Below are 52,699 nucleotides of genomic sequence, written 5' to 3' on the forward strand. Positions count from 1 at the left end.
ATGCAAACTAAAAAAGAAAGTGAACTTAGTAATAAATTAGATGGCTATCTTAAGAGGGGCAAATTTGAGCAGGGGCAGCGTACATTTTATGCTGATTCTAATCAATATTATATCCACCAAAATACTAACAACATTATGAGTAATCAGCAGCTAATATTATTGGCTGCAAAAGATTTAGGTACAGGATTAGATGAAACAAATAAGAACCTCAACGAATTAAAAAAAGCACAATTTCCAGCCAATAAACAAAACCCAGACTGCCTAATTCCTTACAATGCAAAAAAAAATCAAATTAGTAAAATGAAAATAACATCCCTTGTTGCTGAATTGCAATATCATTTAGACTTATCATCTTCCCCGGGCACCAATTCTGAATTAGCTCCTTTTAAAGAAGGGAAATCTAGCAAAGTAAAACGAAAAAAAAGCGATGCTTTAGAGGTGTTTAATCGCTTTATTGCTCTTGATAATAATGAACATGCTTTAGTCGCTATTAGCATGAATCAAGGTGTCAGAGATTGCCTTTGTCAATTAGCGGTACATAAAAAAATTGCAATTGAAAATAGAAAACGTTGTATCAATTTATTATTGGCCTATGAAAATAGATCATCTTCTGAAACTTACTCAGCCCATTTAGCCATGTATCAATTAGATAAGATCGAAGAAATGCTGATTTCCCAGCAAGAATCAGCCAAAGAAAGGGAAAAGAAACTACTAGAAAGAATAAGCGAACTTGAAAAACAACAAGAAATAGATAGGCAAAAAACAGAAGAAATGAGAGAAAATTTTTCACAGGTGCTTTCCATACTTAAAGACATGCAGCAACATCAAAAATTGCTCGTCAACGAAGCTATTCCTTCGCAATCTCCTACTACATTAACGAGAGAATTATCTCATTCAAGAAATAGATTATTTATTTCTAGTAAAGAAGCTAATAAGCCCGCCAACTCTCATGATTTAGCGGATCAGGATTATTATAGACTCAATCATTCCGGTACTCCCTTATAAGGTGCGTCAAAGAAAATATTAAAAAAGGAAAGATTAAAGTTGTGGATTTTTTAACAAAATATCTTGCTTAAGGATAGATAGGTAGGCTAAGAAATTGAGCTTAGAATGTTATCCACTCTAAGCCCATAATATAGATTTTATTAAGCATGAATAGTTAAAGTAGCATATGGCCCTTGGTAGGAAAAGTGATTTGTTTCTATACTAACAATTCGTGGCCCTGTTGAAAAATTAGCCTGTATAATGTCAGAGGAATTAAAATATTGGCCAACTTCATAACCACCTTCAATAGCAAGCAACAATCCATTACCTATGGGATAGGCGAAGTCTAACCCAACTTTAGCCACAATGTTATTAATAACCCTGTCTTGTTTTGGCGAGCGATACGTAACACTTTGGCCTAAAGTTAAAAAGTTGCGTGAATCTATTTCACCTACAATAGCCGCATACTCAAAATTACCCACTAAGCCAAAATTTTCAGTAAGGGCGTAGCGGCCATCAACACCAAGGAGTGGGCCTGCACCATCAAATTTGCTAATTACATAGCCAGGTGCAGCAAAAGTTAATCGATGCTCAAAATCCAAATAACGAACGCCCACTTTAGGTCTAAAAGTATATCGTTTAAATACTTCGGCATAGCTCCTACCAAACACTAAATCAGCTTGATCTAATTTATAAGTCAAGTGCGCATCGCTAACAAAGGTGTCACCAGGCTCAAATTCGAGTGAAGTATCGGGAAAAAAGGCGCTACCAAAAGATATAGGCCCGTCTGAGGTGTCATTAATAGCGTGTGTATGATTATCTAGACGAAAATAACGCACCTCAATACTGTTGGCTGAATTAGGTAAGTCATAACCTAATTTAACAGCCCATTCCCATTCATAATCGGGATTAAAAGGTTTACTGCGTGAATAAACTCCACCTGGGGTAGAATATTGCCAGCTATCAGTAAACAAACCAAGTCCAGTTTCAGAGGGTTGAATATAATACCCCGTTCCTGAAGCATAAAAACCGCCTGGGCTTAGTAACGCACAAAGTGAGGTGCCAGGCGCGCAAGCACCAACTAGCGGCTCTTTCTCTATGGCCATTGCATTGCCGGAAATGAGAAGGCTTGCATAGATTGCAAGTGGGATAACTCTGTTCATTATTACGTTCCTTGTGAATAAATATCTACATAATAAAAAATATAATTTCTTATTATTTAAAAGCGGGATGGCTTTAGAGATTTGTTTTAAAACTAAACATATGATTATAAAACATAATACCTAAAGCGCTTTAACCATACCAAAATAAAATTGCTCATGCAACAGCTATTGCATTTAAATTTATTGTATAAATAAGGACTTATAAAAAAGTAATTTATATGAAGGAGTTTCATTATAAATCTTTGGCAGTAAAATCAAGTTTTTTAATAACTAGTTGCAGATAGGGATAGGGGAGTCATACTGACAAATGAAAGCTGAAAAATGCTAGAGAAATTAAGAAAAAGTGGTAACTTAATTTCTCTTTCAGTTTATTATTTAAGCATAATCAAAATGATAAGCAATAGAAGCCATGACTTCATTTAAGAGAAAATGCTTTGCTTTAAAGGGAGTGATCGTGTTAACACTACCCGTAATGATATTGCTGGAGACTCGTTTTGTGCGCAGCTCACCTGCATCAACAAAGCGATAGCCAAGCCCAATACTCAGACTGTCAGTAAAGAAGTAGTTAGCACCAACACCGGCATCCCAAGCAAAACTGGTTTCTGATTCACCAGGTATAAAGAGATCAAAATTCTGTTCCGTGTTATTAAATGTAATTTCTACATTTCTTAAATTTTTTATCTTATTATAAGCTACGCCGACGCCACCTTTGACATAAGGTACAAAGCCACCCCAATTTACAGTAGGCTTTAAAATCATATCAAACAAGAATGTTTGAATTTTAATACCCTGTGCTTCATAACGATCTTGAATAAAATAATTAGGATCTTCTGCATCTATACCGTAAGCAGCCTGTAAGTCATAATTATAGCCACTACGATAATCCCAGGTAAATTGAAATGCTAGGTTAGGGTTATATGCATAACCAGCAAATAAGCCACCAAAACCTGCAACTCCGAAGTCACGTGACCAATCACTGTTGTTTGGTGCCACGACTTTTAAAGTAGGTGCACCACTAAAAATAGGCTGAAAATGTGTATCTAAAGAAATAGAGCCACCACCTTCAACTCCGATATAAAACCTTGGCGCAGGAGCAGCAACATCTCCCATTGTACCAGCAACAGTGAATCCATTACTAAAACACAGGGCTGCTGCCATAATCGCTTTCAAAGTCATTCTATCCCTTCTCCTTTATAAAATAATTAAACGATATTAAGTCAACTCAGTATTTCATCATAAAATACTTTATTACATTCTATACTAATTAAAACCTGTTAAAAATCAAAAATATGTATAGGACTAAAGAGATAACATTGCCTAATATTTCTGAAAAGAGTATTGTTCTAACAGTTGCAGGGCATAATCTGAGAGATATTAAAAGTTAAAATCACTAATTTAGAAAATCTATATCAAAGTTATTTTATTAATAAAAATTAATCTTAAAGCTATTTTTATGAAACCTAATCACCTATTAAAAATCATTCTAGCCAGTGCCTCGCCAAGACGTTTACAAATATTGCAAGAGCACAGATTAACAGCAGTAGTTATGCCTGCCGGTATTGAAGAAATTCAGCAAAAAGATGAGGAAGCTAAAAAATACGTAACTCGACTTGCGAAAGAAAAAGCACAAGCTATTTTGCCGCGAATTGCAGCAGATACCGCAGATTTAATTCTAGCAGCAGACACTACTGTAGCTTATCAAAATCATATTCTAGAAAAACCGCTAGACGACGATGATGCCTATAGAATGTTAAGTATGCTAAGTGGCAAAGCTCATGAAGTGTATACCGGTTATGCTTTGGTTTTTCTACCAGAAGAATGGTGGTGGATTGATTGTGTGACAACAAAAATTACTTTTCACACCCTAACAGAGCAGCAAATAAAAAATTATATTGATTCAGGCGATCCCTTTGATAAAGCTGGGGGCTATGGTATTCAAAATGTATATAATACCTTTATTAAGGAAATAACAGGCTCGTATTACAATGTCATGGGTTTGCCCATTGAAGAAATTTTGCAATGTATTTCTCTTCATGACTTTAGCCAGAAAAGAAATTAAAACATTAGGTAGAGCATATTTTATGCTGTAAAGGGATTTCATGAGTAAATTTTTAAGTATTACTGGCTTGTTTATTATGGCGCAGATTTATCCTTGGCAAGCAGGCTTTTCCTCCTCCTTAACAATTATAGGCAAAAAGAAAAGCGCTATTTTAAATAAAAAGCAATTACAAAGTTTGCAATCAGAAGCCATTGAGATGGATTATAATCGAGCTTATCCTAATAAGAAAATGACTTATCAAAGTCTTAAACTATGTGACTTCTTACAACAATATCAAATAAATCCTACCAATATTTTAGAGTTTGTCGCAAAAGACCATTTCTCTGTTTTGATACCTGCTCATAAGGTCTTAACTTGTAAAAAGAATGAATCCATTGCTTATCTAGCTATTGAACCTGATAAAAAATGGCCTATTTTATTTAACCATACCAATACAACAGCCGGTCCATATGCTGTTATCTGGACTCATCCCGAACGTTCTTATATTTCGGATGAATATTGGGTATGGAGCGTTACTAAAATCATAGAACATCAGCGTATTAATGAATCTATGGTTATTTCTGCACCAACGAATATACCTCAAAAAATTAAAAAAAGAATTTTAAATGGGTATCATGTTTATGTGAGCCATTGCTCATCATGCCACACAATTAAATACATTGGGAAAGCCACAATAGGCCCTGATCTTATGTATCCTAAAAGTATTTTTGATTATTATCCTACTACAAAGCAGTTGAAACAATTTATCCGCAATCCAGAATCTGTCCGAAAAATTCCAAATGCTCGTATGAGCGGTTCTAGTTATGTAGGTTTAAAAGATGCCGATTTAGAAGATTTAATTCATTATTTTAAATTTATTATAAAAAAACCTATTAATTCTAAATTAAGATAAATATATTTTAAAAGTTTATTATAAGTTCTCGCGCTGGGTTAAACTGAAAATAAGAGCAATGTTTATTTGCTATCTAAGAATAACGCTTTATTTTCAACTAAAATAGATTTAAGCAAAATGAAAAGGAATTTATATGTTAATAAGGGCCAGGATTTTTTTTCTCTATTTTCTTGCTTTTTTTTCCTTATATCTACCAGGTGTAACTTATGCAGAGGGTAATTATATCTCTAAGTTTATTAATGAAAGTAACCAGGGGACAGAGAAATATACACTCGTTAAAACAAGAATGTGGCCAGAAACAGGATGTGTTATAGAAAGTGGAGCGCATATGGTCTTGCCCGGCGAGAGTACCCATCTAGTTATCGCCAAAAAACCAGGCTGTGATGAAGCTGGTATTGGCTATTCTTTATATAAAACCACCGACACGAAACAAGCACATTTACTAGGCTATGTTTCTCACCGCTTTCGCGATGGTACTTTTAGCCTACAAGTTTCAATTTTTTGTAAAAATAACCAGTGCTTATTTAGAGATCTAAATCCAGAGCAAAACCGAAATTAAACTAGATATTTTATCTGTCTTTAATATAGTATTTGCAAATTTTATTAATTAGGAATGGCGATATCTTACACAAAGTTTGAAAGCACAGATAGCGAAGAGCAGCAGTTATTGATGCTTGCTCAACAGGCAGTGTCTAGGAATTTAACACCATATGAAACTAGTCAGCGATTAAAAGGTATCGACAAAACCAGCCTGCAAAAATTTTTCTTATACTATACCCTCTTTAAAAAAGGAAACATTACCAACGAAAATTATGAACAAACAGTAGGAGAATTTAAAAGTAAATTTCATAACGAAGTGAGAGAAAAATACACATGCCCAGCCAATACCGACGCAACAGAGCTAGAGAAAGCAGAAATTTACTATAAAATATAACTCAGGCTATTAGCAATAATCCAAGATTATTGCTAATAATTTTGAATAAGAATTAGCGCGATTATTTTACTGTAGTGTGACCTGTATAGTCAGCTCAAACTGGCAAATGCCAAAGCGTGCGGCTTAATAATTGTTAATATATCCTCAGGTGTTCTAGTAATATAATCTGGCCTACTTCTTATAAGCGTAGCTTCGGAATTAAATCCCCAGGAAACAGCTATAGAATTTATGTTACATTTTCTAGCTGCATCGATGTCACGGGTCTCATCACCAACATAAAAGGTTTGTAATGGTTCCATTCTATGGGATTTTATGAGCTTTTTTAGAATATTTTTCTTACCAAAATAGCCGGATTCTGCGTAAATAAAATCAAATAGATGTGCAATTTTATGATGCTCAAGCCATAGGGCTACATTTTCTGAAGAATTTGAAGTCACTATTCCTAAGGAGCAATCTTGATGCAGTTCTTCCAGTACTTCTGGCATATTCATAAAAGTAGATAAGCTAGGTATTTCATTACGCAGGCATTCTCTTGCATGGCGTAAGACACTAGGAATCTTATAAAAAGGAATTTTTAAATATTTTATAATTTCCTTAGATGGTAACTCTCTTAATTGCTCTATTTCATGCTGATTTAATTTTCTGAGATTAAATTTCTCAGCTAAAGGCAGAAATTTTTGAACGGAAGCAAAAAAGCTGTCTGCCAAAGTACCATCAAAATCAAATATTACATTCAGTAGCTTATTTGTCATTTTACAAACCATAAAGTTGACTACTTGCAACGTCAATTCTTTGTTTTAATTAAGTAAAATTTAAGCAACAACTATTTTCCACAACCTACATGTTGCAATAATTTTCTGCATAGAAACGCCTGACTGACTGATGAATAGTCTTTTCGTTCTCAATTTTTACTATCAATTATTCCATAAAATCCAATAGATAGCACCCTGTCTTGTTCGAACAGGATAAAGAGGCCGGCTAAGATTATTTTCTGGCTGTAATAAACGGCGAAAGAGATCGTCAAAAAATTCTGGCGAATCGGTAAAAAAGTGATGTAAATTCCTAGTACGGTTAATTGGTGTTGCATCAACAACTGCAATCTCTTTTGTACCTTTGCTTTGCAAATTCAATAATTCGAGTGCCTCCTCGTATTCATATTCGCTGGTCCTAGCTTCAGGAGGTATCGAGACTTGGGCCTTTCGACCTAGAGGTCGGCTGTTATTTAACCAATAACTCATGAGTAACGCACGATCATTTGAACTGACATAGGCTGTCAAATGACGGGACAATGCCCTGATTTGTGCAGCAAATTTTTCATCAAAGGCTTGTGCAGACACATCAGGTGCTGACAGTACTACATGATCAAGCTTAGGCAGACCCTGAATCAAATCGGATTGGTTAGCTAACCAATCAAAGGAATCGCAAATTAGTTGGCAACCAAGGCTACTACCCATTAACCACACCTTACGTGCGCCTGTGCGACGAATGACGGAAGCGAGAACGCATCCCAAAGCTGGAGAAGATTGGTTTGCTATGCTTTGAGCTGTTCTATATCCTCTTAATCCGTCTCCCTGATTACCTGGCCAGTCGAATAATAAGACGGGTGTATTAATATCTAAAACATAGGCAGTATAAGCTGTTTTAAGTGCTGCTGATTGAAACCAATCCCTAAATCCCCAAACTATAATCAGCAGTGATTTTTGCGGTGAGGCAAGCACAGCTTGCTGCAATTTAGACGAAAATTTCTCCTCTGGAAGTTCCTCATGGGATAACCATTCCATATGTTTAGTCTCAAACCAGACTCGCGGCTTTATGGGTAAATAGGGTGAGATACGTACATCAAACCTACCAAAGCTGATAGTATTGCTGAGTTGGTTGCTGTGATCTTTGATTGCCTGCTCGTCATTAATACGATTAGTACTATAAAAAAATTGAAAATGCTGCGAATCGCCATCAGGAATACTGGGTAAACGAGTGGTGAACGCTGAGCGAGCCGGTATCGAACCAATACCGGTGAAATTGCGACCAAAGTAAATTGAGACAATGGCTACTGCAACCAGTAAGATAATGAAGAAGCTAACCAGCAACAAACGTTTATATAAAACTCTCATTGTTGTCCCTGTATTTTAAGCGACAAAATTTGTCGCCTCCATGTCACCCGTATCAGCTAAAAGTTACAAGCGCTGCGGTCAAATAATTCATAGTGGTTTCGCGGATAATGTCCCCATTATTTTTTATATGCTATCAAAATCATTCCCAAAAAAATACCGACTTAAAACCAGCCCTCCCGGCGCAAAATAAGCTATATTAAATTAAATAATCAAAAGGAATTGATATGGCAAATTTAAATCATGCTACCCATCTTTCTGAAGCAAAAACCTTAAAACATCATTGGGGATGGTACCTTAGTTTAGGCATACTTCTGCTACTCTTAGGATGTATTGGCTTAGGTATGGAAATCGCATTAACCATTGTTAGTATGTATTTTTTTGCAGCACTACTAATGATTTCAGGATTATCACATATTGCTGATGCACTTAGGTATATAAGATTGAAGGGTGCCTTTTGGAAAATTCTCATTTCTATATTTTATCTCATTACAGCCATTATTATCTTATATAATCCTTTGCTAGCCTCTACAATCTTTACTGCCTTACTGGCTTGGACGCTCATTATTATTGGCGTTACTCGTATTGTCATGTCTATATCATTACGGGATATGAAAGGTTGGGGTTGGATCTTATTGGCAGGATTAATTTCCTTAATTCTAGGTATTCTGATTTTATCGCATTGGCCAATGAGCGGCTTATGGGTAATTGGAGTATTTATCGCAATTGATATGATAGTCAGTGGTTGGACTTATATTTTCATGGCAATTGCGCTGCGCGCCTCTAAGCAAGACCAGCCTTCATGACCCGTTCGCCAAAAAGAGATGATAACAACCTTTGTATTGATTTAGCCCTACAAGGCGGTGGGGCGCATGGCGCTTTTACATGGGGTGTGTTAGATCGCTTATTAGAAGAAAAAAAATTAAGAATTGAGGGTATTTCGGGTACATCTGCTGGTGCTATAAATGCTGTCGTTCTTGCCGATGGCTTCACCAAAGGTGGTCGTTTAGGCGCTCGCAATGCGCTCGAATTATTTTGGCGGAATGTCTCTAAGGCCGCACGCTTTAGTCTCTTACAACGCAGTCCTCTTGATATTATGTTTGGACAATGGTCGCTTGATTACTCACCACTTTTCATTACGATGGACATCATGTCGAGATTATTTTCGCCCTATGATGTCGATCCATTTGGAGTTAATCCACTCTACCAGATTTTAGCAGAAGCGGTTGATTTTAAACTGTTATCAAGAAGTCCAATCAAATTATTCATTACAGCAACGAATGTTAGCACCGGCAGAGGAAAGGTGTTTCGCAATGACGAAATTACGCCTGACGTACTTCTTGCATCGGCCTGTTTGCCCACTATCTTTAAGGCTGTTGAAATCAATGGGGATTATTACTGGGATGGGGGGTATTCGGGAAATCCAACCATTACGCCTCTTGTACGAGAATGTGAATCGCAAGATACGATTTTAGTACAAATTAATCCGGTAACACGCCCAGGTTTGCCTCAGTCAGCAAGAGAGATCTTCAACCGCTTGAATGAAGTTTCATTTAACGCCGTATTACTTAAGGAACTTCGCATGATTGCTTTATTGCGACAATTAGCACATCCAAATAATTCCGAGGGTGCTAAGTGGGCTGGTATGAGGATACACCGAGTAAGTAGCGATATCATGCTTGAGCTCGGTTATTCCTCCAAGCTCAATGCCGAATGGGATTTTTTATTCATGCTAAGAAATGAAGGGCGTCGAGTTGCGGAAATTTTTCTCACAGAACATGCAAATGATCTTGGCCGACGCTCATCGCTTGACCTCGATGCATTACTTGATGGAGTTTAATTGGTGAGCACAAATCTTTTATAGGAACTAATTGAAAAGATTTCAACCTTTTTTATCTAATTTACTAATTTGCTCTGCTATTTCAGAATCATTAATATTACGAATAATTACCTGAGCCTTTGCGTTAATTTTTACTATTTCATAGTTCACGCCGCTTAGGGTTTTACTTAAACCTTGCAAAAATTTTGCAGGTGTTATGTTGCTCGATTTTTCAATTGTTTCTAGAGGTATCACTGCATCGATATGATGTTGACCGTCTTTACGAAAATGAGCTGAAACCTCGGGGCCTATGAGGGATTTTAAAATCTCAGAAGTCGAGATATCAAGGTTTGACGATTCATAATTGTAGCAATTGGTACTTAAGCTTTCCCAAAACTTAGTATGTAAGCCTTGATCAGAAACTCTAAAAATATTAACTCCTAAAGGAAAATAGCTCGCATATCCTTTTTTTTCATACGACCTAACCAACTCTTTATAGGCTAGCGTTGCTTTATCCGGGTCATAAATATGAAGCCAAAGGTATTGTTCAGCATTTTTATCATTGGCTGCAATCATTTGTTGAAATATACAATGACCGAAACCCAAAACGACTACGACACTGCCATCATTTTCATCGACTTCTTTTAAGGTATTATTAGTTAGTGTTTCTTCCCTCCTTATAGAATTTAGACTAGCCTCTTTAAGTTGTTCAGAGATAGGTAAATCTATCCCTCCTATCTTAAACCCTTGCTCTTTCATTGTTTGTAGTAAGTCAAATTTTGCAGCGATACTCCTTAATTGTTCAACTTCGCGTGTATGTTTAGGATGACTAGGATGCATTTGATCTACTTTATTGATTTGTATGTTAAGCGCCCTACGTGTCATCGCAATACTTTGTGTTAAAGACACCCCTGGCTCGATTCCATCTATGCAAATAGTCGTATATCCTGCTTTTTTGAGACGAGGCAACTGTTCAATAAGAAAATCGCTGGTTGCGCGATCAGCATGACTCTCATATAACACAATAGGAGGAAGCGTATATTTATGCTTAGCCATAAAATCCTCACTTAAAGTACATGCTTTTAAGTATAGTTCTCTATCGCTAAGGTATTACCTTACTGTTTATATTATTGTCATTTTTAGATGGCAGCGTATGATATCAAAAAATCAAAGCCATACACTTAATAGGAAAAATTATGAGGCTATTTAATGAATTTACTAAACATGCGCAGGAATTTCCGGCACAGTTTAAGCCCTTACTACTACGACTTTCAGTAATGGAGGGGATTGCAGCATCTAAATTTATTCATAATAGACCAATCTATGATCAAGACCGCGAACTGCTTGTCTTAGAAAACATAAAAATAAAATGTTCTAAACGTGGATTTAGCCAACCTAAAATTAATCTTGTGCAAGAATTTTTCAAAAATAACATGACGCTTGCCAAACTTGTACAAGAAGCATTTGTTAATGAGTGTAACAATAAATCAAAGACACAAGTTCTAAATGAGGCTATTATCTCTATAAGCAAAATCACTGAACAAGCAGTAAGTAAAGAAACATTGCTTTCATCGATGAGAATATTCATAGATGGGCTAACCGAAAAACTAATCCAAAATATAGAGTTTTTAGCTGATGATAATGCTTATGATTTGTTAAAACAGATAATCATTAATTGTTTTACTCAAATCGATACAATGCAGCTTACAGAAGTAGTAGAAAATTTCAAAACCTGCATGAAACAATATCAACAAACGAATTCTTGCGACAGTCAAATAAATTTTTCTACCAATAGAGATTTATTTTTCTATACTAAATTAGCTTTAAATAGTTTCCAGCAAGAAGAAAAGCAAATAATCAGTAATGAGCCTTTACAAGATCCAAGCCAGCAAAATAATAGACAATTTTTGCAATAAAGAATTTGTGGCAAAAAACATGCAAATAAAACAACTAAAAAGTCGAAGGGGAAAGTGATTAGAAGATTTTACTTATTTTGTATGCTGATAATCATTTTTCAAATGCCGCATGCTTCTTCTGATATTGCTCCGCAATCGCACAGCATTGAAAAAATGATGAGCTTTACTAACATCCCCAAGATGGCTACTAGTAGAGTTACTCAATCTAGCCTTCCTAGCCCTTATAATTATCTCCTAACTCAACCATTAATGACGAAAGGGTTAGAAAAATATTATCAACGCACACCTATTATTCAGACAATTTATGCCAAAAAAAATAAACATGACAATACTTATTATCGAGCCATTATCATGTTAGTGGATAGTAACAAGACTAGAAATAATCCAGAGCTTGCACAAAAGAAAAAAGAAGCAGCGGTGATAGAATTAGCTTTTATTAGAATGAATTTTAATGAGCTACCAAAAAAAGTAATTGCAGATGTTCTGAATACAAATATTCCTTTTGGTAAATTACTATTGAATAATCATATAAAAACTTTCTCCACCGATCGCAGTTACTTTTCTATTAAATGCAATGAGGCATTTTCCTCATTAATGCGTTGTAAATTAAATAGTCAATTATATGGCCGCACCAATAGTCTTATTAGAATGGATAATAATCGCTTAATTGCTCATGTGGTGGAAATATTGCCATAAGAATTATATTTTTATAACAATCTTCATTGTGCACATAGCAAATACCGTCATATATGAATGCCTATTTTGTAGCCAGATTAAGCAACATTGAATTGAAGAGGTTTATGGCCAAAAAATAAGGCAATTAGCTAGTTTTCCCAAGTACTACACAGAGTTATCCCCAGAAATTGTGAATAATTATTAAAAATAACAGGTAAAAATCAGAGGCATTAGCAGCCTTGCACATTTATAGATATACTTACTCTTACACTCAATCAAACGCAGTCAAGGAATATTTATGCTGACATCTGAAGAATCAAAAAAATTATGGGATTTAGTTGAGCCATTAGAAACAGCCATGTTAGTGACTTATGAGCAAGGTGTGATGCAAGCTCGTCCTATGCATTTAGTGCAAAAAAAATTTGAGGGCACTTTTTATTTTTTTACTGAGAATCCTACGGAAAAAACTGAAGAAATAAATCAGCATCAAGATGTATGTTTAGCATTTAGCTGCCCTAAAGCGCAAACTTACGTTTCTATTTCGGGGAAAGCTTCTTTATTTAGAGATCAAGAATTAATAGACCAACTCTGGAATCCTTTTGTAGCAGCTTGGTTTCCACAGGGAAAAGACGACGCCTCAGTAACCTTACTAAAAATAGAGTCTTATCAAGCAGAATATTGGCAAGGCAAAGACAGTAGAGTCACACAACTATTTAAATATGCCAGCGCTTATTTATCTGGCAAACGCCCAAACATTGGTGAACATGGTCGCCTTTAATATTTATATCGCTAAATATCTTTTAACCCATAGATTGGTTAGTAGTCTAACCAATCTATTCAAAGTGATAATTACATTTCATGGCACAAGTTAGATGTTCTGGTAGATAAGCACGTTAGCCAACCGCAAATGCTAGTGGGTAGACTTTGTTGAAAAAACTCTCTAATCCAGTTGAATCTTACTACTTCCAGGTAATTTAGTTACCGCATCATCACCTAATAATAGGGACGGTGTTGTGTACCCAGATTTCACGTTGTTGTTAAGAATGAACTCCACTGTCATTAGACTGCCTGTCACTGTCAATGCATAACCATTCGCTGTTTTAAGGCGTGCAGACTTGCATATTCCACTGGCATTTTTCACTTCACCCCATACCCAAGTTGATTGTTTTCTTTGTTCAGCATCAGGGCCATTGCGATAAGCCGCTTTTTTCTTAAGCCAATTTTGTACAAAATTAAAACGAAAAAACCAACGTATAAAGTTTATACTTTTTATTATAAAGATTTGCCTTTTACTAGCCGGAATATAAACTTCAATATTTGGAATACGAGTTGAATAATAGGCCGTGCTAATGTCTCCCCAAGGAATGGTCATAGCCAATTTCTCACCATTGCCAAAATTAATAGACCGAGTCTTATAGGCAAGGGGTACGTCTATTAATTGACCATTTCTCCTAATTCTACCTCCTTTAGCTAAGCCTTCTATGGCTGTTTTAGTTGTGCCTGGAGAAAGGTGCGATTTCGAATCAAAGCCTAAAGTCAATTGAATAGCGTCAGGTAAAACTTGCTTAAGCATATGAGCAATACAGTCCGTTGGTATAACGTCAAATCCTACACCAGGGCATAACAAAATATTAGCTTCTTTGGCTTTATTATCACATGTTTGTGCGTATTCAAAGATATCAATTTCACCAGTAATATCTAGATAATGAGTATGATTATTCAAGCATGCTTGGATTAGTGATTTGCTAGTCTTTGAAAAAGGCCCAGCACAGTTTAAAAGCAGAGTTATATTAGAAAGGTGCTGCGTAATTTCTTCTATATCGTTTAACCCAAAGATACGGTAGCTTAATTCAAGCTCATCGGCTAGCTTTTTAACCAAGGCTTCATTGCGCCCAGCTAAAATAGGATGCATGCCTCTAGCCCTTGCCTCTCTAGCAATTAACGCGCCCGAATAACCATTGGCGCCATAGATTATCCATTCCATAAATTTAATCTATCCTTAGTTTGCTTATTTCTATTCTTAGATTGTAAGAGAAAACCGGGTGTTTACCAAAATAATAGCGTTGCAGCTAAGGTCATCCATTTCCACCGCTAATGATTAATAAAGCCATTAAAATCACTTATAAAAGTGACTAGATAAGGTTGTAACTTGCTTAAAATTAGATTTTAAAGATAATTTAGTATGAATAAGAGCAATCTTATGGAATAATTATTAACCAATTACAGCAATATTTATCTATTTATATGAAAATAAAGGCAGTTTTATTATTATCTATTTTCTTTCCCGTTGCTTTATTTGCCAGTACGACCACTTGTCCTTTATTAAATGGAATCAATGTACACACTGCAACGCGAATTCTAAATATTTGTAAACGTGGTACGGTAATTAAGACGTTTAAAATAGCTCTCGGATACAAGGGTGTCGGTAAAAGGCAAGCCGGTGATAATAAAACGCCAATTGGTTTATATGGATTAGCTTATCCAAGAAAATCCACGCAATTTAAAATCTTTATTCCAATTCTCTATCCAACTTCAAGGCAATTAGCTGCCGGTTATACAGGTAGAGATGTAGGGATCCATGGGCCAACTCAGTCACCTAGTCTGCTTAGTTGGTTAAACAATTTACCAAGCTCAACGCGTGGATGCATTGCTGTTGGCAAAAATAACTACATAGAATATGTGGCTAATTGGGTGAAAGCTAATCCAGGCACTAAGGTTTTAATTATTTAAATTACGAAGTCTATACCTCATATTTAGTTAAGCCTTTCTTAACTACCCTTAAACACAAGTAATACTACTAACTAAGTATTTATGCGTATACTATTTGCTCAATTTAGCTATTAAACTATTTATAGTAAACGGAACAAATAGGTAAGTAGATGAAAAAATTAAATCGAATATTTATAGTAGGACAGCCTGCGGCCGGCAAAGCTTATTTTGGCAAGCATTTAGCTGAACGTCTTGGCTATCAATTCATTGATGCTGATATGGGGCTTGAGCATAGAATAGGACTTTCAATTAATGAAATATTAGGCCAAGCTGGACTTAAGCAGTATGAGCATACACAAGAGATAATTTTTTCCTCCTTATCAAAACAATCTGGTGTTGTAGTGGGGCTTGATTGCTATATTGGAAATACACTAAAGATACGGGACTATCTAAAGGGCGCTTGTGTTATATTCCTAAAAGTGACTCTCGAAACACAAGTCAGGCGAGCTGGAAGTCGACATGAGCCACTTACAAGTGAGCATAATTTTGAAGATATGCTTAAGGCTTTGCATAATGAGCGCAACGACTATTATCATCAAATAAGTGATGTTGTCTTGTCAGCTGATGAGGGAAACGTTAATAAACATATTGATGACATCTTAGCTTACCTGAAACAGAATGATTTTACTCTAGTTAAGCCAGCAGAACTCACCGATAAAGAGCTCGTTTATTTTAAGTACAAGACAGATATTCCTGTTCGTATTTCTAAACAGCAAGCTATTAGTCTTAGATATTTATCTATGGGAAAAACAGCAAAAGAAATAGCTGGCGAGATGGATATATCTTACCGCACGGTTGAGGTCTACATCGCTCAGCTTAAAGAGAAACTTGAATGCGATTCCAATAAAGATCTAATTAATATCTACTTATCCAAACATTAATTCTTGTTAGCGATCACTAAATTATCTTACTCAAAAAGAGTCAAAACAAGTACCCAAACAGGAATTTATGTAGTTAAAAAATTATTAATTATATTTGTATGAAATAGTATTGCATGTGGTTCCTTTGCATTTAATCCAATTGATTCTACTGCTATGCCTAAGCGTTAAGACATTGCTTTAATTAATATAATATATATAAAATATTAATTTGCCTGAACCGGTTAAAACCGCCCTTTTCCTAATGATAAAAAACCTAGAATCAATTATTCGTTTTGCTACGTTAGAGGACATAAAAGCTATTGCTGAAATCCATATTTTATCTTGGCAAGCCACCTATAAAGATTATATTCCAATTGACATCATACAATCCCTGTCATTAGCAGACAGAGCCAAACAATGGCAATCATTAATCGAACAGGATGTGAAAGTTCTCGTTATTGAAGTAGAGCAAAAAATGGTTGGCTTTGTTAGTTTGTGCAGGTTTCTTGATATTTTTCCTAGTACATTAAACGGCGAAATAAGCGCTATTTATTTACACCCAAGCTATTGGCGATTGGGATTAGGTACTAAGTTATGCTGTGCTGCTTTCTCAGAGCTTGCAAAAATGAATTATCAGTTTGTCTATGTTTGGGTTCTTTCTGACAATAGACAAGCGCGTCAATTTTATGAAGCAGTTGGATTTGAAAATACACACAGAACAAAGCTAGAAGAACTCTATGAAAACGGAGCCTTGTTAAAAGAAGTTCTTTATAAGAAAAAAATATAAGTGATAGTAAATTTACAACCTAGCTCTTTTGACCAGATACTTCATGAAGAATTTACGTGCTTAGAAAAAACCTACACGCAGCTAAGCGGCTTTCTTTAAATTTCACTTAATTTATAAGCTAAAAAGCTCCGGCAGAACAAACTGCCAGAGCTTTTTAAACTTTGCTAACTAGACTTACTTATTGGCTGCTTTCTTTTCTTTCTCTTTAGCAATCACTGCCTCAGCTACACTGCTTGGACAAGGAGCATAGTGTGAGAACTCCATTGAAAATTGGCCACGACCAGACGTAAGGGTACGTAAAGTACTGATGTAGCCAAACATTTCTGCAAGAGGAACATCGGCCTTGACACGTACACCAGTAGCACTGGGTTCTTGCCCCGAAATCATACCCCGACGACGGTTTAAGTCACCAATTACATCACCTACATGTTCTTCTGTACTGTAGACATCAACTTTCATAATAGGTTCTAACAGTTGCGGAGCCGCTTTTGGTATTGATTGACGAAAAGCGCCTTTTGCCGCAATTTCAAAAGCAATTGCCGAAGAATCAACAGGATGGTAAGCACCATCTGTTAAGTTAACTGCAACATCCAATACAGGGAAACCTGCCAAGGTTCCACTGTCCATCATCGAACGAAATCCTTTCTCAATTGCTGGGAAGAATTCTTTGGGAACATTACCACCTACCACAGATGACTTAAATGTAAATCCACTGTTTGGCTCACCTGGCTCAATCGTATAGTCAATCTTACCATATTGGCCAGAACCACCTGATTGCTTCTTATGGGTATAGCTGTCTTGAATAGTTTTGGTAATGGTTTCTCGGTAAGCTACTTGTGGTTGGCCTACTATTAATTCAACATCGTAAGTACGCTTTAAAATATCCACTTTAATATCAAGATGTAGTTCACCCATACCACGAAGAATAGTTTCACCTGAATCTGGATCTGTTTCCACTCTAAAGGTTGGATCTTCTGCAACCATTTTACCAATAGCAATACCCATTTTTTCAGTTGAGCCTTTATCTTTTGGCGCAACAGCAATAGAGATAACTGGCTCAGGAAAAACCATCGCCTCAAGCGTACACGCCTCATCAGGGCTACAAAGAGTATGGCCAGTTCGAACGTTTTTCATGCCTACAATAGCGATAATGTCGCCTGCTTCAGCACTTTGCAACTCATTACGCTCATTCGCCTGCATCTCAACCATACGGCCGACACGCTCAGTCTTACCGGTAAAACTGTTAAGAATAGTGTCACCTTTATTAAGCTTTCCTGAGTAGATACGCACGAAGGTTAAAGCGCCGAAACGATCTTCCATGATTTTAAAAGCCAAAGCGCGAAATGGCTCATCTGGGGAGACGATAGCGAACTGACCATTTGGCTCACCTTCAGCATTTGTCAAAGGCTGAGGATTTACCTCATGTGGAGCAGGCAAATAGTCAACCACAGCGTCTAATAATAGTTGCATCCCTTTATTTTTAAAGGCTGAACCGCAATAAGTTGGAAAAAAGGCTAACTCAAGCGTACCTTTACGAATGCAGCGTTTAATCTCTTCTATTGAAGGCTCCTCACCTTCTAGATAAGCCATCAGTAACTCATCATCCATCTCAAGTGCCGCTTCAATAAGCTGAGTTCGGTACATTTCAACGTCGTCAGCCATATTAGCTGGCACATCTTGAATGACATAATTTTCAGGTTGGCCAGTCTCATCCCATACGTAAGCTTTACGGGTTAATAAATCGACAACACCTACGAAGTCATCTTCCATACCGATTGGTAAAGTCATGATTAATGGGTTAGCGCCCAATACCTTTTTAATTTGCTCAGTAACCTTCAAAAAATCTGCACCAACTCGGTCAAGCTTGTTTACAAAAATTAAGCGGGATACTTTTGAATTGTTCGCATAACGCCAGTTGGTTTCTGACTGAGGCTCAACGCCGCCAGAACCACAAAATACACCGATGCCACCATCGAGTACTTTTAGTGAGCGGTATACCTCTACCGTGAAATCAACGTGGCCTGGGGTATCAATTACGTTGAAACGAGTACCTTTCCAGAAGCAACTTACTGCTGCTGATTGAATAGTAATACCACGTTCCGCTTCTTGCTCCATGAAATCGGTTGTCGATTCACCTTCATGAACTTCTCCCATTTTATGGATTCTACCGGTAAGCTTAAGAATACGTTCAGTAGTAGTAGTCTTTCCGGCATCTACGTGAGCGAAGATACCAATGTTTCTGTAGAGGTTTAAGTCAGTCATAGTACTCTTATAAAATAGATCAAAAAATAGTCGCATATTATACAGCATAATATCTAAATTTGCAGCAGAGCTAGGCTGCAATGTTAAATAAAATGGATTAAGCATTTTATTTTCTTCTTAAGACTTCATAATTTTTGATAAACCTACTGATAATGCGATCTATAATTTAGCCCTACTAAGCAGTTAAAGTCAGTTTTAGTGAAACAGAGTCATGCGTGCCTTTATTTACACCGGTTATAATATTCTGCGCTGTTCTGATATGAATGGCTTCTTTCTTGAAAAAGGCGTGGCCATAACTGCAATCTAGGGTGAGGTTTTTCATCAATTTATACCCTATCGAAGAGCCTATAACCAAGCTATCACCAGTACTTATTTGGGTCTTTCCAGTGGAAGGTGACTGATTATAGGTTCCTGCTATTCTGACTGTCCATTTAGTTGAAACATTATAAATAGTACCCAGTGTCACAAGCCAACTGTTATGAAAGTTATAATTTATATGTGCTTTGGGATTAATAAATACTTCAGAGCCAGATTGCGTTGCAAAATTATAAATATAAGCTTTTTTAAAAATATCCCATTGGAGATATTGAATGGTTCCTATGAAGCCAACTTTTTCATTTAAGAAATGGCTAAGTGATAATACGTTTCTAGCAGGTGTCCAGTATTTAAAATGATAATTATGCGAAGAAACGACTTGCGGATAAGTAATTGTACTTGTGCCATGTAACTGGTAAGTAATAGCGCTGCGATAATTAAAACCTAATACTGTTTTTTTAGCTAGTTTAATTAAAATCCCTAAATCACCGCCTAAACTCTTGCCTTTGCTTTTGTTCAAGCTACGGCTTTCAGGAATATTTAAACGGGTTAAACCTGAAATAGGCTCCTGAATGAAGCGAGCATAAGACAAATTAAGGTTTCCACCGACAGAAAGGAAGTCATTTATCTTAATACCAAGCGCTGGGACGAAATCCACATCATCTGTTTGATTACGAGCCTGAACATAGCGAAGAATTGAGTGCCCATCCAAGTCACGATTAAAATCATTAGCAACGATAGCGAAACCGCTAGCAATTTTATCATTTATAGGGGTGCTGATATACATGGAGGGTAAATAAAAATTTGATTTTGTGGTAGTTACTCCAGGCTCGCTAGCCTCAGACAGTAGTTTTTGTGCGCTTCCTGTAAATTGAGACTGTGACCTTGCCAATGTACCTAAAAGAATAAGTTGCGGATTAGGTATAATAGTTAATGCAGCCGGGTTAAAAAAAGTGGCTGTGGCATCCTTAACTACAGCTGTTCCAAGTGTTTGCTCAATAAAAGAAGCATGCAATGGCTTGTATAAACATAGCAAGCCTATGGTCACATAATATTTAAAATGGATTGGCCGTGCCATGAACTCCCAGATAGATTAATTATTATTCTCTAGCCAAATAAGACAGTAATTCTAACCTTTTTTCAACACGATTAGCTATGAATCGCCCGCAAGATCTTTGCAAATACAAGAATGATATGTTCGGGATAATTTTGTATAGCTCGTAGTAATACTTTTGCTAATCCCGTTAGCTTAAGCCTACCCTGCTCCCAATTGCGTAAAGTTCCCGTTTTAACGTCTATATTTAAAAGGTATAAAAAATTGATGTTCTTATAACTAAGCTCAAAGGGATTACAAAAACAAAAGGAGTTTTTATGCCTACTATTAAAACCGCTGATGGTACAAATATTTATTATTATGATTGGGGGATGGGTAGACCAATTATTTTAATACATGGTTGGCCACTTACATCTGCTAGCTGGGAATACCAAGCTCGTTTCTTGGCTGAACACGGATATCGTGTTATTGCTTACGATCGACGTGGTTTTGGACGCAGTGATTGGCCTTTTAATGGCTTTGACTACAATACACTTGCTGATGATCTTCATCTACTTATTGAAACTTTAAATCTAAACAATATAACTTTAGTAGGTTTTTCAATGGGTGGCGGTGAAGTGGCGCGCTATTTGGCGAAATTTGGGCAGCAAAAAATTAGTAAGGCCGTATTTATTGCAGCCGTCGTCCCTTACTTACTCAAGACTGATAATAATCCGCAAGGTATAGATAAAACTGTTTTTGATGACATCATAGAAAAATTAAACGCCGATCGCCCTGCTTTCTTAGAAGAACTAAGTAAAAAATTTTACAGCTACTCGCTCACTAATCATTCCACCTCAACCGCGTTCCTAGAATTCTTCCAACTTATGGCATTAACTGCTTCCCCTAAAGCAACGATTGATTTAGTAAGGGCCTGGAGTGAGACAGATTTTCGTGATGATTTAACACGTATTACTATTCCTACCCTCTTCATACATGGAACAAATGACATTGTCGTTCCTATTGAAAAATCAGCCAGAATAGCAACCAGCCTTATGCCACAATCTATATTAATAGAATACGAAGGCGAGTCGCACGGAGTTATTAATACAGCAGGCTTACGGATTAGTGGAGATTTATTAAATTTTATTAACTAATAAATTTATTACCGTTGCAAAATTTTTCTAGCTGCCTGTATTTTTCCAAGTAAGCTAATTTAATTTTTGCAACGTGTTCCTGATTTAAAGTTATTGGAGAAATCTAGAAATAATAGTAGCACTACTAAGTACAATTTATCCGCTAATGAGGCTTCGTTATTAATTAACAGCGGGTTTAAATTAATTGCTGCAATTTTGAATATGAAATTAACTTACTGGTAATTTGCAAACACTTTATTCTTGACTATTATTTAAGCATCTTAAGGCAGTCATCATTTAGGTGGTATAAATTTATGTTCTTTTAGTAAAAATTTACATTTTCTAACTAGAAAATAAGCCTTAATATTATCTAAGTAGATAGGTTCTCCCTCTTTAACTTCAGTTATATTAGTTTGCTTAATTTCTGAGCCATCGATGATAACGACCATGCCTGAACCTACACATTCTACTTCATTACCCTGTCGGATTAGTACAGCGCTGTCTTCACCTAACCCTATCCCTAATTTCTCTGGATTTAACAAGATAGCATGGGCTAGACGGCTAAATCGCCCTCTTTTGATAAAGTGAGTATCGACAATACATTCAGGCAGTAAGCTAAACCCAGATGAAATGGCTAAATTTTGATGAAGCAAAGCCTCTGTCTGTCCACCTGAGGCTATCATCACTGAAGGTATAACCATAGCGCCAGCACTCGTCCCGGCTACAATGAAATTTTTAGTATGGAAATATTTTTCTTTAATCGCTTTAATGAAGCTTGTGCCACCTAAGAGGGTGGCATGATAAAATTGATCACCACCTGTAAAAAAAATGACCCCAGCGCTTTTTATTTTTTGTAAGTATTTTTCATTTTCTGCATTTTCGCGCTTTTCAATAAACATGAAGTCAATGGTCTTAAAGCCCATTTTCTTAAAAGCGTTTGTATAGTTTTTTCTAGTTTCTTTATGTAAATCTTTGCCAGCAGTAATGAATACAATGTGTTTAGAGGGAGTTGCTTTTAATATTTCTTTAAATATTTCGTACGGATTAAAATTAGATTCATCTTGTTCAATATCAGGTGCCTCATCGGCTCTCTGCTCAGCACCGCCAATTAATAATATTATTCCTTTAGGTTTCATGGTATTCCTTTCATAAAATGCTAAAATAAGTAGGTAAGCGCTTTCTAAGTGTAAGCGTTAAAAGCTATTTAACTTTAAATTAATTATAGTAGTTTTATAGCCCTTTCATTCCCTAGATCCACTGATAATTCCTTCGTAGGTAACAATTTTAGCAGCAGGCAATAGAATTAATTTTTAACTGACTTTGCTTATGAAAATTCAAACTGTAAGTAAAATAATTGATTTTATTAAAATTTTGATGTTTACTTGTTAGTCTAATAGACTTTCTATTAAACTTTTAGTGCTTAACCTTACAGGAAATATTTTCTTTTTCTCCTACCTTTATGACCTCTGAAGATAAAGAAGACTTTAGTATATTTAGCCTTCTGGATAATTCATTTTGGCTGAGATTCAAATCCTTCATTAGCTTTGCATAAACAATAGCTAAAGAATAAGATGATAAACTTTTCCTTTTATTTTCAATTGCTTGTATTATTAAACATCCAGCGTCATCCTCATTGGTAATGATAGCCTGTAATTTAATACCAGCTAATTTACAAGCTCGCCATCGTCTTTCACCAGCAATAGTTTCATATTTAAAATCTAACGATTCAATCTTCCTTATTATGGCAGGCTGTAATTGGCCATTAAGTCTAATTTATATTTATTAATATACATAGAATACACATATTTTATTTCTAGCATATAAGCTAGCAATATGCTATCTAAATGATATTATATTGAAATCATTTTGATAGCATAAGGCAAAGTTTTATATTGCCAATATAATTTGATAACACTTGCTTTCAAAATACATGCAATATGCTAGCACTTATCTAACATATCAAAATTTGCATGATACCTACAAGCTTGGTCATCTGATATTATTTAGCTATCAAAATGCTTTCATAATACTTGTAAAATGATAGCATTTTGATAGCGATCAATAAATTTTTCTCCTATTCATAAAATTTTATGAACATATATTATTAGCCTTCAAAAGGCTTTCAAAATAATTGCAAAATGCTATCAATATGATAGCATTTTTATGAGTATAATTTAGGAAAAAACAATATGATTATTTTAATTGGTGGTGAGAAAGGTGGAACAGGAAAAACAACCTTAGCTACAAATCTAGCTGCAACAAGAGCTATAGATGGATTTGACCCACTTCTGGTGGATACAGACCCTCAGAAAACGGCTAGCTTTTGGTCTTTAACTCGCGATGAGAATAGTTATACTCCGCGTGTAACAACCATACAGAAATTCGATAATGTTAAGCAAGAAATATTAGCTTTAAAAAGTAAATTTGATGATATTATCATTGATGCTGGCGGCCGTGATTCATTAGAATTAAGAACCTCCCTTCTTGTAGCAGACAAAGCCTTTTTCCCTTTAAGGGCGTCTCAATTTGATCTTTGGACTTTAGCCAAAATTAATAGTCATATAAAAGATGCTCGTTCAATAAATGAAAATTTAAAAGCTTTTGTACTGATCAATCAAGCTTCCCCTAATCCAGGTGTTAAAGAAGGAGAGCAAGCTTCTATGTATTTAGAAGAATTTGATGAGCTTACTTCAATCAATACTATTATTAGCGAAAGAATAGCTTATAGAAAAGCGGCTATTTTGGGTTGCTGTGTCCAAGAAATATCTCCAGAGGATAAAAAAGCTTCAGCAGAAATTTTATCTCTATATGAGGAAGTATTCCATGTCTGACAAACCATCATTTAAAAAACCACCTCTAACGCCTGAAGAAAAGAAAAAGAAAGAAGCTGAATTCTTACGTTTTGACAAAACAGGAGGGGAAAATTTTTCTCAGCCCCGCAAAAAAGAAAAGGAACCTACAAAGAGTATTTTTATTCGGGCCCCCGAAAGTTTCTGGCATGATATACAGGAAATAGTTAGCTTAACAGGTATATCTATGAATGCTGTTTGTTTAGAGTTATTAAGACCAGCGATAAAGAGAAAATTAAAAGAAATTCGAGATGATAGTTAATTTTTCAAAACAGCATATTGCTAGCGTATTGCTAGCAATATGTAGCTCGATATCTAGCAATATGCTTTCTAATTGCTATCAATTTGATAGCAATTAGCTATCAAATTGCCTTTAAATTGAAGAAAAAAATTATTGACATATAAAGATTTGCTGCCAGAATTACCAAAACAACAACCTATTAAATATTAGTTTTTTTATTTGTTTTTCTGAAAGAGGAAAGGAGTAATGACAAATTAATAGTGAATATAAAAGAGCAGTTATGAAGAGTTGGCGCTCTTCATAACTTTAGATATTAGCTAGGAACGTCTGCTAATTCATACTTAAAGTTAAGTAAGGTTACCTTGCTTAACTTTACCCAATCTATATTTTAGCTACGTTCCCAAAAAAAAACAACAAAGATAAGGAAATTATCTATGGGGAACGTTTGTGCAATTTTCCATGAAAGGTTCGATTTGCTGCGGGCTTTAACCAGCTGTCCTAAAAAAGCTTATTTGCTCGACCAATTTATTTTCTGGTGGCAAAACTCCAAATTTAGGTTAAAGGACTCGGATGCTATTTGGTTTATGCGGCCTTATGAAGACATAGCCTTAGCAGTAGGGATTGGCTTAAGCACGTTAAAAAAATACATCAAAGAGTTTGTTGATTTAGGGCTCATTGAACGACGCAGCACCTTTTGTGCTAAAAATAAAAATAACAACCCTAACGAGTTTGAGGTTAAGAAAAGAACCTACATTCGCATTACCGATAAACTGCTTGGGCTAATCAAACAAAATTCAAACGTCAAAGGATTAACAAGTCAGCCTGCACAAGAGGGCAATCAGTTAGCACCAAGCTCACAATTAAAACAAATCGAGACGATCGAAAAGTCAAAATCGATACCTTCCATATATAAAGATAGAAATTATAATACTTTTACTAATACTATTAGTGAAGCAAATAATGTTAATTTTGGTAAAGAAAGCCATATTAAAAGCCCTAATCAAGTTTTTACAAACGATTTTAAATGTGAAAAAGAATTAGAAGCCATCATTACTAGAGAGGCTACAAATCAAATTAAAGGCATGCTGTTTAATATTCAACACCAACACCACCTTTTAATCTCAGATCCCGAGCAGCTCTTTGCAGAAATCGTTTTTGCCGTAACTGATTCTCATCAATTTAAGCATTGTGAAAGTTTTAAGCATAAGCTAAATGCCATCTCGCTTACTCTGCGCAGTAAGCGATGGTCCACGCCGAAAGGGTTTTACAACCATTCTTGCCTCGGGCAACTTTTTAAAGAGAAAAAAGAGGTAAAAACACGTAAGAGGCAAGAAGAAAAACTAGAACGTGAACTGCTAGGGATTACCAATCCGCAAAAGATAGCTGAAATTAAAGCACGCCTTGCATGTAGCGAGGAACATGAAATGCGATTTAATGTGCCAGAACAGGCCATAACAGGGTGCTCAACGCCTATAGCCAATGAATTAGTCGATAAATTAAGACAAATAAATCATGAGATTCATTCCGAAGGCTGTTATCTGCAGATGATGGAAAAAGATTATCATGCCGGGTTGCCGCATGCCAGTAAAGCGCTGATAGATAATAGCGCAATTAAACTGGCTCGTCTTTATGAGGAGCAGGCGGAGATTGAAAAGAAATTAGCGACCCCTACTCAAGACATAAATTTATGTGCTTAGCGCGACCCCAAGGTTATGCACAATTTCTGTGGATAAGGTTGTGTAATATTTTTAAAGGAGCAGGCAGGCGCTTTATTAGTGAAAGGCCAATGCCTTATGTTAGATAATAGCTAAGTTGGTACACAAAGCAGACATGTATTTTAGCACATTAACTACTTGAATAAATCTTTTATTTTATTATGGATGAGACTGAAAAGATTTGGATTATATAAGTCTTAAGGCTCTCAACGCGCTTATCATAATTTAGTCTAAAGAAAAATATTAAGATAGAATAATACTCTATTGAATCCATGCAAACCATTAGTAAAAAACTTATGTCTATTGATAAAATAATTTGTGTGGGAAAAAATTATCTCGATCATGCCAAAGAGCTTGGTGATGAAGTACCAAAGAAGCCGGTACTTTTTTTAAAACCAGCGAGTGTTCTTAGACAAATTTCTTGTTGGGGTGAGCAACTCCAAGCTACCTTTCCTGCAGATCCTGAAGTACAACCTGAATGCGAAATTGTGTTACGTATAGCTCATGATGGTTATAAAATGACAATTGAAGATACAAGAGAAGCTATTGCAGATATAACGCTTGGCCTTGATATGACTTTAAGAACACGTCAAACAAATTTAAAAAGAAAAGGGTATCCATGGACCACGTCAAAAGTGTTTAAAGATGCTGCTATCCTTGGTCCGTGGATTGCCTATGAACACTTCAGTGACTATATGGAAGCAGAGTTTCAATTACACCTTGATGGAATTCTCCGGCAGCAAGCAAAAGGCATAGATATGATGATGTATCCTGAGGATTTACTGGTTTATATTAGCAATTTTTTTCCTTTAAAAGCGGGTGATATCATTTATACGGGCACCCCTGCAGGTGTGACTTCAATATCAGAAAACACTATTGCAAAATTATGTTGGAATAATTATTTTTATACCGTAAAGTGGAGGTAAAATAATTCTGCTTATTAAATACCTACCATTAAGGTATTTGGCGTGGACTTAAGTAATTATAATCAGTTGTTTATGTAAAAATAAAAATTCTTATTTGATTGAATTTTCAATTCGTTTATCTGGAATAAACCAAATTAATGCGACAATGACATAAATTAATTGAGCGACCCAAGTAAAAAAATAGGCAATAAGGATTGCCAAAGCATATAAAAAAATGGAAAGCTTTCCTTTAATATCACTGCCAATTGCTTGTGTCACAAGTGATTGTTTTCCTTCATGCTTAATAAGAGCTTGTACAAGGATAAAATAAGAAATGGCAGCAAGAAAAAGCACTACGCCATAAAGAGCAGTTGGTGTAGCTGTGAAATGATTTTCTCCCATCCATCCCGTAGTAAAAGGAAATAGTGAAAGCCAAAATAATAAATTTAAATTAGCCCAAAGGAACTTTCCAGAAATACCCTTAGCAGCATTAAATAAATGATGGTGATTATTCCAATAAATACCAATATAAATAAAACTTAACAGGTAACTTAAGATAATTGGGATAAGTGGCATGAACTTCTGATGTGATCATCATGGGGAATTTTAATCTCTAACACCATAATGGTAATTATGATTGCTAACACCCCATCACTAAGTGCTTCTAACCCAGTTGCCTTCATCCCTATTTTCCTTTGCATAACAATAATATAATTAGAGTATGATAAGCAGCCAGTGAAAAGCTACTTTAAGCTAATTCCAAATAAAAATATATTTTTAATATTATTACTTTTTGGATATAACTTTTCACCTGAATCCTGAAATGGCTATATGCAATTTTAGATACCAGATATTCGCTAATGTGTTAAGCCTATACTAGTATTAAATAAAGGCTCAAAATCATATAATGAAAGCTTTTATCAATGAATAATTTGGTTTATACAATTAAATTGTAACTAAGATTCATTCACTACTTCATATTATTTACAACGCGCACATGTTTTCTTTCTTTTACCCAGGAACTGCAAAAGAATAGGTAAATACTAGTTAAAATTAATTGTAGTTTTTAAAAAATTAAATAATAATGGATTAATTTTGAATAGAATGATCTAAAAATGACTGACACTATTCCACAAAAAATGGTTAAATGGTTATTTCATGATGCTGACTCACTTTCGCTTGGGTTTAGGGGCTGGTTAAAACTATTAAGGGCAACTCTCGTTAAGGCGGATGCTACCTTTACGCTGCAATTTTTTAATGCACTAAAAGAGAAAATTGCAGCGGTCTACCAAGATGAAACGTTAACTCCTGAAAAAAAAGAAATTATTTGCTACAATGCATTGTCTTATTTAGCTTTTGCGCACCCAAAAGAAGGCAGCCAAATCAATATGAATGGGGCAACTTACACTATTCATAAAATCAAATTAACTTCAGGATGGTTTAGTTCACCTTATTATGCGTATGGCTTACAAAGCAAAACGTCCTCAATACTTATTTTTCAAGGCACCACAGTTCCTAGCGACCGAGGTTTTATCGCTGGAATTCTAGGTGATACCATGCCTGGAGGCGCCGTTGGTACCTTTCTTTATCGACGCGGTAAACATAAAATTCAATCCTGGATTAATAGCGAGTATCAGAGAACTGGCCGCCCAGTAATGTGTACAGGCCAAAGCTTAGGTGGTGCGATGAGTATGCATTGTCATATTCACCAGCCAACAAAAGTAGATTTTTATGTGCTGAATCCACCCACTTTAACTTCACGCGAAGAAAAAATTTATAAACAGCATAAGAACATTTTTATTGACAATTCTACACGAACGTTAAAAGTAATTACGCATCGTAGCGATCCTGTTTTTCGCATGGGTAGCCACTATTTACCGCCAGGCACAAAAATTTTTGAACATGGCATGAAGAATGAGAATAGTCTTATAGCTCATGCAAAAGCGCCTAATTTTAAAAACTTTACCTCAGAAACGCCGGATACATTTGCTGATTATGAACGTAAAAAGTTAAAAACTTGGGCTTGGAAAATACAAAAAGCTTGCCTCTTTGTAGGGGCCTTATTATGTCAAACGATTTGGTTAATGCCACGATTTATTATGCATGCAGGCCATTATATTAGGCAATTCCCTCAAACAACGAAACCTGTGGTTAAAGGTTTAAATGATTCCACCACTCAACAACCTTCCGAGCCTGAAATTAATTTTAAAGAATCATATACCGCGTCTAAATACATTGAAAGCTCGCAATTAATTTTAAAAACTATAGGGCATAACGCGACTTGGTTTAATAAACATAACCCGGATATCATCGTATTAGGGGTTTTGGGTAGGTTAGAGAACCCTGTTCTTATTCCTTATAGAAGTAATGAAATCTTGCACGTTTTAGTCAAAAAAAATAGCGTTGTTGGGTATTTAAATAATAACATTTATTCTCAAAGCATAAAGATGGCAATTTTAAATTCAAATCCCACCAATCATGATAAAAATTTAGCCATTTAAATGAAACTAATTTTCCTTCATTTGATATTTAACTGCAATTTATTAACAAGCACAACCTTGTTGGCTAAGACGGATGAAAGCATGGCGCTTAAGTCTACTATTTTGGAGATTCTATAATTTCATTAAGCCTATTTAGGCCTTAGCCCAATAGATATTAAGTTAAGAAGCTAAATAACGATATAAAGTGGGCTTAGAAATATTAAGCACCTTGCAAATATCGGCAATTGATAAAGCTTTATCTTGGTGCATGCGTTTAGCTGCTTGAATTTTGGAGGCATCTACCTTTGGACGACCGCCTTTTCTGCCACGTGCACGCGCTGCTTGCAAGCCTGCATGAGTTCGTTCTTGAATAAGTCGCCTCTCAAACTGGGCCATGGATGAAAAAATATTAAAAACCAATTCACCGGAAGCAGTAGTGGTATTGATCGCGCCATCACAAAGCGATTTAAATCCCACACCTTTTTCTCGTAACGTTTCAATGAGCGAAACCAAATGCACCATAGAACGACCTAAGCGGTCAAGACGCCAAACGACTAATACATCGCCTGCTGATAAATTCTCTAAACATTGAGTTAAACCTGGACGCTCAGTTTTTGAGCCTGAAACTTTATCTTTATAGATATAATTTTTCTGACAGCCTGCTTGTATAAGCGCATCAATCTGCAAGTTTAAATTTTGTTCAATAGTGCTAACACGAGCATAACCAATCAATCTAGACATCAATTTTCTCAATTATTATTATTTTTAATAAGTTTTTAATAGTTTGATTATGATATAAGTATTTAATAAAAATAGCAATTTAATAAGGTAGATTAGAAAAGGAAATTTTGTATCATTGGATGGCAGAAATTTACAGTCTCAAGAAAGGGTCGTTTAGTAAGACTCTTATAAATTAATATTTATAGCTTATATTGATGATACGTTATATCCTCTTCAGCCCCGGGTTGTGCCATGCATAAAATACTATTTTGTATGTCTTTTGCTAAGCCTAATGAGGTTGAAGTTGGATGGTTGCATAAAGCAAAAAAAGTTATAGCGGTGCTACGAGGGCTTTTAGCTCGTTTTTCGAGTAGTTTTGAGGGAGTTGGGTTATAAAAAAACGATAACATATAATTGGTCAATTTTTTTGTTATTGATTCTCCTTTAGTTTCTCCTCTAAGAATGTTTGCAAGTGAGTGCACACTCATAAAGGCGAATAGCTTGAAGATAATTAACAGGCCCACTGTGACCCATCTCATGCATGTAGGCACGGTTAAACATGGCATACGGATTACCACACTCAATGGCTTGCTCATAGAGGCGAATGACTTCGGGATAGCTGACAGGTTCACCGTGACCCGTCTCATGCAAATAGGCACGGCCATACATGGCATAATCATTATTCAAAGCAATCGCTTTATCTAAGCAGGTAAGGGCCTGCTGATGGTTTTGTTCACAGCCTATTCCAAATGAATATAAGAAGCCTACTAAACACAACGCATGCGAGTCATTGGAATCAGCCTGTGCATTACAGTACGTATGAAGGTCTTGAACAAATATGTGTAAGGCAGATTCGTTTTTTATAGCTTGTATAAGGGCGTTTGAGCTAAAAATGTCTATAAGGTTGGTGTAATTAGCGTAGTTACCAGCTAATATTTCACTGCTAACTCGATTAATTGTTTGAGCTTTCTGGTAGGCATGTTTATCTGAAAATGAGGCGCGAGGCATGTCTTTAAAAAGCATTATCAATGACTCTGTTGCAAAAATGGATATTAGTTTATAAGTTAAACGGTGGTGTTGCAAAAATAAGATGTCAGACCATGGTAAGCATAAACGTCTTATCGATCTAACACGGGGCTTTCAATCTATGAAAACTGCTTATGCTACGATTAAAGGGTTTGAAGTCATGCGGATGTTTCGAAAAGGACAATTCAATAAGTGGATGTATGGCAATCAGAATGAGGTTTTATTTATTAACCAATTGTTTCATGTCTATAGCTGAACTACGCTCTAAACCCATATTGTTGCCATCACTACATTTTTTGCAACGCCACCAAATAAATTTACCGCGAAATTTAACTCAAGATGAAAACTAGAAAATTTCTCTAAATGTACTGGGACCATGATGTGTAAAGTGAGTTGGTAATATACGAGTAAAATTTAATAACAAAACCGATCTGAGACTGAATAACCACCATCAACAGTAATAATAGCTCCCGTAATAAAATCAGCTCCACTTGATGATAAAAACACAGCTAGCGGCCCTATATCCTTAGGTTGACCCCATTTGCCAAGAGGTGTTTTTCTCCTTATGTCTTCACCTCGACTCGTTTGAGGGATATCGTCATTAATTGCAGTTTCAAACCAACCTGGTAAAATCGCATTAACTTGAATATTCCAAACTCCAAGCTGTGCAGCTAATGAACGAGTTAATCCTAAAATAGCTGTTTTAGTCGTTGCGTAACCAATAGAATTGGGGTGTCCATATAATGAATACATTGATCCTACGTTAATAATTTTACCATGGTTTTGGCTCTTCATTAGAGGTAAAGCCTTCTGTGAACAAAGAAATACAGATGTAAGGTTGTTACTAATATGTTTATCCCACTGCTGGCGGGTAAGGTCTATAAGATGCTGATCTTCGTAAATACCTGCGTTATTAATTAAGATGTCTAACTTACCAAAGTGCTTGGTTATATAATTAAAACCTTCCTCAATACTATCCTCAGAATTTAAATCCATTGTTAAAGGCAATAACCCGTATTTTTCAGCTTGTTTTAATTTTTGCTTATTTCGTCCACAAACAATTACGGTGGCGCCCGCCTGTTGTATTGCCAAAGCCATAGCAAGTCCCAGGCCACCATTGCCGCCTGTCACTATAGCAACATTGTTATTTAGGGAGTTGTTTAAATTCATAATAATTATGTATCTTTTTAATTGCCATCAAACAGTTTTCTAGATCACTTTGTTCTAATGTTGGCGATAGCGGAATATCTAGATAAGCACTAATATGCTTGTGACTTTGTTGATAGAGATTAATTATTTCATGCTTAGATTTATTCTCAAATAAGTATTCCCAATCCCAAAATCGTCTTACGTTAATTTTATTAGGGTCGCCCAGTGCTTTAGCATCAATTCCCTCAGCAGCCAATGCTTCTGCAAACCAACAACAATCTTCTACTGAACCATTTAGTTCTAACAGTAAATTATCGCCCATAGGAGAGACAGTATGGCTCCATGTACTTCTAGGCCGCAAATAAGATAAATTTTTGATTCCCTGAATAATGTAAGAATAATTTTTTGATAATAAAGAAAGTCGATTCTTTAATTTTTTTAATTGTGATAAACCAATGGCACCACGAACTTCATCAAGGCGAAAATTAAATACCGGTATAGATAAAAAATTAATCCCACAATCTTCTTCAGGAAAATGTTTTTCAAATAAACGTTCATAAGCACCGGATAAAATAACGCATTTAAGATAGATATTTTTATCATTTGTTAAAATGAAGCCACCTTCACCTGTATTTAGAGACTTGTCTGACTGTGTACTGAAAGCACCTGCGAGACCATAAGTCCCTAAAAATTTATCATCTAGTTTATAACCCAGGCAGGGTACTGCATCTTCGATAATAGGTATATTATGCTGTTGGGCAATTTCTATAATTTGTGGTAAAGGCGCTGGAAATCCTCTCATATGAACAATAACTAACGCACTAAGCATCGAAATTTTTTTCTCTAGATCGGCTAAATCTAAGTTAAGATTTTTATCAACTTCAATAAGCAGTGGTTTTAAGCCAGCTTGAATAATCGCGCTAGGTGTAGCAGTAAATGAATAAGCTGGGCATCCAACTACAGAATTAGGTTTTAATCCTAAAGCCATAAGGGGTAACGATAATGCAGCGGTACCTGAACTTACTGCTAAAGCATATTTCGATTCAAAAAAAGCCTTCAATTCGTTTTCAAATCGCCCGACCATAGTTTCATGTAATTGACGATTATCGTACCGGAATAGTCTTCTGCTCCTAATAACTTCTTCCACAGCACTAAGATCCTGATCATCAATAATCACATTACCTTTATCATAGGTTGGCCAAGGTTTATTACTGATAGGTTTACCACCATATAGTGCCAATTCATCTATAAAAAAATTACTTGCTCTCATACAACTTAACTCCAATTTAAGCTAACAGTTTTATTTAACCCACTTAGCTTTGTCTCTCTTATCAAGCCATAAGCGGAAGCGGGTTAATGCTCTATTACCGAAAAATGCTCTAACTGCTGAAAGCACAATTAATGCTTTAAAAAAATGAATCTTAGAGCCTTTTCTTAACCAAAAGTCACATATTTTTCCTTTTGTAGCGACAAATAATCGGTCATATAAAATTAATTTAGGAAATGCGAGGCAGAAGTAATTATTAATATTTTTACCATGAGTACCAAAAATAAATGCTCCTTGGGGTAAACGAAGGATGTCTAAGGACAAAACTAAAAAGAAATAAATTACCCAAGCACTTTTCCGTCGTTTTTCTTCAATGAATAAGCAAGTAATTTCATGGGGTGGCATGTGTTCAAAACCACATTGTTGCCTAACTTCTTTTAACTTTGAAGGCAATAAGGGAAGAAACGTTCGATAATTAGGACCTGAGCAAATACAGTATCCAGCAATTATATTTTCTTCAGAGTCTGCAAAAAAAATACGTACTTTGGAACTTTCAAAATAGTCTAAATCAACTTGATTATGGGATAAGGCGACATACTTGTCTCTAAAAACTGAAAGCGATGATTTATTTTTGATTAACTTAGTTTTAATCATATAACAGTATGTCTGAAATAAAACATAGTTTCAGTATAGACTAGTAAATTATTTATTATAAACAATTTGATAAATTTTTTATCAAATTTATTGGGTTTTGTTTATTGTAAAATAATCTTTATCACTTAAGGCGATGACTTTAGTTGAATTAGAGGTAGTAGTGGATAGGCCTCAAGCCTTTATTGTGGTTCGACTTAATGAAGCCTCCCCGGATGGCGTATCAAGACGTGTAACTTATGGGGTATTAAATTTGGCTCATCGTAATAGTCATGAAACACTAACACCTATTATACCTGGGGAAAAAATGCACATTACGATGAAGCTTAATGGTATTGCTCATTCCTTTGCACCAGGAAATCACTTACGTCTTGCTATTTCGACTACGTATTGGCCTTTATTATGGCCTGCGCCTGAAAAAGTAAATCTTAAGATATTTGTGAAAAATTCTAAGCTTACTCTACCCACTCGTGCACCGTGCGCAGAAGATAACTCACTATTTGTTTTTCCAGAGCCTGAAAGCGCTCCTCCCTTAAGCTTAATTTATCTGCGAAACCCCTTGTGAGCTTAGCTTTGAAATCATTATTTGTATAATAATCCATTTTATTATAAACTAAACTAACTAAACTTAGTTTATTCGGGTGACATTATGCATCAAGTCAATATTCATGAGGCCAAAACCAATTTATCTAAACTAATTGAGGAAGCAGTTCAGGGTGAACCTTTTATTATTGCAAAAGCAGGTAAGCCGCTTGTAAAAGTCACAGCGGTCACAACACCTGATCTTAAACAAAAGCGTCGAGTAGGATTTATGGTAGGGCAACTCACTATACCAAAGAATTTTGATAGACTAGGGGATACAGAAATAAAAAATCTTTTCGATGGTAATTTATGAAAGTGCTACTTGATACTCATTTGATTCTATGGGCAGCTGGTTTTCCCAATGAGTTACCAATTAAAGCACGGGATATTATTGAAGACGAATCAAATGAGCTTTTTTTTAGTGCGGCAAGCATTTGGGAAATTGCAATTAAAAGCAGTCTACAGAAGGATAATTTTGCAGTGGACGTGCGAGTTCTTCGGCGAAATCTCTTAGATAACACTTATATTGAGTTACCCATTGAAAGTGTACATGCTGTATTTATTCAAAATTTACCTCCTATTCATAAAGATCCATTTGACAAAATACTTATCGCTCAAGCTACACAAGAAGGAATTACTTTATTAACCTCCGATAGTATCGTAGCACAATATCCAGGTCCGATTTTATATGTATAGGATTTGATTTTTGTAACAGGCCTCTAATTAGACTCTTAAAGTCTTACTAAACAAAGCTGCGCCTGAATAAACAATTTAAATTGGCACATATTGTTCACCTAATTGATAGGTATTTGTAATCACATCTTGTAAATGTTCGCGTAATGCGTGATCTTTAAAGGTATTATCTAGTAAGTGAGTTTCTTTCTTTTTAAACCACGATGCATCATTTCGGCCTGCTTTAAAATTCATCCTTAAAAGCTTAATAGGCTTAGCAAATACTCTAAAGCGTAATACCATCAAATTAGAACAATCTCTCATAATTGTAATGAATAGCAATTGAGCTGACATTTATATACTTAGCTAGTATGATTTAATAATGAAAAACCTATGGCGTAATGACTGTTAGTAAACCGCTAGCTGGTGTTTGATTAACAGTTTAAATTAGAAAGGAATTTAAATGAAGAAAGGGATATTATACAGTTGTTTACTATTGTGTGTAAGCGCTTCCTACAGCTGTACTACTGCATTTTGGAATAATAATTCAGAAGCTAAAGTTGTTGCTCGGTCGGTGGATTTATTTAAGCCCGATCTGCCCAAAATTATTGTTTATCCTCGAGGAACAGCTCGCCATGGTGATGCTGGTGATAATTCATTAGAATGGAAATCCAAATATGGCAATGTTGTAGTAAGTGAATTTAACTCAACAGCAGCGTCTGATGGCATTAATGAACATGGCTTAGTTGCCCATCTTTTATACCTAACGGGTTCCACTTATGAAGAGCGAGATAAAACACGCCCTGCCATTTCAAATACTTTATGGGCACAATATATACTTGATAATTATAAAACAGTTAATGAAGTTATAGCCGCTACGGATAAGTTTCAAATTATAGCAACGGTTGTTTCTAATCAAAAATGGCCCCTACATCTTAATATTCAAGATTCTTCAGGGGATGCTGCGGTGATTGAGTTTATTAATGGTAAAAAAGTAATTTATCACGGGCCCCAATATACGACCATGACTAATGAACCTGCCTATAATATTCAGCTAGCTAATCTAAAGCGTTACAAATCATTTGGTGGGAAATTACCTTTACCCGGTGATAGTGATCCACTAAGCCGTTTTGTTAGGGTAGCAACCTATTTAAAAACGCTGCCGGCGCCTAATAATATACAAGAGACCGTAGCAGGCGTTTTGTCAGTTATGAGGACTGCGATGGTACCTTTTGGTGCAGTTGATACGTCAGGTAATAAAACTGAAGATGCTTGGCCTACTCGTTGGGTATCAGTTGCTGATATGACCAATAAAATTTATTATTTTAGCCCAACGACGACACCAAATATTATCTGGCTTGATTTAAACACATTAGATTTTGCTGAAGGAAAGCCTGTTTTATCTATTGATCCTAATCAAGACAGTTTGGTTGGTGATATTAAGAAACGCTTACAAAGCTAATAATAATTTACTGGAGAGCTATGAAAAGTGTGTAGTTACTATAGTAAAAAAGTTTATACATTATCATAAAGAGGGTCACAAAATTGTCTTGATATACCCTAAGCTCTTAATTGGAGACTTTATAATCGCCTGACATTTCTGTGTATTGAATTGCAATGATTTGCTGATTGTCGTTACAATAGGATCCCATTTTTTTTTGAGCGTCTTTCGGATAATAAAGCCAAAAATAAGCATGTACACTACAAGGTTTAGCAACTATTTTTTTCACGTATATAATAGTAAAGTTATTGGATGCTGAAATGACATAAAAATCTTTCTTTAAAAGCCCATAATCTAGAATGAATCCTTTTTGCTTAATACTTTTCTTTTCATACCCTTTCTCAATATTGTAGTTGCTTTCATCCTTTTAAGTATTCTCAACGTTCATACTTTTAACTTGCCATGCCGATTAATTATCTACTATATATTTTATATATCCAGTAATGATCAGTTATCTCCATGCCAATAACCCAATACGAGCGTTATCAAAATAATTTAGATCAAACTAAAGTACTTCGTGAAATTACTTCTTCCGAAGTAGTCATTGCTAGGGGAGTTTCAGCGCCATATGAAAATGCGCCAACACCAACTGTTAGAAAATTTTATTTTTGACCAGCAAAAAGAGGGTCATAACAGGATGAGATTGATTTGGGGAAATGGTGTTATTAGAGGGAATATCTCTCAAATCCATACTTATGATACTGAGCGAATGATTAGTCGGCTTAGTCATAAGTACCCTCACCTAGATATTAAGCATTTACCCGAGCAAATAACATTGTTTATTGATAAAAAAGGGAATCCAATCAATTTAACTAATACATCATTGCAAACAGCAAATATGGAAAAAATTTGCTCTATAAGATCAGATATAAATATCCAAGACAGGGTAGATATTCATTTTGATAGACAATATCAGAAGGAGTTTATACCCACTCAACTACAAGCTAATAGTGCTGATCTAATTGATCAAGTGAACGATGAATTAATGAAAGGTAGATTTCCATCAATTGATTTAATGCAGCGCGAAAATATGAAATTACATCTTAATAATAAGACTGCAAAAATACCTACAAGTGGTAGCGACGCACAACATTATTCTTCTTTGACAGCTAACCTCTCAACACATAGTAATCCTGCATTGCGGGAGATTAGCAAGCAATTAGATGATTATAAATTACAGTTTATGCAATACTCATGGGGTACTTCTAAGAACCCGGATAAAGCTGAGTTAATGAGTCGAAAATGGTGGGCTCTTTTATGCATGGCTAATGAGCTAAGGGAAGGGCTTGATAGTAAGCCAATGCGAAAACAGCTCTTTGAAAAAGATTTTCTTAAAGAATGGTTCCCAAGATCCATGGAAGGAAAATTTTCAAAAACTGCGGCCTCTTTAGTTGATAAAGTAAATAAGGAATTTATATTATCGAAGAGACTAACTAGATTTGAATCGACATTATCTGAAGTGAAAAAAGAGCTTGTGGCTGATAAACAAGAGTTTTCTTCAAATAAGAATACAGCCTTAAGTTCAGCAGAAATACCTATTGTTGACAAGATAAAATATAAAATCAATATAATAAAAATACCAGAAAATCAAAGAGATATAAATATTCAAGCTGTCTTTAGCGTGTTAACCAGTGAAAAGCTAGTCCGTAGCCAGGATGGTACTATTCCCCCTATTATTACAAAGATTCAAACAATTATGAGAGATATTGATCATACAGATGAAAAAAGTATAGTTGCAGCATTAACTGAGATTAAAGAAATAATTAGCCAGAATACTAATATTAATTGCTCGGAGTATGTTCGTGATATTATTAATGCATGTATTAAAGCAGGCAATAATACATTCCAAAAAATACGTGATAACTTGCATAAAAATCCGGCCATACATGAACATATTAAATCTTTTGAAAAAGTAGAAAATAATTTAAATATATAATGGCTTCGCTACAAAAATTAACCTTAAATTTATGCAGGTAAGTGGTATTACTTTCATGATTGGCGTGGTAAATATGGTATTAAATATCGGATTTGTAAGAAATGATGATGGTGCGTTTTTTAAGAACATACTAATTTTTATTGCTAGCTACAGGAAGATGCAGAACAAATAAACTTCTTTACTTTACAAACCTCGCACCATTATGCTTGATGCGAGTAAGTTAAAATTAGCCGTAATTTAATCTTCATCTTTGGTGAGAGCGCCGGTTGCTGCATTAATCTTTACCTCAAATTTATTGCCTTGAGCGTTTCTTCCTCTAACTTCCCATTGACCATGCTCATATTCAATTTTTCGAATATCAGTATACCCTGCTTTTTCAGCTGCTGAAATTGCCTGTTGAATACTAACTTGTGGTTGAGTTGAATCTGCAAAAGCAGTTGTATTGGCTAAAATCAGTGCGGTAAGTATTGCTATATTTATCTTCATGTTTTCTTCCTTTGAGATGGTTAACAATTAATATTTTAAAATATCCTTAAGCATATATTTTTATAGTGCAATAATAGTAAGAAGAAAAGGGCGCTGTTGAAAAAGTTAAAATAAATATGCAAAACAATATTACTAATGATAATTTTTTTTAATTTATAGATATTTATTTTTGGATAATAAGTTTTCCTAACCAATAGACAAATAATAACTAGAGAGGTCAAACTTTTGCAAAAGTGGTCTTAAGCCTATTATTTTAATTACCACCTAATCAGAAAAACTAACCTTTATCTTTTTTCCACTTTATTTCTATTCCCAGCTCGTATTCATTACCTTCTTCTTCTTCATACTCAAATTCAACATAGACATCAACAGGTACATAAATACGTTTTTTATTTATTTGTATTTGAAAGCCTTTGCTTTGCTCAATAGCATCTGCAATTCGTCGTAATTTATTTGCAACTGCTAATGAGCCATATATTTTTTCTAGCTCTATTGTATCTTTTTCTTTCATAAAAACCTCCGAAATAATTTACACAGACTTCATTTTAAACAGTAAATATTGGGTTAAGTGATTTAAAAATGTTTTATTAAATAAAAATAGCACAGAAAGGGAAGGGCATACCTTTTAACGAATGAGTTTAATAATTACGTGGAATTAGCCAATAGGCTACTCATAGCTAGTTTTATGGTTGTTGTGAGCTTGAGATCTAGGTTAGAAAACAGCTCTAGATTATTTATAGTTAGCAAATAGTTAATGTGCTAAATTGAATTAGCTTTATTATTTTACTTGCGCATAAGGTAATTCTGACCAACAAGTTGTATAACCCGGGCTTTTCATTTCTTGCTTCATGGCCCAATTTTTTTGAAAGCCTTCAGCTGCCAGTCGAATAGCTCGATTGCCATATTTTTCATTAATTAATTCTATGACAGACATCACCTTTTCAGATTTTGCGAGCGTTACATTAGATGGTTGCAGGAATAGATCCATTTGCACAGTTGACTTAGGCGTTAATTCAGCGAGCATAATGCCCCCTTTTTTATAAGGCACACCTTCCTTATAAAGACGCTTTACGGCTTGTTTAGCAAATGTTGTTAATTTTCTTAGATCATCCGTTGGATTAACTAGCCGAAAACTGAGTGATTTAGAGTAGGGTTTAAGGTGCTCATCAAAGCGATTGGTATAAAGAAATACGGACATATAGTAGGTAACTAATTCTTGCTTGCGAAGCTTCGCCCAGGCTGTTGCACAATGATGACTAATCGCTTCTTCAATGGATGGTAAATGAGTTTGGGGGTGTCCAAAAGAGCGCGACGCAACTAGACTTTGTTTAGGTTCAATGGCTTCAAGAGTAAGGCATGAAATACCTTGAAGCTCCATAATTATGCGTTGCAATATCACATTAAAGTGCGCTTTAATCCATGATAAATTCTGCTCTGCCAATTGCTTAGCTGTCATAATACCCAACCCTTTTAACCGTCTTTGCCATTGTCTGCCTATCCCCCAAATATCACCCACGCCTGTTTGCTCTAACCAATATGTTTCAAGGCCTGTAATATTAAAGACTGGAGTATTTAATTTTTTCTTAGCCACAAAATTAGCCGCTTTCGCTAAAGTTTTAGTAGCGCCAATACCAATGGAGGTTGGAATCCCGATATATTTTAAAATCTTTTGCTGGAGAGTTTGGCAAAATGCATCAATGTTTTGTTTCGGTAGCGTTGTTAAATCGAGAAAGGCCTCATCAATCGAATAAATTTCAACATTATCCCAAGCCTCTTCAATGACTCGCATAACGCGTGCTGATAAATCCCCATATAACGTATAATTCGATGAAAAAAGAGTAATATCATGCAAGTCGCATAATTCTTTTACCTTAAAATAAGGTACACCCATAGCAATTCCAAGCGCTTTTGCTTCATTAGAACGCGCGATCACACACCCATCATTATTCGATAAAATCACAATAGGCTTGGTACTTAAATCAGGCCGAAAGAGACGTTCACAGGAGGCATAAAAGTTATTGCAGTCAATCAAGGCAAACATCTTTATGTGGCCTGATGAATAATATGGGTAACTACACCCCAGATGACGAGCTCCACATCTTCGGTAATATCAATAGGTGAGTAGGTGTTATTAGCAGGTATTAAACGAACAGCGCCATCCTTGCGAAATAAACGCTTAACGGTTAATTCACCATTTAAAGCAGCAATCACAATTTTATCATGGGTTGCTTCAATACTTCGATCAACAATCAGTAAGTCACCGTTGTGAATCCCAGCATCACGCATTGAATCGCCTTGTGCTCTAACTATGAAGGTAGCAGCAGGATGCTTAATTAAGTACTCATTTAAATCAAGACTTAATTCTAAGTAATCATCAGCAGGCGAAGGAAAGCCTGCTGCCACTTTACTACTGTAGAGTGCAAAACGTTGTATCGGCGCACTGACTATATTATCGAATTTAGCAATCACAGTAGCTTTTGTGCCAGCTTCTTCATTTTTTTTTATTGTTATTAGGGCAACCATTGCCAGTCTTTTTAATTAATACGTATATTGAGTGTAGGCATAAGTTAATTTCTTGTAAATGTTTATCAAATAAATAAGCAACTACCCTGGTCAAAAGTTGTTACAGTTCCTTGTAGTGACCTGTAATATTTTCTGGTAAAGCTTTAGATATCTCCTTCTGATTTAGAATTCGTTGATTTTAAAAAATCCCTCTCTGTTATAGGATTGCTTTGCAATTTTTTCAAAATCTTTTGATCAAACTTTTGAGTAAGCCAATCTTCACAAGAATTTTTATTTTCTACTGAAACGTTGGTCAAAGCTCTCTGCTTTTTTTAAAGGCGCTTCTTGTATTGGTTGAAAAAACTGCTGATTACTACCGCTCTTACTTTCTGAAAAAATCTGTTGTTTTTGTATTTGCTCATTCGCTTTTTTAAAAAAATCTAGACGTTTCGCTAAGGTTTTTTTTAATTTTTTAGAAACTGTATTGTCACTTAATGTATTATCGATAATTTTTTCAAAATCTTGAAAAGGTGTTGCAACAATTTTATTTAATGCTAACAATAGTTCTTGCTTTTTGAGTGGAGAACTTAAAAGCTTTAAGCAATTGTCAGTACTAAGTAGTTTGTGATCATTAAAACAACTTTGAAAAAAATCTATTTCTTTCTGGTGCGATAAGAAATACTGTAATTGTTTCTTATTAGAGCAATTTTTATCATTTAACTTGAGTAGAAAATTTAACTCAGCCAATATACTAGATTGATTATTATATTCTGTATTGAAAAAATAAGATGAAAAACAAAATTCTGGATCTATCCTAACCACCAAAAACTGATCATCTTTTTTAACTAGTACAACATTACTTATATCATTATCTCCTAAAAAGTAGCTGATAACTAAGGAGGATATGAAACGACTTACTGGTTTATTAAATCTAAAAATAGATTCACCTTCAGCTTGCTCAAATATATTAACTTTAGAGCTTAATCGATAATAATAGAAGCTCTTTTCACCTTGGCCAACTAAATAATATGGCTGCTCTTCTCCTAGTAGCATGGCATAAATATTACCACCACATACTGCTAATTCTATTGCAGTTTTTTCATCAAATGAGAATAATTGTGCGCTAGTAGAGATATAAAAAATCTCACCGCTTTGTAAATCATTTGCTATATTACATTCAAATTTTTTCTTTAAAATATTCCCGCTTTTAAGGCAGACTATTGTTTCATTATCCTCCTCTTCATCTTTGCTTTCATCTTTGTCTTCTTTATCCTCATAACTTAATTCATCATTATAAAATGTCTCATCCTCGAATCCTTCTGACATTATTTTCCACTCAAAAAAATTATTTTGCAAACCACTATGATTGGAAAGTTTTCTTTCTTTATTAAGTGATTTTTTTAAAGTTGATTCATGATTAATTTTTTGGCGCTTATTATTAACATTATCTACTGATTTTTGGCTTTTACCTTTCATAATAATTAACATTACTATATTAATAGTTAGTTTACCTATTTTATATGATAAATATTAAAGAAATATTATACTTATTAAGAATAGAATTTTTTGACAAAAATTAGATTAAAATATCTTTAAGAAATATGATTAATATGTTAAATAATCTAAAATTTATAATGTAATTTTGGTAAAAATTTCAGACGGTGATATCATATAGATTAGGTCAAAATGGAAAATGTATAGTTAGGATTTAGTAATAAATTATGTGGTCTTTTTCATTATGCCACTACAAAATCAGTTGCATTTTCTGTTACTTACGAGCAACCTCTAAATAGTTAAGCTAAAATAACAACTGTGACAAAGATATAAAATCTCAACACAAAATCTCTGAGCTCTAGCTTAAACCCTTAAAATATAGCAATCAAACAGTACTGGGGAATTTTTGTAAAACATTGCCTTAAAAGAAATACTATTGATAAACTAATTTATTTGTTATTGCAGCTACTCCTATGTTAAACAACATGCAAAGGTTTCTTATAAAGAATATCGTTGAACTTGAATTTGCATCAAATTTAGGCGAACTTGAAGAACACCTACTATTTTATACTGCCTTAAAAAAATTATTTACTGGCATTGAATTAAATTTAAAAGAGCAAAATAGCCTTGGGAATATAATTTATCGGCAATACTATGACCCTACCGTCTGTGTGAGAGAGAATACATTAACAAAGATTGATGAAAAAGAGGCATCTCTTTTATTTCGAGCACATCTATTAATTTGTCTCATACATCAATTTAACCAACAAGATGATGTTAGCCAAAAACTCTATGATTTAAACTGGTTTAAACAGCAACGAGCTCAGCTTGTTAATGAGGCGAAAACATATTTACCTTTTAGATTTAGTTTAGGAAATTCGATTGGGCAATCGCCAACTTTTTACATCCGCTGTGTACTTGTAATTTCTGCTCTAATTGCATTTTCTCCATTACTATTTCGGAGCACTGCTGAAAAAACCTTTGAAGAGTTAGGACTACCTGCTGATGGTCTAATGAATTATTTAAGTATTGTTTTTTTATTATGCTTGGCTAGTGTAGCTAGCCTATCACAAGTGCCTAGCTATTATCGGCAATCCAATACTTTTTTTAAGGAGCAAAAGTCAGTTGAAACGAATTTTCATTCTATCATTGCAGAATTAAATAACTTGATTGAACAAAATGATAATAATAGCTATTTCAGCCTAAGAGGTGAATGAATTATTTAATTGTTTGTTAATTAGAAATCAAAAATAAGCTTCTTAAAATTTGTTGTTAAGGGTCTTTTAAATAATCCACTAGATTTGCCGGGCGATAAGCCTTATCGCGTTGTTAACGTTCAAGAACCGAAGGATGTAAGGATTCGCAACGCTCTTTTCCTACGATAGTAACAGGCTCGCCTATTTTGCGATGATAGGCGGGAAATAATCGATAAATACCACGCCTAGACGAGCTATAAGGTTGCATAAAATCAGGATGCGTGCCCAGTTGCGCAAGTCTTAGACCAGCCCCTTTAGCTTTCTCTGCCATCCATGTAAGTGCTATATCAGATAAACCAGCTAAGAGAGCACCCCCACCCACATCGCAATGACCGCCAATAAACCAGGTTTGCTCCACAGTTTGGTGAGTATCCTTTTTGTCTTTTAGCCATAACGCCGGTTGAAAGAACCAACGCTCTTCATTAATCGCTAGTGCATGATAAGCATATTCCACCGTAGAACTTAAATCATAATCATGAAAGCTATTAGGCTTGGTAACAATACCATTAAGCAGTAATGGATTTCCTAAAGCGCCTACGGTATCCCAAACACCAATAAATTTAATCGGTGTAATGTTACTATAGGCATAGGTGCGCCGAAATAGCGTGGATTCAGTTGATTTTGGGTGTGAATCCTTAGTGCGTGACCGATAAAGTTCAAATGCTTTATTTATTTTATCCATAGCATTATGACGAAGAATACCGCAATTTCGAATCATCCCTGCTAAGGTTCTAACGGTGAAAGCTCCTCGGCTAAAGCCAAAAAAAAATAGCTCATCGCCGGGTTCGTAATTGTGAATAAGATAACGGTAAGCATTCAGCATATTTTCAGATAAACCGCTGCCAGTAGCAGCATCAATAGCTCGCTTAAACCAGTTACCGCGCGTGCCAACTCCGGGTTCATAAAACATCAATTGTTTTATGTCTGCGTCTGTTTCAAGCACTGCACTAGCAATTTTAGCGACGTTTGTTTTTACTGATAGGCCATTCACGGCCTTGTCAGGAAAGCTCCATGTTCCATCACAGCAAATCACAATACGTTTCATTAGGGAAATTTAGTCTATTATTGATTATTTATTATTACCGGAAACCTCTAAAATTTAAACCAGGCCGCCGAGTAGATTAATTTTAACCACGATAAGTTTAGCCAATTCCTAATTGTTTTATTACTCCTGCTTAACTTCGTACTATAGTACATACTTTATATATATTATGAATCTATGGAGTACCTAAATGAGTAATAGGGCGGCTCAAAAAGCAATTCTTTATCGTATGGTCATGCCAAAACACACCTGTCCCTACGGCATTAAAGCGAAATCCTTATTAAAATGGCAGGGTTATAGCGTTGAAGATAAATGGTTAACGAGTCGTGAGCAAGTAGAGGCATTTAAAGCGGAACATCACGTACAAACAACACCCCAAACCTTTATCAATGGTGAACGGATAGGCGGCTATGATGATCTACGTCGCTATTTTGGCAAAAAAATACAAAATAAGCAGGAAACAAGTTATCGTCCTGTCATTGTTCTTTTTATAGTAACCGCGCTTATGGCACTTGCTACAAGCTATGCTGTCACTGGCCATTTTTTTACCTTGCGAGCCCTAAGTTGGTTTATTTCTTTTAGTATGACTGTACTTGCGCTTTTAAAATTACAAAATATTGAAGGATTTTCACTGATGTTTCTGAATTATGACCTTTTGGCTAAACGCTGGGTTCCTTACAGTTACATTTACCCTTTTGCCGAAGCATTAGCAGGCGTCTTAATGATTGCAGGCGCATTTCATTGGATATCAATTCCGCTTGCCCTGTTTATAGGAACAATAGGCGCTATTTCCGTCTTTAAAGCAGTCTATGTCGATAAACGTGAATTAAAATGTGCTTGCGTTGGTGGCGACAGTAATGTGCCTTTGGGATTTATTTCACTGACAGAAAATTTAATGATGATTGGCATGGCTCTGGCAATGTGGGTGATGTAATAAATTGCAGCTCAGTTTACAAAGTTTATCAGTCCTCTGCTAATTATAATTTTTTTGTATACTTAAAATAAGTTAGCTTCGCTAGATGGAAATACTAAAGAGCCTCACATGGTTAAATTAAGGAGTAATGGAATTGGCAAATAAGCTAAAAAACTTAATTCTTGAAAATAATCTAGACCAATTTTTCTTTCAATCTCTAGGAAGCATAATCTCATTAGTATTTGGTTTAATTATCCTAACATCCATTATTTACATGGCAGGCTTTCTTAATGCTACAGGTGTTTCAACTGATTTATTGCCGATTACCTTTATAGATATAATAGGCGCTTTGATTAAATTTTCTCCAGATATAATTGGGGATTTTATGCCAATCATTATTGGCTACTTTTTTTTTGAAGTAAGCTATTTCGGGTATACTAAAAATACTAATTCTTCAGAAAAAAAACATACTAAATTCAGTAAAGAACTTTGGTTTTTTATTCTATCCTTTTTTCTAGTATCCATTGGGTTTCTATTATATTACTTTACTTCTAATTTTTCGTTATTGTTAATTTTTCTTTACTATGCCTTGTTTGGCTTAATTATTTTTTTATGGGCATATCTCGCCAGTAATAAGAATTTTATAAATAAATATGGCAGTATCATGTTACATATCCTGTTCTTATTTATTTTCTCAATAATTTATTTTATAAAAGGATTTACAGATGGCCTTGACGTCAATTTTTATGAAAAAAAGCCTATATCTATATATACAAATAAAGCATGGCAGCCGGCCTATTTTATCTATCAATTAGATAGAGGAATTATTTTGCGGGTAGATAATAAAGTAGAATTTATTGCTAATAAATTGATAGGGAAAATCCGATATAATTAATATTTTACCCAGGAGGGAAATTTCCATTCCAAAGAACTAGCGTGGGGTTTGCTCTCATTTAGATATGATAGAATGTTACTTTCGCATAATCATTTAGGCTAGACAATGAAAAACGAGATTGCTATTGCTATCATCGCACTCAACAAAATCTATAGTAATGGCTTTAAGGCGCTAAATGACATCAGCTTAGAAATTAAACGCGGTGAGATCTTTGCGCTGTTAGGGCCAAATGGTGCAGGTAAGACAACATTGATTAATACCATATGTGGAATTGCTCGGCCTAGCAGCGGTGCCATCAAGGTATTTGGATACGATAACATCAGACAATATCGGCAAGCGCGTGCAGCGATTGGTCTAGTGCCGCAAGAACTAACCACTGATGCGTTTGAATCTGTTTGGAATACGGTGACCTTTAGTAGAGGATTATTTAATAAAGTGTCCAATCCTAAGTATATTGAAGAAGTACTTAAACGCCTTTCACTGTGGGATAAGAAAGATGAGCAAATTCGAAATTTGTCAGGCGGGATGAAACGGCGAGTGATGATTGCTAAAGCTTTGTCGCATGAACCAGAGATTTTGTTTCTTGATGAACCAACAGCAGGTGTAGATGTGGAGCTGCGTAAATCAATGTGGGCCCAGGTGAGGAGCTTACGAGAGACCGGAGTAACCGTTATTCTTACCACTCATTACATTGAAGAAGCGCAAGAAATGTCCGATCGCATAGGTATTATTAACTATGGTAATCTTATCTTAACGGAAGAGAAAAGAGTTCTCATGCAAAAAATGGGCAAGCGCCAGATGATTTTCTTATTGCAGAAACCCTTAGTGACCATTCCTAGAGAATTGGCAATTTACCCTTTGACCCTGGCTAAAGATGAAAACGATTGCCAATTGATTTTGACTTATGATGCTGAAACGGAGCATGATATCTCTGACCTTTTAGATGATCTAAGGTCACATGGTATTCGACCTAAAGACATCTATACACGCCAAAGAAGTTTAGAAGAAATTTTCATAGAACTAGTTGAGGTAAAATGAACATTCGTGGCATTTGGGCCATTTATAGCTTTGAAATGGCAAGAACTTTACGCACCCTAGGCCAAAGCATTGCGGCTCCTGTTATCTCTACGGTACTCTATTTTATTGTATTTGGTTCTGCCATCGGCTCACGTATGCAATCCATTGACGGTGTGCCCTATGGCGCTTTTATTGTTCCTGGTCTTATTATGCTTACCGTGCTTAGTGAAAGTGTATTTAATGCCTCCTTTGGCATTTATTTCCCACGTTTTACAGGAACGATTTATGAAATTCTTTCAGCACCATTGTCCTTCATTGAAGTGATGCTAGGTTATGTCGGAGCATCGACTACCAAATCGGTAATTATTGGTATCCTCGTGCTCTCAACCTCTTGGTTTTTTGTGCCACTGCAAATAATGCATCCATTCTGGATGATATTTTTTCTCATTATGACCAGCGTGACCTTTAGTTTACTCGGCTTTATCATCGGCATTTGGGCTGATGGCTTTGAGAAACTACAGCTAATTCCGCTGCTTATCATCACGCCGTTGACATTTTTAGGCGGCAGTTTTTATTCCATTACGATGCTACCAGCGTTTTGGTACCAGTTTTCACTCCTCAATCCAGTTGTATATCTTGTGAGTGGCTTTCGCTGGAGTTTTTATGAGCATGCTGATGTTAGTCTTAACATCAGCATAACCATGATTCTAATATTTGCAGTCATTTGCCTGTGTATCATTGGCTGGATATTTAGAACAGGATATGGTTTAAAAAAATAGCACAACTAAGCGAAATGACGCATTAATAAATTATGGTCTATTTTTATTAGGTGAATCCAAATTATCAAGGGGAGTATTTGGTTTCGGTTTTTTTTCAAGGCTATTTGATCTTAAAAGAGAGCCACTTGCCAAGGTTTTAATGTTATCCATTTTGTCTTGATTTGTTTCTTTTTTATTATCAATATCATGATTTCCTTTAGCCTGTGATATTTTTTTCGATTTTTCTATTTGCTTGGTATGCCCAGAAGAACTACCGACCTCGGAAGAGTAACTTGTTGGGGGCGTAAAAATGAGTTTGTCAGTTCTTAATAAATCTCCTAATTGTTGTTTAAGTGCTTCATATAGATTATTAAAATCATCATCTATAAAAGGAAATTGTTTTTTTAATTCTTTGTATAGAGCTGGTGATAATTTGTTAAAGTTAGTAAGTGGGATTTTCGCTGCAGAATTAAAAAGTTCATTTAACTTAGTCACAATACCTGCATCAGCAGCTACTTCTTTATTTTTGAGTAATTTTGTAATGAGCTTTTGAAAATTAGATAACAATTTTACATGAGCAAAGAAAGAAGTTAAGTTGTTGTACGCCTCAAGTGTAGATACAAACTGATCACCAATCTTAATCATGCTTGTTGGAGATATATTAACTGAATTATCCAACTCCTTACTTAAGTAAGGAGTTAATTTGTCAATAAATTCAGCGAATAATGGCATCCTCTCTAAAGACTGAGTTTCGCGCATATCTACTGAATACAGCATATAATGATAAGATTTTATTTTACTTAACAATGACTTTAAACTTACTTTATTAGATTCCTTAAATCCTTCTAAAACTTGGTGCTTTTGTTCTTGGCTTAAGTCTTTATCGTCTAAAAAATTTAAAAACTTTGCTAAGTTAGATTCATTAGCCGTTTTAGGTAAAATAAAATGAAAGTGTTCATGACTTGATTTTCTAAAGAACCCCGATAGATGTTTATTGTGGGAAGAGTGTGCAAAATCATGAAGAGGTCCTTCCCCAATGGATAAAACAGAGTAGTTACCTAATAGTTTTTCATACTTGTGTTGAAAATTTTCTACCTCTTCTGGTGGGACGTAAACACTAATAAATGGGCCATTGACTTTAACTTTCAAAATAAGTGGGTTTTTAGGAAATTTTATTACAAACATAATTGATATGCTTAAAATAAACAAATATGTACAATTATAGAACTAGATAATCGCTATTTCAAAAATACAGTTATAAGTCATTCATTCTAAAATGCAGTAAAGAGAAGGATTTATGTTATCGTGACTTGATAAAACTTACAGATTTAAATGAAAATTGCTAATAAAACAATTAAAGGCCTATCATGCCAGCAGAATACAATGAGTTAGTGTGTTATAAACAACTAGAAATTGACAGTCATGGCAAGTTGAAATTTTTTCTTGATAAGCATAGTACTAAAGAAGGAACATGGGCTCGGCTTTTCTTAGAGGAAGGAGAGGTTGATTTTATATTTCTGGATGGACAAGGCCGGGAGTTGTTATGTACTCGGGTAAATCGAGAACATCCTCAATTGTCTATCCCGCCGGCAGCATGGCATAAGATTATTCCTATCAGTAAATTTTTTAGGGCAACGCTTAATTTTTATTGTATGGCTCATCGTTATTTCAATAAAAAATACAGTTTAAATACTATACACAGCGATTTAATGTCTATCTATCAGAGTTATTTGCGCCATTTGCCAGCTCTAACAATACTTGATATAGGCTGTGGCTCAGGTAGAAATTTACTTTATTTAGCAAAAATGGGGCATAAAGTCACCGGGATTGATAATAACTTATCTGCATTAAATGCAATTGCAGATATAGTCCAAAAAGAAAATCTTGCTGGTGTTGATACCTTATTTCATGATTTAAATCGACCGTTGATTCTTGAACCAATCTATTATGATTTAGTTATTTCAACGGTCACTTTGCAATTTTTAAATGCGCAGCGAATCCCAGACTTATTAACTGAACTGCAAAAATCTACCAAGAAGAATGGTTATCATTTTCTGGTATTTCCTATTCAATCAGAGCTTTATTCTCTGCCAGATTTTTTTACTTTCCTGCCTCAAAAAGAGGAACTCTATCATATGTATCAAGACAGTGGATGGTCTATTCTCGAATATAGAGAATCGGTAGGGCATCTGCATAAGCAAGATGAATTGGGAAGACCCATCCCAGGTCTATTTGGTCTTTTAATTGCACAAAAAATCAGTTAGTAGACCACATAAAAAGGTCAATTTCAAACTAAGCAAGAGAGGTTAACCCTTGTTAATTTCTTTAATGTTTTAGTGGTTTGGAGCCATGATTATGAAAGAAAATGTAATTATTATTGATCCTGCCAAAAGTAACAAATCATTTAAAGCATGTTATGTTGGCTGTTTAGTTTTAACTGCACAGGACAAAATTCTACTGCAACAAAGGCCACAATATTTTACTACATATCCAGGTTATGTGTGTGAGTTTGGTGGGAAAATTGAGCAAGGTGAACAACCTATTGATGCCCTTGGTAGAGAACTTAAAGAAGAACTTGGTGCACAAGTAAATGCAGAAGACGTTGTTAGTTTCGGCGCAATTACCGAGCCAATGTCAAAGTATAGTGAGTTAATTTATACTTTCTTTTGGCATGATAAATTTGCTACTATCACCGGCTGTTATGAAGGCATGGCGAGCTACTTTAACAATGCCGCACAGATTTTAAAATTACCTAACATAACTGATGGTCTTCGCTGGTTATTATCTCAATGCCAGAGTCAAGATTTAATTAAGTGATCATATAAGCAGCCTTCTCAAAAACATGAAAGCTGGGGGTAAAAATTGCAAATAATTTGCAATTAACCTCTGATTTATCCTTTTATAAAAATATTTAACATCATGAGGTAGAC

General features: G+C 35.2%; 57 protein-coding genes and 1 pseudogene. 32 read left to right on the forward strand and 26 right to left on the reverse strand.

Features of this window, described 5'->3' with window-relative positions; genetic code table 11:
* A partial coding sequence (locus DYE47_RS16125; RefSeq protein WP_115304238.1) for a hypothetical protein occupies positions 1-1,005 on the forward strand: 1,005 nt, incomplete at its 5' end.
* A 140-nt stretch (positions 1,006-1,145) separates the two neighbouring features.
* On the opposite strand, the gene DYE47_RS14890 is transcribed toward DYE47_RS16125, so the two are convergent.
* Entirely contained in the window at positions 1,146-2,147 is a 1,002-nt protein-coding gene (locus tag DYE47_RS14890; RefSeq protein WP_115304239.1) for an Lpg1974 family pore-forming outer membrane protein, read from the reverse strand.
* A 375-nt stretch (positions 2,148-2,522) separates the two neighbouring features.
* Positions 2,523-3,323, reverse strand: coding sequence for an outer membrane protein (locus tag DYE47_RS14895; RefSeq protein WP_115304240.1), 801 nt, complete (start codon positions 3,321-3,323; stop codon positions 2,523-2,525).
* A 277-nt stretch (positions 3,324-3,600) separates the two neighbouring features.
* Between DYE47_RS14895 and DYE47_RS14900 the strand changes: the two genes are divergently transcribed.
* The 4 genes from DYE47_RS14900 to DYE47_RS14915 all read left to right on the forward strand — a co-directional run bounded on the left by DYE47_RS14900 (position 3,601) and on the right by DYE47_RS14915 (position 6,032).
* A complete protein-coding gene (locus DYE47_RS14900) occupies positions 3,601-4,206 on the forward strand; it encodes a nucleoside triphosphate pyrophosphatase (RefSeq protein ID WP_115304241.1) in 606 nt (201 codons plus the stop codon).
* A gap of 40 nt (positions 4,207-4,246) precedes the next feature.
* Positions 4,247-5,098, forward strand: coding sequence for a c-type cytochrome (locus DYE47_RS14905; protein WP_115304242.1), 852 nt, complete (start codon positions 4,247-4,249; stop codon positions 5,096-5,098).
* A gap of 133 nt (positions 5,099-5,231) precedes the next feature.
* Entirely contained in the window at positions 5,232-5,657 is a 426-nt protein-coding gene (locus DYE47_RS14910; protein ID WP_115304243.1) for a hypothetical protein, read from the forward strand.
* Between the two features lie 54 nt (positions 5,658-5,711).
* A complete protein-coding gene (locus DYE47_RS14915; protein WP_131750114.1) occupies positions 5,712-6,032 on the forward strand; it encodes a hypothetical protein in 321 nt (106 codons plus the stop codon).
* 89 nt (positions 6,033-6,121) lie between these two features.
* Here DYE47_RS14915 and DYE47_RS14920 read toward each other — a convergent pair whose 3' ends face one another.
* Entirely contained in the window at positions 6,122-6,784 is a 663-nt protein-coding gene (locus DYE47_RS14920) for an HAD-IA family hydrolase (RefSeq protein ID WP_160149919.1), read from the reverse strand.
* Between the two features lie 162 nt (positions 6,785-6,946).
* Positions 6,947-8,143: an alpha/beta hydrolase gene (locus tag DYE47_RS14925; protein WP_115304246.1), complete on the reverse strand. Its 1,197-nt coding sequence runs from the start codon at positions 8,141-8,143 to the stop codon at positions 6,947-6,949.
* A gap of 224 nt (positions 8,144-8,367) precedes the next feature.
* On the opposite strand from DYE47_RS14925, the gene DYE47_RS14930 reads away from it, so the two are divergent.
* Both DYE47_RS14930 and DYE47_RS14935 read left to right on the forward strand, forming a co-directional pair.
* Entirely contained in the window at positions 8,368-8,946 is a 579-nt protein-coding gene (locus tag DYE47_RS14930; protein ID WP_115304247.1) for an HdeD family acid-resistance protein, read from the forward strand.
* Positions 8,943-9,980: a patatin-like phospholipase family protein gene (locus tag DYE47_RS14935; RefSeq protein WP_115304248.1), complete on the forward strand. Its 1,038-nt coding sequence runs from the start codon at positions 8,943-8,945 to the stop codon at positions 9,978-9,980. The genes DYE47_RS14930 and DYE47_RS14935 overlap by 4 nt, the downstream gene beginning before the upstream one ends.
* 42 nt (positions 9,981-10,022) lie before the next feature.
* On the opposite strand, the gene DYE47_RS14940 is transcribed toward DYE47_RS14935, so the two are convergent.
* On the reverse strand, positions 10,023-11,015 hold the full coding sequence (locus DYE47_RS14940; protein WP_115304249.1) for a TraB/GumN family protein: 993 nt from the start codon (positions 11,013-11,015) through the stop codon (positions 10,023-10,025).
* A 140-nt stretch (positions 11,016-11,155) separates the two neighbouring features.
* Here DYE47_RS14940 and DYE47_RS14945 point away from each other — a divergent pair, with 140 nt between their 5' ends.
* The 3 genes from DYE47_RS14945 to DYE47_RS14955 all read left to right on the forward strand — a co-directional run bounded on the left by DYE47_RS14945 (position 11,156) and on the right by DYE47_RS14955 (position 13,328).
* Positions 11,156-11,875, forward strand: a complete 720-nt coding sequence (locus DYE47_RS14945; protein ID WP_115304250.1) for a chorismate mutase — start codon at positions 11,156-11,158, stop codon at positions 11,873-11,875.
* 54 nt (positions 11,876-11,929) lie between these two features.
* A complete protein-coding gene (locus DYE47_RS14950; protein WP_174224136.1) occupies positions 11,930-12,571 on the forward strand; it encodes a hypothetical protein in 642 nt (213 codons plus the stop codon).
* Between the two features lie 277 nt (positions 12,572-12,848).
* Positions 12,849-13,328: a pyridoxamine 5'-phosphate oxidase family protein gene (locus DYE47_RS14955; RefSeq protein WP_115304252.1), complete on the forward strand. Its 480-nt coding sequence runs from the start codon at positions 12,849-12,851 to the stop codon at positions 13,326-13,328.
* 162 nt (positions 13,329-13,490) lie between these two features.
* Here DYE47_RS14955 and DYE47_RS14960 read toward each other — a convergent pair whose 3' ends face one another.
* The gene (locus DYE47_RS14960; RefSeq protein WP_115304253.1) at positions 13,491-14,534 is read right to left on the reverse strand and encodes a saccharopine dehydrogenase family protein; all 1,044 of its coding nucleotides are present in this window, start codon (positions 14,532-14,534) and stop codon (positions 13,491-13,493) included.
* A 260-nt stretch (positions 14,535-14,794) separates the two neighbouring features.
* Here DYE47_RS14960 and DYE47_RS14965 point away from each other — a divergent pair, with 260 nt between their 5' ends.
* The 3 genes from DYE47_RS14965 to DYE47_RS14975 all read left to right on the forward strand — a co-directional run bounded on the left by DYE47_RS14965 (position 14,795) and on the right by DYE47_RS14975 (position 16,966).
* The gene (locus DYE47_RS14965; protein ID WP_115304254.1) at positions 14,795-15,280 is read left to right on the forward strand and encodes a L,D-transpeptidase family protein; all 486 of its coding nucleotides are present in this window, start codon (positions 14,795-14,797) and stop codon (positions 15,278-15,280) included.
* Positions 15,281-15,429: 149 nt separating this feature from the next.
* On the forward strand, positions 15,430-16,200 hold the full coding sequence (locus tag DYE47_RS14970; protein WP_115304255.1) for a shikimate kinase: 771 nt from the start codon (positions 15,430-15,432) through the stop codon (positions 16,198-16,200).
* 241 nt (positions 16,201-16,441) lie between these two features.
* Positions 16,442-16,966: a GNAT family N-acetyltransferase gene (locus tag DYE47_RS14975; RefSeq protein WP_115304256.1), complete on the forward strand. Its 525-nt coding sequence runs from the start codon at positions 16,442-16,444 to the stop codon at positions 16,964-16,966.
* A gap of 174 nt (positions 16,967-17,140) precedes the next feature.
* Here DYE47_RS14975 and fusA read toward each other — a convergent pair whose 3' ends face one another.
* Both fusA and DYE47_RS14985 read right to left on the reverse strand, forming a co-directional pair.
* Positions 17,141-19,228, reverse strand: a complete 2,088-nt coding sequence (gene fusA, locus DYE47_RS14980; RefSeq protein WP_115304291.1) for an elongation factor G — start codon at positions 19,226-19,228, stop codon at positions 17,141-17,143.
* Positions 19,229-19,403: 175 nt separating this feature from the next.
* The gene (locus DYE47_RS14985) at positions 19,404-20,621 is read right to left on the reverse strand and encodes an OmpP1/FadL family transporter (RefSeq protein ID WP_115304257.1); all 1,218 of its coding nucleotides are present in this window, start codon (positions 20,619-20,621) and stop codon (positions 19,404-19,406) included.
* A 293-nt stretch (positions 20,622-20,914) separates the two neighbouring features.
* Here DYE47_RS14985 and DYE47_RS14990 point away from each other — a divergent pair, with 293 nt between their 5' ends.
* On the forward strand, positions 20,915-21,733 hold the full coding sequence (locus DYE47_RS14990) for an alpha/beta fold hydrolase (protein ID WP_115304258.1): 819 nt from the start codon (positions 20,915-20,917) through the stop codon (positions 21,731-21,733).
* Positions 21,734-22,005: 272 nt separating this feature from the next.
* Here DYE47_RS14990 and DYE47_RS14995 read toward each other — a convergent pair whose 3' ends face one another.
* Positions 22,006-22,848: a cyanophycinase gene (locus DYE47_RS14995; protein WP_115304259.1), complete on the reverse strand. Its 843-nt coding sequence runs from the start codon at positions 22,846-22,848 to the stop codon at positions 22,006-22,008.
* 277 nt (positions 22,849-23,125) lie between these two features.
* The gene (locus DYE47_RS16650) at positions 23,126-23,485 is read right to left on the reverse strand and encodes a ParB/RepB/Spo0J family partition protein (protein WP_115304260.1); all 360 of its coding nucleotides are present in this window, start codon (positions 23,483-23,485) and stop codon (positions 23,126-23,128) included.
* A gap of 416 nt (positions 23,486-23,901) precedes the next feature.
* On the opposite strand from DYE47_RS16650, the gene DYE47_RS15005 reads away from it, so the two are divergent.
* From DYE47_RS15005 to DYE47_RS15020, 4 genes are all read left to right on the forward strand, one after another.
* Entirely contained in the window at positions 23,902-24,543 is a 642-nt protein-coding gene (locus DYE47_RS15005) for an AAA family ATPase (protein ID WP_115304261.1), read from the forward strand.
* A complete protein-coding gene (locus DYE47_RS15010; protein WP_115304262.1) occupies positions 24,536-24,823 on the forward strand; it encodes a hypothetical protein in 288 nt (95 codons plus the stop codon). The genes DYE47_RS15005 and DYE47_RS15010 overlap by 8 nt, the downstream gene beginning before the upstream one ends.
* 413 nt (positions 24,824-25,236) lie before the next feature.
* Positions 25,237-26,499 (forward strand): hypothetical protein, encoded by a 1,263-nt coding sequence (locus tag DYE47_RS15015; protein WP_115304200.1) that lies wholly within the window; start codon positions 25,237-25,239, stop codon positions 26,497-26,499.
* 314 nt (positions 26,500-26,813) lie between these two features.
* Positions 26,814-27,443: a fumarylacetoacetate hydrolase family protein gene (locus DYE47_RS15020; RefSeq protein ID WP_160149920.1), complete on the forward strand. Its 630-nt coding sequence runs from the start codon at positions 26,814-26,816 to the stop codon at positions 27,441-27,443.
* 90 nt (positions 27,444-27,533) lie between these two features.
* Here the strand turns inward: DYE47_RS15020 and DYE47_RS15025 are convergent, their stop codons facing one another.
* Both DYE47_RS15025 and DYE47_RS16520 read right to left on the reverse strand, forming a co-directional pair.
* Entirely contained in the window at positions 27,534-27,998 is a 465-nt protein-coding gene (locus DYE47_RS15025) for a TMEM175 family protein (RefSeq protein WP_278043880.1), read from the reverse strand.
* Positions 27,974-28,105, reverse strand: coding sequence for a TMEM175 family protein (locus DYE47_RS16520; protein WP_278043879.1), 132 nt, complete (start codon positions 28,103-28,105; stop codon positions 27,974-27,976). Before DYE47_RS16520 ends, DYE47_RS15025 begins: the two co-directional genes overlap by 25 nt.
* 432 nt (positions 28,106-28,537) lie before the next feature.
* On the opposite strand from DYE47_RS16520, the gene DYE47_RS15030 reads away from it, so the two are divergent.
* On the forward strand, positions 28,538-29,923 hold the full coding sequence (locus DYE47_RS15030; RefSeq protein WP_115304264.1) for a hypothetical protein: 1,386 nt from the start codon (positions 28,538-28,540) through the stop codon (positions 29,921-29,923).
* Between the two features lie 159 nt (positions 29,924-30,082).
* On the opposite strand, the gene DYE47_RS15035 is transcribed toward DYE47_RS15030, so the two are convergent.
* The 3 genes from DYE47_RS15035 to DYE47_RS15045 form a co-directional block, all read right to left on the reverse strand.
* On the reverse strand, positions 30,083-30,643 hold the full coding sequence (locus tag DYE47_RS15035) for a recombinase family protein (RefSeq protein WP_115304265.1): 561 nt from the start codon (positions 30,641-30,643) through the stop codon (positions 30,083-30,085).
* A 179-nt stretch (positions 30,644-30,822) separates the two neighbouring features.
* A complete protein-coding gene (locus DYE47_RS15040; protein ID WP_115304266.1) occupies positions 30,823-31,032 on the reverse strand; it encodes a hypothetical protein in 210 nt (69 codons plus the stop codon).
* 46 nt (positions 31,033-31,078) lie between these two features.
* Positions 31,079-31,645 carry a tetratricopeptide repeat protein gene (locus tag DYE47_RS15045; RefSeq protein WP_115304267.1) on the reverse strand — a complete coding sequence of 189 codons (567 nt, stop codon included), beginning with the start codon at positions 31,643-31,645 and terminating at the stop codon, positions 31,079-31,081.
* Positions 31,646-31,715: 70 nt separating this feature from the next.
* On the opposite strand from DYE47_RS15045, the pseudogene DYE47_RS15050 reads away from it, so the two are divergent.
* A pseudogene (locus DYE47_RS15050) lies at positions 31,716-31,904 on the forward strand (DDE-type integrase/transposase/recombinase); the annotation flags it as partial.
* 158 nt (positions 31,905-32,062) lie between these two features.
* On the opposite strand, the gene DYE47_RS15055 reads toward DYE47_RS15050, so the two are convergent.
* The 3 genes from DYE47_RS15055 to DYE47_RS15065 are packed head-to-tail and all read right to left on the reverse strand — an operon-like array spanning position 32,063 to position 34,718.
* Positions 32,063-32,818 carry an SDR family NAD(P)-dependent oxidoreductase gene (locus DYE47_RS15055; RefSeq protein ID WP_115304268.1) on the reverse strand — a complete coding sequence of 252 codons (756 nt, stop codon included), beginning with the start codon at positions 32,816-32,818 and terminating at the stop codon, positions 32,063-32,065.
* A complete protein-coding gene (locus DYE47_RS15060; protein WP_115304269.1) occupies positions 32,793-34,067 on the reverse strand; it encodes a DegT/DnrJ/EryC1/StrS family aminotransferase in 1,275 nt (424 codons plus the stop codon). The genes DYE47_RS15055 and DYE47_RS15060 overlap by 26 nt, the downstream gene beginning before the upstream one ends.
* Positions 34,068-34,097: 30 nt before the next feature.
* The gene (locus tag DYE47_RS15065) at positions 34,098-34,718 is read right to left on the reverse strand and encodes a hypothetical protein (protein WP_115304270.1); all 621 of its coding nucleotides are present in this window, start codon (positions 34,716-34,718) and stop codon (positions 34,098-34,100) included.
* Positions 34,719-34,851: 133 nt separating this feature from the next.
* Between DYE47_RS15065 and DYE47_RS15070 the strand changes: the two genes are divergently transcribed.
* The 3 genes from DYE47_RS15070 to DYE47_RS15080 all read left to right on the forward strand — a co-directional run bounded on the left by DYE47_RS15070 (position 34,852) and on the right by DYE47_RS15080 (position 35,993).
* Positions 34,852-35,280 carry a CocE/NonD family hydrolase C-terminal non-catalytic domain-containing protein gene (locus tag DYE47_RS15070; protein ID WP_115304271.1) on the forward strand — a complete coding sequence of 143 codons (429 nt, stop codon included), beginning with the start codon at positions 34,852-34,854 and terminating at the stop codon, positions 35,278-35,280.
* Positions 35,281-35,364: 84 nt separating this feature from the next.
* The gene (locus tag DYE47_RS15075) at positions 35,365-35,610 is read left to right on the forward strand and encodes a type II toxin-antitoxin system Phd/YefM family antitoxin (protein ID WP_115304272.1); all 246 of its coding nucleotides are present in this window, start codon (positions 35,365-35,367) and stop codon (positions 35,608-35,610) included.
* Positions 35,607-35,993 (forward strand): type II toxin-antitoxin system VapC family toxin, encoded by a 387-nt coding sequence (locus DYE47_RS15080; protein WP_115304273.1) that lies wholly within the window; start codon positions 35,607-35,609, stop codon positions 35,991-35,993. The genes DYE47_RS15075 and DYE47_RS15080 overlap by 4 nt, the downstream gene beginning before the upstream one ends.
* Before the next feature lie 75 nt (positions 35,994-36,068).
* Here DYE47_RS15080 and DYE47_RS15085 read toward each other — a convergent pair whose 3' ends face one another.
* Positions 36,069-36,323, reverse strand: a complete 255-nt coding sequence (locus DYE47_RS15085; protein ID WP_115304274.1) for a hypothetical protein — start codon at positions 36,321-36,323, stop codon at positions 36,069-36,071.
* Positions 36,324-36,432: 109 nt separating this feature from the next.
* Between DYE47_RS15085 and DYE47_RS15090 the strand changes: the two genes are divergently transcribed.
* Together DYE47_RS15090 and DYE47_RS15095 are read left to right on the forward strand one after the other, a co-directional pair.
* A complete protein-coding gene (locus DYE47_RS15090; RefSeq protein ID WP_115304275.1) occupies positions 36,433-37,431 on the forward strand; it encodes a linear amide C-N hydrolase in 999 nt (332 codons plus the stop codon).
* Positions 37,432-38,038: 607 nt separating this feature from the next.
* On the forward strand, positions 38,039-39,406 hold the full coding sequence (locus DYE47_RS15095) for a hypothetical protein (protein WP_131750111.1): 1,368 nt from the start codon (positions 38,039-38,041) through the stop codon (positions 39,404-39,406).
* 237 nt (positions 39,407-39,643) lie between these two features.
* On the opposite strand, the gene DYE47_RS15100 is transcribed toward DYE47_RS15095, so the two are convergent.
* From DYE47_RS15100 to DYE47_RS15120, 5 genes are all read right to left on the reverse strand, one after another.
* Positions 39,644-39,892: a PepSY domain-containing protein gene (locus DYE47_RS15100; protein ID WP_115304277.1), complete on the reverse strand. Its 249-nt coding sequence runs from the start codon at positions 39,890-39,892 to the stop codon at positions 39,644-39,646.
* A gap of 277 nt (positions 39,893-40,169) precedes the next feature.
* The gene (locus DYE47_RS15105; protein WP_115304278.1) at positions 40,170-40,403 is read right to left on the reverse strand and encodes an amphi-Trp domain-containing protein; all 234 of its coding nucleotides are present in this window, start codon (positions 40,401-40,403) and stop codon (positions 40,170-40,172) included.
* A 267-nt stretch (positions 40,404-40,670) separates the two neighbouring features.
* The gene (locus DYE47_RS15110) at positions 40,671-41,933 is read right to left on the reverse strand and encodes a Y-family DNA polymerase (RefSeq protein WP_115304279.1); all 1,263 of its coding nucleotides are present in this window, start codon (positions 41,931-41,933) and stop codon (positions 40,671-40,673) included.
* A 2-nt stretch (positions 41,934-41,935) separates the two neighbouring features.
* On the reverse strand, positions 41,936-42,415 hold the full coding sequence (locus DYE47_RS15115) for a LexA family protein (RefSeq protein WP_115304280.1): 480 nt from the start codon (positions 42,413-42,415) through the stop codon (positions 41,936-41,938).
* Between the two features lie 270 nt (positions 42,416-42,685).
* Positions 42,686-43,870 (reverse strand): hypothetical protein, encoded by a 1,185-nt coding sequence (locus DYE47_RS15120; RefSeq protein WP_131750117.1) that lies wholly within the window; start codon positions 43,868-43,870, stop codon positions 42,686-42,688.
* A 503-nt stretch (positions 43,871-44,373) separates the two neighbouring features.
* Between DYE47_RS15120 and DYE47_RS15125 the strand changes: the two genes are divergently transcribed.
* A complete protein-coding gene (locus tag DYE47_RS15125) occupies positions 44,374-45,105 on the forward strand; it encodes a hypothetical protein (RefSeq protein WP_131750116.1) in 732 nt (243 codons plus the stop codon).
* A gap of 112 nt (positions 45,106-45,217) precedes the next feature.
* Here DYE47_RS15125 and DYE47_RS15130 read toward each other — a convergent pair whose 3' ends face one another.
* Positions 45,218-46,189, reverse strand: a complete 972-nt coding sequence (locus DYE47_RS15130; RefSeq protein ID WP_115304283.1) for a DUF2235 domain-containing protein — start codon at positions 46,187-46,189, stop codon at positions 45,218-45,220.
* Between the two features lie 187 nt (positions 46,190-46,376).
* On the opposite strand from DYE47_RS15130, the gene DYE47_RS15135 reads away from it, so the two are divergent.
* From DYE47_RS15135 to DYE47_RS15150, 4 genes are all read left to right on the forward strand, one after another.
* Positions 46,377-47,120 (forward strand): MauE/DoxX family redox-associated membrane protein, encoded by a 744-nt coding sequence (locus DYE47_RS15135; RefSeq protein WP_115304284.1) that lies wholly within the window; start codon positions 46,377-46,379, stop codon positions 47,118-47,120.
* 133 nt (positions 47,121-47,253) lie between these two features.
* Positions 47,254-47,994, forward strand: a complete 741-nt coding sequence (locus tag DYE47_RS15140; protein ID WP_131750115.1) for an MFS transporter — start codon at positions 47,254-47,256, stop codon at positions 47,992-47,994.
* 105 nt (positions 47,995-48,099) lie between these two features.
* Positions 48,100-49,032: an ABC transporter ATP-binding protein gene (locus DYE47_RS15145; RefSeq protein WP_115304286.1), complete on the forward strand. Its 933-nt coding sequence runs from the start codon at positions 48,100-48,102 to the stop codon at positions 49,030-49,032.
* The gene (locus DYE47_RS15150) at positions 49,029-49,790 is read left to right on the forward strand and encodes an ABC transporter permease (protein ID WP_115304287.1); all 762 of its coding nucleotides are present in this window, start codon (positions 49,029-49,031) and stop codon (positions 49,788-49,790) included. Before DYE47_RS15145 ends, DYE47_RS15150 begins: the two co-directional genes overlap by 4 nt.
* A gap of 30 nt (positions 49,791-49,820) precedes the next feature.
* On the opposite strand, the gene DYE47_RS15155 is transcribed toward DYE47_RS15150, so the two are convergent.
* The gene (locus DYE47_RS15155; RefSeq protein WP_115304288.1) at positions 49,821-50,954 is read right to left on the reverse strand and encodes a hypothetical protein; all 1,134 of its coding nucleotides are present in this window, start codon (positions 50,952-50,954) and stop codon (positions 49,821-49,823) included.
* 182 nt (positions 50,955-51,136) lie between these two features.
* Here DYE47_RS15155 and tehB point away from each other — a divergent pair, with 182 nt between their 5' ends.
* Entirely contained in the window at positions 51,137-52,033 is an 897-nt protein-coding gene (tehB, locus tag DYE47_RS15160) for an SAM-dependent methyltransferase TehB (RefSeq protein ID WP_115304289.1), read from the forward strand.
* 91 nt (positions 52,034-52,124) lie between these two features.
* Positions 52,125-52,586 carry an NUDIX domain-containing protein gene (locus DYE47_RS15165; RefSeq protein WP_115304290.1) on the forward strand — a complete coding sequence of 154 codons (462 nt, stop codon included), beginning with the start codon at positions 52,125-52,127 and terminating at the stop codon, positions 52,584-52,586.
* The last annotated feature ends 113 nt before the right edge of the window (positions 52,587-52,699 follow it).

Source organism: Legionella beliardensis (genome assembly GCF_900452395.1).
GTDB classification, from domain to species: domain Bacteria; phylum Pseudomonadota; class Gammaproteobacteria; order Legionellales; family Legionellaceae; genus Legionella_C; species Legionella_C beliardensis.

Coding starts and splice junctions, on each gene's coding strand:
- DYE47_RS14890 (WP_115304239.1), bottom strand. CDS start 2,147: ATGAACAGAGTTATCCCACTTGCAATCTATGCAAGCCTTCTCATTTCC.
- DYE47_RS14895 (WP_115304240.1), bottom strand. CDS start 3,323: ATGACTTTGAAAGCGATTATGGCAGCAGCCCTGTGTTTTAGTAATGGA.
- DYE47_RS14900 (WP_115304241.1), top strand. CDS start 3,601: ATGAAACCTAATCACCTATTAAAAATCATTCTAGCCAGTGCCTCGCCA.
- DYE47_RS14905 (WP_115304242.1), top strand. CDS start 4,247: ATGAGTAAATTTTTAAGTATTACTGGCTTGTTTATTATGGCGCAGATT.
- DYE47_RS14910 (WP_115304243.1), top strand. CDS start 5,232: ATGTTAATAAGGGCCAGGATTTTTTTTCTCTATTTTCTTGCTTTTTTT.
- DYE47_RS14915 (WP_131750114.1), top strand. CDS start 5,712: ATGGCGATATCTTACACAAAGTTTGAAAGCACAGATAGCGAAGAGCAG.
- DYE47_RS14920 (WP_160149919.1), bottom strand. CDS start 6,784: ATGACAAATAAGCTACTGAATGTAATATTTGATTTTGATGGTACTTTG.
- DYE47_RS14925 (WP_115304246.1), bottom strand. CDS start 8,143: ATGAGAGTTTTATATAAACGTTTGTTGCTGGTTAGCTTCTTCATTATC.
- DYE47_RS14930 (WP_115304247.1), top strand. CDS start 8,368: ATGGCAAATTTAAATCATGCTACCCATCTTTCTGAAGCAAAAACCTTA.
- DYE47_RS14935 (WP_115304248.1), top strand. CDS start 8,943: ATGACCCGTTCGCCAAAAAGAGATGATAACAACCTTTGTATTGATTTA.
- DYE47_RS14940 (WP_115304249.1), bottom strand. CDS start 11,015: ATGGCTAAGCATAAATATACGCTTCCTCCTATTGTGTTATATGAGAGT.
- DYE47_RS14945 (WP_115304250.1), top strand. CDS start 11,156: ATGAGGCTATTTAATGAATTTACTAAACATGCGCAGGAATTTCCGGCA.
- DYE47_RS14955 (WP_115304252.1), top strand. CDS start 12,849: ATGCTGACATCTGAAGAATCAAAAAAATTATGGGATTTAGTTGAGCCA.
- DYE47_RS14960 (WP_115304253.1), bottom strand. CDS start 14,534: ATGGAATGGATAATCTATGGCGCCAATGGTTATTCGGGCGCGTTAATT.
- DYE47_RS14965 (WP_115304254.1), top strand. CDS start 14,795: ATGAAAATAAAGGCAGTTTTATTATTATCTATTTTCTTTCCCGTTGCT.
- DYE47_RS14970 (WP_115304255.1), top strand. CDS start 15,430: ATGAAAAAATTAAATCGAATATTTATAGTAGGACAGCCTGCGGCCGGC.
- DYE47_RS14975 (WP_115304256.1), top strand. CDS start 16,442: ATGATAAAAAACCTAGAATCAATTATTCGTTTTGCTACGTTAGAGGAC.
- fusA (WP_115304291.1), bottom strand. CDS start 19,228: ATGACTGACTTAAACCTCTACAGAAACATTGGTATCTTCGCTCACGTA.
- DYE47_RS14985 (WP_115304257.1), bottom strand. CDS start 20,621: ATGGCACGGCCAATCCATTTTAAATATTATGTGACCATAGGCTTGCTA.
- DYE47_RS14990 (WP_115304258.1), top strand. CDS start 20,915: ATGCCTACTATTAAAACCGCTGATGGTACAAATATTTATTATTATGAT.
- DYE47_RS14995 (WP_115304259.1), bottom strand. CDS start 22,848: ATGAAACCTAAAGGAATAATATTATTAATTGGCGGTGCTGAGCAGAGA.
- DYE47_RS15005 (WP_115304261.1), top strand. CDS start 23,902: ATGATTATTTTAATTGGTGGTGAGAAAGGTGGAACAGGAAAAACAACC.
- DYE47_RS15010 (WP_115304262.1), top strand. CDS start 24,536: ATGTCTGACAAACCATCATTTAAAAAACCACCTCTAACGCCTGAAGAA.
- DYE47_RS15015 (WP_115304200.1), top strand. CDS start 25,237: ATGGGGAACGTTTGTGCAATTTTCCATGAAAGGTTCGATTTGCTGCGG.
- DYE47_RS15020 (WP_160149920.1), top strand. CDS start 26,814: ATGTCTATTGATAAAATAATTTGTGTGGGAAAAAATTATCTCGATCAT.
- DYE47_RS15025 (WP_278043880.1), bottom strand. CDS start 27,998: ATGCCACTTATCCCAATTATCTTAAGTTACCTGTTAAGTTTTATTTAT.
- DYE47_RS16520 (WP_278043879.1), bottom strand. CDS start 28,105: ATGAAGGCAACTGGGTTAGAAGCACTTAGTGATGGGGTGTTAGCAATC.
- DYE47_RS15030 (WP_115304264.1), top strand. CDS start 28,538: ATGACTGACACTATTCCACAAAAAATGGTTAAATGGTTATTTCATGAT.
- DYE47_RS15035 (WP_115304265.1), bottom strand. CDS start 30,643: ATGTCTAGATTGATTGGTTATGCTCGTGTTAGCACTATTGAACAAAAT.
- DYE47_RS15040 (WP_115304266.1), bottom strand. CDS start 31,032: ATGTTATCGTTTTTTTATAACCCAACTCCCTCAAAACTACTCGAAAAA.
- DYE47_RS15045 (WP_115304267.1), bottom strand. CDS start 31,645: ATGCTTTTTAAAGACATGCCTCGCGCCTCATTTTCAGATAAACATGCC.
- DYE47_RS15055 (WP_115304268.1), bottom strand. CDS start 32,818: ATGAATTTAAACAACTCCCTAAATAACAATGTTGCTATAGTGACAGGC.
- DYE47_RS15060 (WP_115304269.1), bottom strand. CDS start 34,067: ATGAGAGCAAGTAATTTTTTTATAGATGAATTGGCACTATATGGTGGT.
- DYE47_RS15065 (WP_115304270.1), bottom strand. CDS start 34,718: ATGATTAAAACTAAGTTAATCAAAAATAAATCATCGCTTTCAGTTTTT.
- DYE47_RS15070 (WP_115304271.1), top strand. CDS start 34,852: ATGACTTTAGTTGAATTAGAGGTAGTAGTGGATAGGCCTCAAGCCTTT.
- DYE47_RS15075 (WP_115304272.1), top strand. CDS start 35,365: ATGCATCAAGTCAATATTCATGAGGCCAAAACCAATTTATCTAAACTA.
- DYE47_RS15080 (WP_115304273.1), top strand. CDS start 35,607: ATGAAAGTGCTACTTGATACTCATTTGATTCTATGGGCAGCTGGTTTT.
- DYE47_RS15085 (WP_115304274.1), bottom strand. CDS start 36,323: ATGTCAGCTCAATTGCTATTCATTACAATTATGAGAGATTGTTCTAAT.
- DYE47_RS15090 (WP_115304275.1), top strand. CDS start 36,433: ATGAAGAAAGGGATATTATACAGTTGTTTACTATTGTGTGTAAGCGCT.
- DYE47_RS15095 (WP_131750111.1), top strand. CDS start 38,039: ATGAAAATGCGCCAACACCAACTGTTAGAAAATTTTATTTTTGACCAG.
- DYE47_RS15100 (WP_115304277.1), bottom strand. CDS start 39,892: ATGAAGATAAATATAGCAATACTTACCGCACTGATTTTAGCCAATACA.
- DYE47_RS15105 (WP_115304278.1), bottom strand. CDS start 40,403: ATGAAAGAAAAAGATACAATAGAGCTAGAAAAAATATATGGCTCATTA.
- DYE47_RS15110 (WP_115304279.1), bottom strand. CDS start 41,933: ATGTTTGCCTTGATTGACTGCAATAACTTTTATGCCTCCTGTGAACGT.
- DYE47_RS15115 (WP_115304280.1), bottom strand. CDS start 42,415: ATGGTTGCCCTAATAACAATAAAAAAAAATGAAGAAGCTGGCACAAAA.
- DYE47_RS15120 (WP_131750117.1), bottom strand. CDS start 43,870: ATGAAAGGTAAAAGCCAAAAATCAGTAGATAATGTTAATAATAAGCGC.
- DYE47_RS15125 (WP_131750116.1), top strand. CDS start 44,374: ATGCAAAGGTTTCTTATAAAGAATATCGTTGAACTTGAATTTGCATCA.
- DYE47_RS15130 (WP_115304283.1), bottom strand. CDS start 46,189: ATGAAACGTATTGTGATTTGCTGTGATGGAACATGGAGCTTTCCTGAC.
- DYE47_RS15135 (WP_115304284.1), top strand. CDS start 46,377: ATGAGTAATAGGGCGGCTCAAAAAGCAATTCTTTATCGTATGGTCATG.
- DYE47_RS15145 (WP_115304286.1), top strand. CDS start 48,100: ATGAAAAACGAGATTGCTATTGCTATCATCGCACTCAACAAAATCTAT.
- DYE47_RS15150 (WP_115304287.1), top strand. CDS start 49,029: ATGAACATTCGTGGCATTTGGGCCATTTATAGCTTTGAAATGGCAAGA.
- DYE47_RS15155 (WP_115304288.1), bottom strand. CDS start 50,954: ATGTTTGTAATAAAATTTCCTAAAAACCCACTTATTTTGAAAGTTAAA.
- tehB (WP_115304289.1), top strand. CDS start 51,137: ATGCCAGCAGAATACAATGAGTTAGTGTGTTATAAACAACTAGAAATT.
- DYE47_RS15165 (WP_115304290.1), top strand. CDS start 52,125: ATGAAAGAAAATGTAATTATTATTGATCCTGCCAAAAGTAACAAATCA.